General features: G+C 24.7%; 56 protein-coding genes (2 of these 56 only partly in view). 21 read left to right on the top strand and 35 right to left on the bottom strand.

The genetic code is table 11. From position 1 onward, the window contains the following. The 8 genes from MarbSA_RS08425 to MarbSA_RS08390 form a co-directional block, all read left to right on the top strand. Positions 1-200, top strand: partial view of a CPBP family glutamic-type intramembrane protease gene (locus MarbSA_RS08425; protein ID WP_221061402.1) — the 3' end only. 520 nt of this gene lie to the left of the window's left edge; only the last 200 of its 720 coding nucleotides appear in the window; its start codon lies beyond the left edge, outside the window; the stop codon is at positions 198-200. A 496-nt stretch (positions 201-696) separates the two neighbouring features. Continuing rightward, positions 697-1,332 carry a ribonuclease HII gene (rnhB, locus tag MarbSA_RS08420; RefSeq protein WP_054835944.1) on the top strand — a complete coding sequence of 212 codons (636 nt, stop codon included), beginning with the start codon at positions 697-699 and terminating at the stop codon, positions 1,330-1,332. Positions 1,333-1,852: 520 nt separating this feature from the next. Continuing rightward, the gene (locus MarbSA_RS08415) at positions 1,853-2,701 is read left to right on the top strand and encodes a MotA/TolQ/ExbB proton channel family protein (protein ID WP_054835882.1); all 849 of its coding nucleotides are present in this window, start codon (positions 1,853-1,855) and stop codon (positions 2,699-2,701) included. A gap of 19 nt (positions 2,702-2,720) precedes the next feature. Beyond that, complete coding sequence (locus MarbSA_RS08410; RefSeq protein WP_042703225.1) at positions 2,721-3,125, top strand: ExbD/TolR family protein; 405 nt, start codon at positions 2,721-2,723, stop codon at positions 3,123-3,125. Positions 3,126-3,458: 333 nt separating this feature from the next. Further along, positions 3,459-4,085 (top strand): IMP cyclohydrolase, encoded by a 627-nt coding sequence (locus MarbSA_RS08405; RefSeq protein ID WP_054835941.1) that lies wholly within the window; start codon positions 3,459-3,461, stop codon positions 4,083-4,085. A 116-nt stretch (positions 4,086-4,201) separates the two neighbouring features. Further along, entirely contained in the window at positions 4,202-4,966 is a 765-nt protein-coding gene (locus MarbSA_RS08400; protein WP_221061401.1) for a coenzyme F420-0:L-glutamate ligase, read from the top strand. A gap of 176 nt (positions 4,967-5,142) precedes the next feature. Continuing rightward, on the top strand, positions 5,143-6,378 hold the full coding sequence (locus tag MarbSA_RS08395; RefSeq protein ID WP_221061400.1) for a molybdenum cofactor synthesis domain-containing protein: 1,236 nt from the start codon (positions 5,143-5,145) through the stop codon (positions 6,376-6,378). Between the two features lie 206 nt (positions 6,379-6,584). Continuing rightward, a complete protein-coding gene (locus MarbSA_RS08390; RefSeq protein WP_042703220.1) occupies positions 6,585-7,049 on the top strand; it encodes a GyrI-like domain-containing protein in 465 nt (154 codons plus the stop codon). A gap of 273 nt (positions 7,050-7,322) precedes the next feature. On the opposite strand, the gene MarbSA_RS08385 is transcribed toward MarbSA_RS08390, so the two are convergent. Beyond that, entirely contained in the window at positions 7,323-8,297 is a 975-nt protein-coding gene (locus MarbSA_RS08385) for a DNA cytosine methyltransferase (protein ID WP_221061399.1), read from the bottom strand. Positions 8,298-8,673: 376 nt separating this feature from the next. On the opposite strand from MarbSA_RS08385, the gene MarbSA_RS08380 reads away from it, so the two are divergent. Continuing rightward, positions 8,674-9,630, top strand: coding sequence for a HaeIII family restriction endonuclease (locus MarbSA_RS08380; protein ID WP_221061398.1), 957 nt, complete (start codon positions 8,674-8,676; stop codon positions 9,628-9,630). A 439-nt stretch (positions 9,631-10,069) separates the two neighbouring features. Here MarbSA_RS08380 and MarbSA_RS08375 read toward each other — a convergent pair whose 3' ends face one another. The 3 genes from MarbSA_RS08375 to MarbSA_RS08365 all read right to left on the bottom strand — a co-directional run bounded on the left by MarbSA_RS08375 (position 10,070) and on the right by MarbSA_RS08365 (position 16,354). Further along, complete coding sequence (locus tag MarbSA_RS08375; RefSeq protein ID WP_221061397.1) at positions 10,070-10,819, bottom strand: hypothetical protein; 750 nt, start codon at positions 10,817-10,819, stop codon at positions 10,070-10,072. 121 nt (positions 10,820-10,940) lie between these two features. Then, on the bottom strand, positions 10,941-15,776 hold the full coding sequence (gene avs4, locus MarbSA_RS08370) for an AVAST type 4 anti-phage nuclease Avs4 (protein ID WP_221061396.1): 4,836 nt from the start codon (positions 15,774-15,776) through the stop codon (positions 10,941-10,943). Positions 15,777-16,129: 353 nt separating this feature from the next. Beyond that, positions 16,130-16,354 carry a winged helix-turn-helix domain-containing protein gene (locus MarbSA_RS08365; protein ID WP_197272493.1) on the bottom strand — a complete coding sequence of 75 codons (225 nt, stop codon included), beginning with the start codon at positions 16,352-16,354 and terminating at the stop codon, positions 16,130-16,132. 207 nt (positions 16,355-16,561) lie between these two features. Here MarbSA_RS08365 and MarbSA_RS08360 point away from each other — a divergent pair, with 207 nt between their 5' ends. Genes MarbSA_RS08360 through MarbSA_RS08345 form a run of 4 tightly spaced genes read left to right on the top strand, consistent with a single transcriptional unit; the run spans position 16,562 to position 17,958 of the window. After that, on the top strand, positions 16,562-17,011 hold the full coding sequence (locus MarbSA_RS08360) for a hypothetical protein (RefSeq protein WP_054834800.1): 450 nt from the start codon (positions 16,562-16,564) through the stop codon (positions 17,009-17,011). 10 nt (positions 17,012-17,021) lie between these two features. Then, positions 17,022-17,273: a hypothetical protein gene (locus MarbSA_RS08355; protein ID WP_156314581.1), complete on the top strand. Its 252-nt coding sequence runs from the start codon at positions 17,022-17,024 to the stop codon at positions 17,271-17,273. A 1-nt stretch (position 17,274) separates the two neighbouring features. Then, positions 17,275-17,667: a hypothetical protein gene (locus tag MarbSA_RS08350; RefSeq protein WP_054834798.1), complete on the top strand. Its 393-nt coding sequence runs from the start codon at positions 17,275-17,277 to the stop codon at positions 17,665-17,667. Positions 17,668-17,688: 21 nt separating this feature from the next. Then, entirely contained in the window at positions 17,689-17,958 is a 270-nt protein-coding gene (locus tag MarbSA_RS08345) for a hypothetical protein (protein ID WP_054834797.1), read from the top strand. A 79-nt stretch (positions 17,959-18,037) separates the two neighbouring features. Here MarbSA_RS08345 and MarbSA_RS08340 read toward each other — a convergent pair whose 3' ends face one another. From MarbSA_RS08340 to MarbSA_RS08300, 9 genes are all read right to left on the bottom strand, one after another. Beyond that, positions 18,038-18,586: a hypothetical protein gene (locus tag MarbSA_RS08340; protein WP_156314580.1), complete on the bottom strand. Its 549-nt coding sequence runs from the start codon at positions 18,584-18,586 to the stop codon at positions 18,038-18,040. A gap of 19 nt (positions 18,587-18,605) precedes the next feature. Beyond that, positions 18,606-18,929, bottom strand: a complete 324-nt coding sequence (locus MarbSA_RS08335) for a DUF8136 domain-containing protein (RefSeq protein WP_054834795.1) — start codon at positions 18,927-18,929, stop codon at positions 18,606-18,608. 426 nt (positions 18,930-19,355) lie between these two features. After that, a complete protein-coding gene (locus MarbSA_RS08330; RefSeq protein ID WP_221061395.1) occupies positions 19,356-21,368 on the bottom strand; it encodes a hypothetical protein in 2,013 nt (670 codons plus the stop codon). Then, positions 21,368-21,526: a hypothetical protein gene (locus MarbSA_RS08325; protein ID WP_221061394.1), complete on the bottom strand. Its 159-nt coding sequence runs from the start codon at positions 21,524-21,526 to the stop codon at positions 21,368-21,370. The genes MarbSA_RS08330 and MarbSA_RS08325 overlap by 1 nt, the downstream gene beginning before the upstream one ends. A 10-nt stretch (positions 21,527-21,536) precedes the next feature. Beyond that, a complete protein-coding gene (locus MarbSA_RS08320) occupies positions 21,537-21,698 on the bottom strand; it encodes a hypothetical protein (protein WP_156314680.1) in 162 nt (53 codons plus the stop codon). Positions 21,699-21,710: 12 nt separating this feature from the next. Further along, complete coding sequence (locus MarbSA_RS08315; protein WP_054835472.1) at positions 21,711-22,034, bottom strand: hypothetical protein; 324 nt, start codon at positions 22,032-22,034, stop codon at positions 21,711-21,713. 442 nt (positions 22,035-22,476) lie between these two features. After that, a complete protein-coding gene (locus MarbSA_RS08310) occupies positions 22,477-23,256 on the bottom strand; it encodes a hypothetical protein (protein ID WP_221061393.1) in 780 nt (259 codons plus the stop codon). Between the two features lie 23 nt (positions 23,257-23,279). Then, positions 23,280-24,455, bottom strand: coding sequence for a tyrosine-type recombinase/integrase (locus tag MarbSA_RS08305; RefSeq protein WP_221061392.1), 1,176 nt, complete (start codon positions 24,453-24,455; stop codon positions 23,280-23,282). A 334-nt stretch (positions 24,456-24,789) separates the two neighbouring features. Beyond that, the gene (locus MarbSA_RS08300) at positions 24,790-25,278 is read right to left on the bottom strand and encodes a TspO/MBR family protein (protein WP_054835476.1); all 489 of its coding nucleotides are present in this window, start codon (positions 25,276-25,278) and stop codon (positions 24,790-24,792) included. A gap of 400 nt (positions 25,279-25,678) precedes the next feature. On the opposite strand from MarbSA_RS08300, the gene MarbSA_RS08295 reads away from it, so the two are divergent. Then, on the top strand, positions 25,679-26,401 hold the full coding sequence (locus MarbSA_RS08295; protein ID WP_054835648.1) for a DUF4013 domain-containing protein: 723 nt from the start codon (positions 25,679-25,681) through the stop codon (positions 26,399-26,401). Positions 26,402-26,567: 166 nt separating this feature from the next. On the opposite strand, the gene hemA is transcribed toward MarbSA_RS08295, so the two are convergent. The 9 genes from hemA to MarbSA_RS08250 all read right to left on the bottom strand — a co-directional run bounded on the left by hemA (position 26,568) and on the right by MarbSA_RS08250 (position 39,408). After that, complete coding sequence (hemA, locus tag MarbSA_RS08290; protein ID WP_221061391.1) at positions 26,568-27,773, bottom strand: glutamyl-tRNA reductase; 1,206 nt, start codon at positions 27,771-27,773, stop codon at positions 26,568-26,570. Positions 27,774-27,810: 37 nt separating this feature from the next. Next, a complete protein-coding gene (locus MarbSA_RS08285; RefSeq protein WP_221061390.1) occupies positions 27,811-28,494 on the bottom strand; it encodes a precorrin-2 dehydrogenase/sirohydrochlorin ferrochelatase family protein in 684 nt (227 codons plus the stop codon). A gap of 349 nt (positions 28,495-28,843) precedes the next feature. After that, on the bottom strand, positions 28,844-29,326 hold the full coding sequence (locus MarbSA_RS08280) for a methanogenesis marker 9 domain-containing protein (RefSeq protein ID WP_042703212.1): 483 nt from the start codon (positions 29,324-29,326) through the stop codon (positions 28,844-28,846). A gap of 621 nt (positions 29,327-29,947) precedes the next feature. Then, positions 29,948-31,537 (bottom strand): methyl coenzyme M reductase system, component A2, encoded by a 1,590-nt coding sequence (gene atwA, locus MarbSA_RS08275; RefSeq protein ID WP_221061389.1) that lies wholly within the window; start codon positions 31,535-31,537, stop codon positions 29,948-29,950. A gap of 557 nt (positions 31,538-32,094) precedes the next feature. Further along, positions 32,095-32,814 carry an MJ0144 family RNA dihydrouridine synthase-like protein gene (locus MarbSA_RS08270; protein WP_221062079.1) on the bottom strand — a complete coding sequence of 240 codons (720 nt, stop codon included), beginning with the start codon at positions 32,812-32,814 and terminating at the stop codon, positions 32,095-32,097. An 805-nt stretch (positions 32,815-33,619) separates the two neighbouring features. Beyond that, positions 33,620-34,381 (bottom strand): GTP cyclohydrolase IIa, encoded by a 762-nt coding sequence (locus tag MarbSA_RS08265; protein ID WP_042703209.1) that lies wholly within the window; start codon positions 34,379-34,381, stop codon positions 33,620-33,622. 115 nt (positions 34,382-34,496) lie between these two features. Then, positions 34,497-35,393, bottom strand: coding sequence for a 2-phospho-L-lactate transferase (cofD, locus tag MarbSA_RS08260; protein WP_221061388.1), 897 nt, complete (start codon positions 35,391-35,393; stop codon positions 34,497-34,499). 526 nt (positions 35,394-35,919) lie between these two features. Then, complete coding sequence (locus tag MarbSA_RS08255) at positions 35,920-38,364, bottom strand: right-handed parallel beta-helix repeat-containing protein (RefSeq protein WP_221061387.1); 2,445 nt, start codon at positions 38,362-38,364, stop codon at positions 35,920-35,922. A 186-nt stretch (positions 38,365-38,550) separates the two neighbouring features. Then, positions 38,551-39,408, bottom strand: a complete 858-nt coding sequence (locus MarbSA_RS08250; protein WP_221061386.1) for a right-handed parallel beta-helix repeat-containing protein — start codon at positions 39,406-39,408, stop codon at positions 38,551-38,553. Between the two features lie 1,066 nt (positions 39,409-40,474). On the opposite strand from MarbSA_RS08250, the gene MarbSA_RS08245 reads away from it, so the two are divergent. Together MarbSA_RS08245 and MarbSA_RS08240 are read left to right on the top strand one after the other, a co-directional pair. Next, positions 40,475-40,747, top strand: a complete 273-nt coding sequence (locus tag MarbSA_RS08245; RefSeq protein WP_221061385.1) for a hypothetical protein — start codon at positions 40,475-40,477, stop codon at positions 40,745-40,747. A gap of 376 nt (positions 40,748-41,123) precedes the next feature. Further along, positions 41,124-42,272, top strand: a complete 1,149-nt coding sequence (locus MarbSA_RS08240; protein ID WP_221061384.1) for a DUF5677 domain-containing protein — start codon at positions 41,124-41,126, stop codon at positions 42,270-42,272. Between the two features lie 192 nt (positions 42,273-42,464). Here the strand turns inward: MarbSA_RS08240 and MarbSA_RS08235 are convergent, their stop codons facing one another. Together MarbSA_RS08235 and MarbSA_RS08230 are read right to left on the bottom strand one after the other, a co-directional pair. After that, a complete protein-coding gene (locus tag MarbSA_RS08235; RefSeq protein ID WP_221061383.1) occupies positions 42,465-44,018 on the bottom strand; it encodes a hypothetical protein in 1,554 nt (517 codons plus the stop codon). A 58-nt stretch (positions 44,019-44,076) separates the two neighbouring features. Next, positions 44,077-45,231, bottom strand: a complete 1,155-nt coding sequence (locus MarbSA_RS08230) for an AlbA family DNA-binding domain-containing protein (RefSeq protein WP_221061382.1) — start codon at positions 45,229-45,231, stop codon at positions 44,077-44,079. A gap of 462 nt (positions 45,232-45,693) precedes the next feature. On the opposite strand from MarbSA_RS08230, the gene MarbSA_RS08225 reads away from it, so the two are divergent. The 4 genes from MarbSA_RS08225 to MarbSA_RS08210 are packed head-to-tail and all read left to right on the top strand — an operon-like array spanning position 45,694 to position 48,703. Beyond that, positions 45,694-46,020 carry a hypothetical protein gene (locus MarbSA_RS08225; RefSeq protein ID WP_054834775.1) on the top strand — a complete coding sequence of 109 codons (327 nt, stop codon included), beginning with the start codon at positions 45,694-45,696 and terminating at the stop codon, positions 46,018-46,020. A 55-nt stretch (positions 46,021-46,075) separates the two neighbouring features. Then, the gene (locus tag MarbSA_RS08220; protein WP_221061381.1) at positions 46,076-47,284 is read left to right on the top strand and encodes a hypothetical protein; all 1,209 of its coding nucleotides are present in this window, start codon (positions 46,076-46,078) and stop codon (positions 47,282-47,284) included. Beyond that, positions 47,256-47,870 (top strand): hypothetical protein, encoded by a 615-nt coding sequence (locus MarbSA_RS08215; protein WP_221061380.1) that lies wholly within the window; start codon positions 47,256-47,258, stop codon positions 47,868-47,870. The genes MarbSA_RS08220 and MarbSA_RS08215 overlap by 29 nt, the downstream gene beginning before the upstream one ends. A gap of 8 nt (positions 47,871-47,878) precedes the next feature. After that, on the top strand, positions 47,879-48,703 hold the full coding sequence (locus tag MarbSA_RS08210; protein ID WP_221061379.1) for a hypothetical protein: 825 nt from the start codon (positions 47,879-47,881) through the stop codon (positions 48,701-48,703). Positions 48,704-48,999: 296 nt separating this feature from the next. Here the strand turns inward: MarbSA_RS08210 and MarbSA_RS08205 are convergent, their stop codons facing one another. The 5 genes from MarbSA_RS08205 to MarbSA_RS08185 form a co-directional block, all read right to left on the bottom strand. Continuing rightward, a complete protein-coding gene (locus MarbSA_RS08205; protein ID WP_221061378.1) occupies positions 49,000-49,863 on the bottom strand; it encodes an AbiTii domain-containing protein in 864 nt (287 codons plus the stop codon). A gap of 113 nt (positions 49,864-49,976) precedes the next feature. Then, the gene (locus MarbSA_RS08200) at positions 49,977-50,423 is read right to left on the bottom strand and encodes a tyrosine-type recombinase/integrase (protein ID WP_221062078.1); all 447 of its coding nucleotides are present in this window, start codon (positions 50,421-50,423) and stop codon (positions 49,977-49,979) included. Positions 50,424-50,771: 348 nt separating this feature from the next. Then, positions 50,772-51,971: a hypothetical protein gene (locus MarbSA_RS08195; RefSeq protein ID WP_221061377.1), complete on the bottom strand. Its 1,200-nt coding sequence runs from the start codon at positions 51,969-51,971 to the stop codon at positions 50,772-50,774. Between the two features lie 422 nt (positions 51,972-52,393). After that, the gene (locus tag MarbSA_RS08190) at positions 52,394-52,765 is read right to left on the bottom strand and encodes a DUF2283 domain-containing protein (RefSeq protein WP_054834784.1); all 372 of its coding nucleotides are present in this window, start codon (positions 52,763-52,765) and stop codon (positions 52,394-52,396) included. Next, positions 52,758-52,943 (bottom strand): hypothetical protein, encoded by a 186-nt coding sequence (locus tag MarbSA_RS08185; protein ID WP_221061376.1) that lies wholly within the window; start codon positions 52,941-52,943, stop codon positions 52,758-52,760. The genes MarbSA_RS08190 and MarbSA_RS08185 overlap by 8 nt, the downstream gene beginning before the upstream one ends. Before the next feature lie 496 nt (positions 52,944-53,439). On the opposite strand from MarbSA_RS08185, the gene MarbSA_RS08180 reads away from it, so the two are divergent. Continuing rightward, on the top strand, positions 53,440-54,699 hold the full coding sequence (locus MarbSA_RS08180; protein ID WP_221061375.1) for an ATP-binding protein: 1,260 nt from the start codon (positions 53,440-53,442) through the stop codon (positions 54,697-54,699). Positions 54,700-54,906: 207 nt separating this feature from the next. On the opposite strand, the gene MarbSA_RS08175 is transcribed toward MarbSA_RS08180, so the two are convergent. The 6 genes from MarbSA_RS08175 to MarbSA_RS08150 form a co-directional block, all read right to left on the bottom strand. Then, positions 54,907-55,101: a virulence RhuM family protein gene (locus MarbSA_RS08175; RefSeq protein WP_054834788.1), complete on the bottom strand. Its 195-nt coding sequence runs from the start codon at positions 55,099-55,101 to the stop codon at positions 54,907-54,909. Beyond that, a complete protein-coding gene (locus tag MarbSA_RS08170; RefSeq protein WP_054834789.1) occupies positions 55,082-55,282 on the bottom strand; it encodes a hypothetical protein in 201 nt (66 codons plus the stop codon). Before MarbSA_RS08170 ends, MarbSA_RS08175 begins: the two co-directional genes overlap by 20 nt. 49 nt (positions 55,283-55,331) lie before the next feature. Further along, the gene (locus MarbSA_RS08165) at positions 55,332-55,496 is read right to left on the bottom strand and encodes a hypothetical protein (RefSeq protein WP_156314579.1); all 165 of its coding nucleotides are present in this window, start codon (positions 55,494-55,496) and stop codon (positions 55,332-55,334) included. Between the two features lie 13 nt (positions 55,497-55,509). Further along, positions 55,510-55,932, bottom strand: a complete 423-nt coding sequence (locus MarbSA_RS08160) for an HVO_A0114 family putative DNA-binding protein (RefSeq protein ID WP_042703185.1) — start codon at positions 55,930-55,932, stop codon at positions 55,510-55,512. After that, positions 55,932-56,126, bottom strand: coding sequence for a hypothetical protein (locus MarbSA_RS08155; protein WP_054834791.1), 195 nt, complete (start codon positions 56,124-56,126; stop codon positions 55,932-55,934). The genes MarbSA_RS08160 and MarbSA_RS08155 overlap by 1 nt, the downstream gene beginning before the upstream one ends. A 457-nt stretch (positions 56,127-56,583) precedes the next feature. After that, a protein-coding gene (locus tag MarbSA_RS08150) for an oligosaccharide flippase family protein (RefSeq protein ID WP_054834792.1) crosses the window boundary here: on the bottom strand, positions 56,584-57,671 show its 3' portion. It continues 361 nt past the right edge of the window; only the last 1,088 of its 1,449 coding nucleotides appear in the window; its start codon lies off the right edge, out of view; it ends in the stop codon at positions 56,584-56,586.

The raw sequence follows: 57,671 nt of genomic DNA, 5'->3' as shown, positions 1-57,671 counted from the left end.
CAATAATTGTTTTAATAATATTTGGATTAATACATTTACCTGCTTATGATAATTTAATTTCTGTATTACTTATTCAAGGATTAGGATCAATATTTACAATGTTTGCTTATTTGAAAACAAAGAACATTTTTGTATCCTTTTTAACACACTTAATCTATGATACAATAACATTTTTACCAGTTTTACTAATATTATTATAAAAATATAATCCTAATTATAATCATTATAATAACTATTATAATAACCTTAATTATTTATTATTATATTATTATAGTTATAAATAGTATTATAATCTAATAATTTATAAAGAAATTATACAAATTTAATTATAATAAATTTAATTATAATAAATTTAATTATTATAAAAATAATTATAAAATAATTATAAATTATAGAAATAATTATAGAAATATTAGAAAATAATTTGTATAAATAATCAAGATTAAAATATTAATTCAAAAATATTAGTAAAATAAATAGTATAAATATTAAAATAAATTATATAAACTTATTAGAAATAATTTTATTAGATTTTAAATCAAATTATTTTTCATTAATTTTTTATATTTTAATATTATTTTCATATTTTTTATTTTTTATTAATCCTTTATTAATTATTTATTAATCCTTTATTAATTATTTATTAATTCTTTATTATATTGTTTTTACAACTTCAGAATAATCAATGGTGAACAAATGAACATTTTAGGAATAGATGAAGCAGGGAGAGGTCCTGTAATTGGTCCATTAATAGTTGCAGGAATTGTAATTCCTGATGAGAAGGTTCCTGTATTAGAAAGAATGGGTATAAAAGATTCAAAGAAATTAACACCAACACGAAGAAAAGTTTTATCTCGAAAATTGAAAAATATGTTTGAATATGAAACTGTTGAAATAACAGCCCAAGACATTGATAAATTAAGAGCAAATGATGTTAATTTAAATGAAATAGAGAAAATAGCTATGTTAAAAATTATTAATCAATTAGATTGTGATTGCATAATTATAGATTCTGTTGATGTAAAACCAAAAAGATTAGAAAAGGAAATAAAATCTATTACAGGAAGCACTAATGTTATATCTGAACATAAAGCAGATGATAAATATATTCAAGTCGCAGCAGCATCCATAATAGCCAAACATGAAAGAGACATGATAATAGAACGTTTGAAAAAGGATTATAGAAAAATAGGAGAAATGGGATCAGGATATCCAAGTGATCCTAAAACTAAAAAGTTTTTAGAAAAATTTACTTACGATGAGATGCCAGATATAGTTAGAAAATCCTGGAAAACAGTTCAAAATATTAAAGAACGTTCTAAAGAGGATTAAATAATTTATAAGTAAATTTCAAATATTATCAACTTTTAAATAATAATCTAATTTTCAAATAATGTTTATATAATTTTTAATAATCTATAGCTAATTCCTGAATAATTTCTTAATAATTTTTAAATAGATATTAAAAATAACTATTAAATAATTATTAAATAATTTTAAATAGTTATTAAATTTAAATATTTATTAAATATAGTTATTAAATAAAATTTTTAAATATATAGTTAAATAAGATAATTGTTAAATAATTATTAAATAAAATAATTTTTAATATAATTTTAATATAATTATATAATTTATAATAATTAGGAGAATATAATTAATAATATTATTTGGGAAAGTAATAATATCATTAATAAAATAGATAATTTATAATATAGAAATTTATTAAGATACAATTTTTTAATATACAAGTTATAATATACAAATTTATAATACCCAAAGATACAATTTTTTAATACATGAACTTATAATATACAAATTTACATTTTATAATAATTAATTAGAGGATAATATGATAATTGAATTTTTAACAGGCCTATTTAATAGTCTTTTAGAGATATTCCAAAGTGGAGGAATAATAACATACATAATAGTTCTTATAGGAATTTATGGTTTACTAACATCAATACAAAAAATACGTTATCTTAGAAGTATAAGTAAATCTGATACTACTGAAATTATGGGAACTGTAATAGAAGCAATGAACAGAGGAGGTGCTATCGAAGCACTGAAATCAATAAGCCATTATAAAAATCCTGTTTCAAAAATTATATCTGAAGCTCTTAAAATAGGATATAAGAATAAAACTGAAGTTGAAGAAGGAATGGAACAAGTTTTCATCGTTGAATTAAGTAAAATGACAAAGGGTCTTAATACTTTAAAAACAATAATTGAACTTGCACCATTTTTAGGACTTATCGGGACAGTAATTGGTATTTGGATGACTTTTAGAACATTGGGAGTTCAGGCAAGTAGTAGTGCAATGGCAGAAGGGATATATATTGCACTTATCACAACAATAGTTGGTTTAGCTACAGCAATTATATTATTACCAATTCAAACATATATAAAAAGTCTCATATCTACAGAAATGGATAAAATAGAGTTAGCTAATAAAATGACTAATTGGAGTTATGCAGTTGCTAAAATTAAAGTTAGTGAAAATGTACCTTGTGCACTAGAAGCATTAAAAGAGGCTGAAGGAATAGTTAACACAAGGGAGATAATTGGAGATGATATTACCCAATCCAACATACAAATATCATTTAAGCCAAGTATGCTTGAAAAAAGTATAAACAATATTATATTAGAAAAATGTGATATAAAATCAGAAATAACCGAAAGTAAATTGAAACAATAAATAACTTATGAGGTATAATATGTCATTAGATATTGAAAGACATAAAGAAAAATTAAAGGATACAAGTCCTCAATTTAATCTTGTTCCATTTATTGATATTTTATTCACACTATTAATATTCTTAGTAGTTACAAGCAGTTTTAGTGGTGCAGGAATCCAAGATGCTGCAGATGGTGCTACAGGAAAACCTAATATAACTGATACAACTGGGAATTCTGAGTATTATTTAATACCAGTAGCAGGTTTAGAGAAGGTTATTGTGAATGGACAGGATATGTCCCCACTTATTAAAGATCATGCCATAGCTGTTCAGACGAAGGTTATTGATGAAGGAGAAATTAGTATAAAACCAAAAGAAAGATCTATTATTATTGTAACACCTCCAGGCATGAGTCCAGAACAAGCAGTGCGTTCTCCACAGTAAATTAGCTAAACTGAAAATTAAACAAAAAATTGAAATATATTTTATTAATAATATTAAGAATATTATTACTAATATAATTATTAATATTTATTATTAATGTTAATATTAATTTTAGTATTTTGATGTTATTATTAATGTTATTATTAATTTTATTACCAGTATTGCTTATATTACTAGCATTGTTTATATTATTAGTGTAGTTTATATTATTAGTGTTGTTTATTACTGTTATTAATATTATTAATGTTATTATCTAATTTAACAGTGAAATAGCAAAAATGAATAAAAAGAATAACAAATAAAGAAATAATAAAAAAATAAAGAGGGAATAAAATGTATTTAGGAAGAATAGTATCCGCAGGAATGAATAAAGAAGGAAATCCATTCATAGCATATAGAGTATCCAGTAGGTCTTTTCCAAATAGAATGGCGAAAAGTTTTGAAGATAAAGCAGCTATCATACCAAAAGAAGGATATGAAACAGATATATTTGAAAATGCATACATAGCTTATAATTGTGTCAAAATCGTTGATAGCATAGCTATAGTTTCTAATGGATCTCATACCGATGTTATAGCAGATAAAATATCTGTAGGAATGAATATAAAAGATGCTTTGACACTATCCTTAATGACAATGGATTATGAAAAAGATGATTATAATACTCCTAGAATAGCAGCAGTTATAAAGCCAAAAACTAATGAAAAAGAATATGAAGGTTATATTGGAATAGTAACTCATGAAAAAATATTAGTTGAGAAAATAAGTAAAAATAAAGCTTTTTTCATATCAACATACGAATGCCAATCACCTAAAGAAGTAGATTTTATAGCAAGTGATTCAGAATCTTCTGCAAAATTCATATTAGATGAAGGTGAATTTGAAAATTTTACAAATCCTGTGGCTTCTGTAGGGTCAGTGTTTGATGGAAAATGGGAAATCAAATCAATAAACTTGTGATTATTTATTAGTTATTATATTTAATTAAAATTATTAAGATATAGAATTAATAAGATATTATTAATAAAATATAGAATTAGTAAGATATTAAATATAAAAAATCAATGGTTTAAATTATGAAATTAGAACTTTTTGGATTAACAGAAATTCCTTTAGTAATAAAAGGAAATAATATTGATGAGTTAATATTATCTTCTCTTAAAAAACAAAAAAACAGCTTGAAAAATGGAGATATAATATTAATAGCAGAGACACTAATATCAAAAGCTGAAGGAAATTATATTGACTTAAAAAAAATAAATCCTAGCTCTAAAGCGAAAAAATTAGCAGAAAAAAGTAAAAAAGATCCAAAACTTGTTGAATCAATAATTAATGAATCTAAAGAAATTATAGCAGTCGGTCCTGATTTTATTATTAGTGAAACTAAACATGGATTTGTTTGTGCAAATGCAGGAATTGATGAATCCAACGTTGAAGAAGGATTAGCCACCCCAATGCCAAAAGACCCTGATAAATCAGCAAAAAAGATTTATGAATCTTTAAAAGATAAAACTGGAAAGAATATAGGGGTCATAATAACTGACACCCAAGGAAGAGCCTTTAGAAATGGAGCAGTAGGAGTAGCTATTGGTTGTATTGGGATTTCACCTCTTTGGAAGCGGGTTGGAGAAAAAGACCTTTATGGACGAGAACTTCAAACTACGGAAATAGGTGTTGCAGATGAATTAGCTGCTGCTGCATCACTTTTAATGGGTCAAGCCAACGAAGGAGTTCCAATAGTAATAATAAGAGGATTTGAAAATTTTGATAAACTAAAAAATACTCAATCAAATATAAAACCATTGATAAGAGAAAAAGAATTTGATGTATTTAGAAATTAATCATTTAAAAAGAATATTCTTATGTAATAAATTATGATTATATAATAAATTATTTTTATATAATAATTTATATTTATATAGTAATTTATGTTTATATATTAATTTATTTTTATAATTTTATAAAATAATTTATTTTTATAAAATAAGTTTATAAAGAGATCTGGAGACAATTAAATATGGGAACTGAGTTTTTAAAAATAAAAGAAGCAGATGAAGCAAAAGAAATCATAAAAAATCTTTTTGATGAACTTTATCCCCAAAAATCAATAAATATTCCTATTGAAGATAGTCATGATCAAGTTATTTTTAAAGATATTGATGCTTTAATGGATCTTCCCCCATTTAATCGCTCACTTATGGATGGATATGCTGTAAAAGCAGAAGATACATTTGGAGCTACTGATGAAGCTCCTAAAATATTAAAGTGTATTGATAGTATTGAAGCAGGTTCATTTAGTGAAAAAACGGTCAAAAATAGAGAATGCATTGAAATAAGTACAGGTGCACCTATCCCAAATGGATCAGATGCAATAGTTATGGTTGAATTTACTGACCGAGAAAATGAAAATGAAAAATATGATAATATTTATATTTTAAAAAGCGTAGCTCCAAATCAAGATGTTGCACTTCAAGGGTCTGATATTAAAAAAGATATGCTACTTTTAAAAGAAAAAACAATTATTAGTCCTGATAAAATAGGCGTTTTAGCAGGTCAAGGTATAAAAGAGGTTGAAGTGTTTAAAAAGCCTAAAATCGGAGTAATATCTACTGGAAATGAGCTTGTAATGGAAAATGAATCTATTGAATATGGTAAGATATATGATGTTAATAGCTATTCTATTAAGAATGCAGCTATATCTAATGGGGCTGAAGGTGTTTCTAAAGGAATAGTAAAAGATAATTACCATGAATTAAAAACAAAAATAGAAAATTCACTTAAAGATTCAGATATTGTTGTTTGTTCTGGTGGAACTTCAGCGGGAGTTGGAGATGTATTAAGAAATGTTTTAGAGGATATTGGAGAAGTAATTCTTCATGGAATTTCAGTAAAACCAGGAAAGCCTACAATTATTGGAAAAGTAGGGAAAAAAATTGTTATTGGACTTCCAGGAAATCCTGTATCAGCATTAATCATTTTTTATGTTTTTATAATACCAAACATTAGGAGAATAGCTGGAAAACCTGGAGAAAGTAATGCAAAAGTTAATGTTACTTTATCCAAAAGGATTCATTCACCAAAAGGAAGAATGCATTATAGTTTAGTACATATAAAAGAAGATCTTGCTTATCCTATTATAAAAGACTCTGGTGCAATTACATCTCTTGCTCATGCAGATGGATATATAAAGATTCCAAAAAATGTAGAGCTTTTAGATGAAGGGGAAAAAGTTACAGTCACACTTTTTAAATAAGATTAACAAATTAAACAAAATTAAATTAAGATAATATAAGACATCAATTATAAGATAAATTAACAATAAGGCAAATTAAATAATGAAAGATAAATCATAATAAAATATGAAAGATAAATAAGATATAAAAGATAAATAAGATATGAAAGATAAATTAAATAATGATAATATAAATTATAGTAAAATAAATTAAATATGGTGAAAAAATGGAAATAGAAGACAAAATAATTGAAGAGGAAAGATTAGCTATAATTAATTATAAAGGAAATGTTGAAGATATGGGTATACTTATTGCAAAGTTACTTTCATGGGCAGAAGCTAACAAGGTTAAGGTTGTTGGAAGTCCATTTTCTATTTATTTTACTAGTCCTCAAAACACAAAACCTGATGAAATGGTTTATGATATAGGAATTCCTGTTTCAAAAGATACTGAACTTAGTGAAGAAGGTGAAATAAAAGTAGTGGAACTTTTAGAACATAGAGTTATATCAATTATTCATAAAGGATCTTATGAAACATTAAGTGAATCTTATAAAGAAATGGTTGAATATTCAATTAAACACGATTATGATATTATTGGTTCTCCTAAAGAAATTTATATCAATAGCCCTCATGAAGTTCAAGAAGAAGAGTTACTTACTGAAATTCAATTTCCAGTCATAAAAATGTAGGTTTCCATTCAGTTTTCTATTGTTTTTGACATACTTTTTTATTTTTTCTTATTACGGAAAAAATAGTATAATTTTTCATTTGAAAATTGCTAAAAAAATTTATATAACATAAATAACAATATAGTAAACTGATGAGAGGCACATGTCTTATAGTTAGCTTATTAATTAGCTACTCACATTTTATTTTTATATATTTAAATTATGTCTGCTAGTAACATTTTATTTACTATTTTTATAATAAAATATTTTAATTTTTGATATAATAGTCTTTTTTTAATCTATAAACTTTTTGATTTGCATTGCAATAGCTTCAGATAGTTTCACTGGAACAGCATTCCCTATCATTTTATATCCATCATTAATATTATTATAATAAAAAATAAAATCATCTGGGAATGTCTGGATTCTCGCACATTCTCTTACAGAAAGTCTCCTATATGGTTTTGGTGATTCTGGGTCAAATATTCTTTTATCTTTATCAACTTTAATCATAGTATTGGCTTGTGGATGACAAGGTGCATGTCTTCCTCCTGCTTGAATTGTAAAAGATTGTTCATCCCAGTTTCTTACTCTGTTTCTTGACATATACATTGAAGAAAAATCTCCACCCATATATTCATGATTATGTATTTTTAAGTTATTATTATGTTTATTTTTATCTTTTGCAGCCAAAGGTTCTGGTAAATCACCTATAGATTCTTTTAAAGTGATTTTTTTCTTTAAAGGTTTTGGGAATGTGAATTTTTTATCAAATTCATCTCTAAAACCAATAATAATAACTCTTTTTCTATCCTGTGGCACACCATAATCACTAGCATTCAAGACTTCATATGAAACATTATACCCAATACTTTTTAAAGAATTTATAAACTTTAAGAATTCATTTTCATGAGTTCTACATATCATACCTGGAACATTTTCAGTTAAAAAAAACAAAGGCTTTTTAGCTTTGATTAAACGGAAATAATCATATAATAATTGTCCTCTAGGGTCTTTTATTCCCTTCATTCCACCTGCAAGACTCCAACTTTGACAAGGAGGTCCACCAACAAAACCTATAACATCATCAGGAACATGACCTGGTTTTATATGTTCTATGGATTTTCTATTAATTTTAATATTATGATTTTTTTCAAAGGTTTCCCAACATCCTTTCCAGTTATCATTTGCAAACACAAAGTCAAAACCTGCATTTTTAAAACCTAAATCTAAGCCTCCAGCCCCTGAAAAAAACGATGCAACTTTCATTTTATCATACCTTATCAAAACAAAATCTACTAATTTAATCTGACTTAGTGTTTTTTGTTTTTTATAATATTAATTTATAAATTAATCATATATTAATTTTTCTTATTTTTTAAAATTTACTTTGAAAGGTACAAAAACAATTAATTTTGTTTTTTACAAAGAAAACACTAACAACTTGATTTAATAATAAAAAATGATTATGTAATATCTGAAATAAAGTATAATATCGTAATATTTATTAATACTATATACTAAACAATTTATTATATATTAAAAGACTAAATTTTTGGAATTTATCAAAACTACTTAGAATTGATATTATGATTATTATTTTATTAAATATGGGTGTTTGATTATTGAATAGGGAGAAGGTTATATGGCAAATAGGAGCAATATTTTAGGAAGAGCATTTGAATATGCCTGTATAAATACATTTGAAAAAGAAATATCGAAATTTCGTCAGGTACAAGTTGAAAAAAATAGTAGTTATGAAGCTACTCGTCGTGCTTGGAATGAAACTGATGAAACTGAAAAAAAATCATTATGTTCAAGTGCATTAGCCAGTGTGAAAACTATCTTTGAATTAGAACCATTAATTATAGAAGTTGATGAAGATACTTTAGATTTAAAAATACAAAGCGACCAAGAAGGTGTGATAGGGGATGTTCGAGATGTTCTATTTATAAGAAATGGAATAGAATGGGAAATAGGACTTAGTGTAAAGCACAATCACTTTGCAGTTAAACATAGTCGACTATCAAAAAATCTTGATTTTGGAGATAAATGGTTTGGAATAAAATGTTCGAACCAATACTGGGAAGACATAGAGCCGATATTTTCTAATTTAGAAAAAGAAAAGGAATTGGGAACAAAATGGAAAGATTTACCTTCAAAATGGGATGATGTGTATGAACCATTGCTTCAAGCATTTCTTGATGAATTAAATAGAAGTTACAAAATTCACGGAAATATTATTCCATCTAAAATGGTTGAATATTTGCTTGGGCATTTTGATTTCTACAAGGTTATTGGAATTGATAGTAAGAAAGTAACCGAGATTCAAACATTTAATCTACGAGGAACACTTAATAAAAGTAGTAAACAGCAAAAACCAGAAATAACAATCCCTACTTCAAATTTACCAAGTAGGATTATTTGTGCTGATTTCAAGCCAGACCATAAAAATGTTATAGAAGTATTTTTTGATGCAGGGTGGCAATTTAAGTTTAGAATCCATAATGCATCATCTAAAGTTGAAACTAGTTTGAAATTTGATATTGAGATTATTGGTATGCCAACAACAATTATTGTAATGAAATGTAGGTGGAGATAGAATTATATGAATTTAAATTAACCCAAAAAGGAAATATTATTAAAAAATTGATTACTTTATAAATATTGAATAACTAGAGCGTTTATATTATGTTAAATGCATAAAAACTAATTAAAATAGAAAATATAGTAGATAAAGAAATATTGGAATTAAATGGTGGTGAAACAGAACTTTTTAACTAGAAAAATGCACTGAATTCTTAGAATACTTTGAAAATAAAACAAAAAAAGAATTCATAAAAATAAAAGAGATTAATTTGAAAGAAAGAATGTTCAATACTTTAAATTCATTTTCAGAAGAATATGAAAATTTTAAAGATTTTATAGAAGATACAAATTAGATATATCAAATTATTCTTGATTAATTAATGAAAATTTATATTGAAAATAAATAATTAAATAAGATATATAGTTTTAGTATAAAAAGGAAATTAAGCTCTTTATAGATTTTTGAGACAAATGCTATCAAATCTACATTCTCTACATAAAGGATTATTTTTTTTACATACTTCTACGCCATGATTCCATATAACATAATCAAAAATTCCAGGAAATTCTGGATTCATTTTTCTAGCTTGTATTATAGCTGATTCTTTATTTTCATTCTTAATAAAACCCATTCTTTTAAATATTCTTTTTAAATGAACATCAGCAGAAATATCAATAGAACTTAAATCAGATATAGGTATTTTGTAATCTCTACGAAGTATATTCACTGCCATTGTGGATATTTTCTGTCCAACACCTTCAAATTCTTGAAACCTTCTTATCAATACACAAGAATGAGGATTATCATTCCATATATTTGAAGCATTCCCCCCATATTTGTTTTTTATATCTTGAATTCCTTTATAAAAATATTTTGCGTTTCTTTTTTTGTACCTATGCAAACTTTTACCTTCAGGACCTTTTTCAAAAATACCATGATAATATTCTAAGTCTTTTTCAGCGAATAAAGAAAAGTCTTTTCCACCTAAACATGAAGCAATTTTATATGGTATTTCCCATGCTTGACTTGCTTTAATATTAGTATCCATTATTGCACCTAAAACAAATAAATGAGGATATTTTTTAAATTCTTCCATGCCTGGGGGCGCTCCTTTAATATTTTCTGGAGGAACCTTCTTTAAAAGTTCTTTGTCTTTTTCTTCACATAATTCTAATAAATATTTCTCTAGTTTTTTAGACATACTATCAATGGTTAATTTCTTTTATTTATATTTTAGTAAATATAAATGAATACTCAAAATTTAACTTCAAATGATAAAATTTTAAACATAATTTAATTCAAAATTTGGAATAATGGATATTTCATGAAAGTTGTTCTCTTAATGAGTAAGCTACATTTGATTCCTTTTCAACTAAAAAATCTAATATACATACTATTTGTTCTTTGGTTTTAGAATTCTTATAAATATCACGATTATTCAATTTAATATATCTCTCACAATACTCTTCTAAGTAGGAAATTTCTTTTTTCTCAAATTTTTCACTGCGTAAGTTACTATTCTCATTTATAATATTATTAATCCATACTATACCGTTATTATTGTATTTTCTACCCACTTTATTTAAAAATTTTACAATCGATATTAAAACGGTTTTATTATTTCCAATATTTTTAGATATATTATAAAAAAAGGTAGATTCTCTTTCTTTCAAAAGATACCAATTATCCCAATCAAAGTTATCCTCCCAATAAGACCAATCTAAAAGATAAAGCTGTATAATTTCATTGGAATAATGATTATTTAAATCAGAGCATTCTTCAATTTTATCATAAAAAATATTCCATACTTCCCAAAAATTATCATAACTTTCTATTTTATTTTCTAACGAGATAAAAGCATCAAATAAGTCTTTTGTTTCTCTTGTAATTTTGAAATTATCAATAAATGGTCGAAGAAACTCTTTTATTTTTTCTTTTTTAGGCTGATTCAGAATAAAGCTAGCTAACTTTCTCAAAAAGTTAGACCTTAGCTCATATTTTTTCTGTCCACTATCACGATAATCATGTTCATTATCAAATATGGTTTTGCTAAATATGAGTAATATTTCCTTTATAAATTTCAAATGAATTTTATTATTAGTATTATCAGGTATTGCTTGAAAAATTGTATTCATTGAAAATAAATCTAAGTTTGAAATATTAAAATAGTTTTTCAAATCAGTATTCATAAAATCCTCACCATAATCCTTAGAAAATCTTTGAATAGCTTCTGAATAAATATTTTTATATTTAGGTCTATTAAAATTTTCTTTTATCAGTTGTCCCATTATCGATTTAAATTTAGGTTGCCATTCAACATATTCAAATAAAATTTTATTACTAATTTCTGGAGAATAATTCCATAGATGATTTTTAATAATTGTTGCAATAAATTCATTAATTCCATAAAAATGTAAACCTAGTAATTCTCTTTTTTTATAGCTTAGTGTAATATCCATAGTATTAAATAAAAGGAAAACTAATAATTTAACTAATTCATCAGTTTCATCTGAAAAAAATTTAAATAAATAAGGCAATGTTTCAATTGCAGATACAATACCATCAGAAACTTGATAAAAATATGAATGGTCAAATAACCACATTATGCGCTCAATTATTAGATTTTTGCAAAATTTTATATCTTCAGAATTTAATTCATCCCCATAATATTTTATTAAAACACAACTTGCAGATATAGGAATTGAATCATTAAACAATGAAAAATTTCCATTGTTCTCTTTTAATAAGCTTAAAATTTCTTTGATTTCTTTTAAAACTAATTTAGGGTCATTATCATATTCTTTAAACTCAATTTTATCAATTTTACCATCATTTAATTTTTTTTCTGCCCATACACTTAATTTTTGATATTTAATATCTTTGTTCATATCATCTGAAGCATTTTTAGAAATTTCTTGTAAGTCCTGAGGCAATTCTGGTTCATAATAAACTGCCTCTGTACCATTGTTTAATTTCATAGGTTTAGGTTTTATGTTTTTTGGGTCAATATTTGATATAATAATTCTTAATTTATCTTTTTCTTCTTTTTCTAAATCTTTTTCTTCTAATTGTTTATAATGAAAATCAATAATTTTTTCAATTTCCGTCTTTCTTTCTTGCAATTCCTCTTCAGTTACTAGATTATTAAGATTAAAGTAATATATTATTATTAATTGTCCTAAAACAAGTTTTCTATGAGAATCTTTGCATGTATCAAGTCGTTCTTTTATAAAAATAGGGTTTGTACTCATTGATGCAATATTATAAAGTGTTTCTGCCTCTTTTTCATAGATATGACTTCTTTTTGCATCATAAGGAAACAATTCTATCGTTTTAAAAAGTATTTTTGCAATGTTGAAATATTTATTCGGATTAGATAAGACTACACTATTAACTATAGCTGTTAATGATGAGGATTTAGAACTTTTTAAAATATAAATTAAAAGATTTTCAACATCACTTTCTTTCGACTTAGCTAATTCTAGTAAAAATTTTTCTAATGCCATGTGGATTGATTGTAGTAAACTAGGAGTTGTTTTTCCACCAGTACCTCGATAAATATTCCACAATGAATCACTTATGTATTGTTTTTGCGTTTTTCCATTTAAATGAATTTCCATTGTTTTAATATCACATTTAAAGAATTCATAGAAAGGAAAGTCATTTTCTTTTTCATGTTTTTTGATATCTAATTTTTCTGAATTAACATAATGTTCTACAGTTTTGTTTGTGAAATTAATGATGAATTCAATGGTTTCTTTTGTGAAATATTTTAACAATGAAAGCATAGGGGTTTGAAAAGGGCTAGAGTATGATGGGACTGATAATTCATTTATCGAAAATTTATTGTCTATGTCTAAACTCCTTGATTTTTCATAGAAGAAAGGATTGTTATCTTTATCATACATGATGTTAAAATCAGTTGTGTTTTTATACCAGTATAAATCAGCAATTTTGAGAACATATGAAGGTAATGATTTAAAAACATTATGTGCAACAGTATTATCTTTTAATAAATTTTTACATAGATTATAATGAGGGTCTTCAAAATTTTTCCATTTATTATCTAAAACTTTTTCAAATATTTCTTTTAATTCATTTTTTATTTCAAAAGCACCTTGAAATATTATTTCAATAAGATTTTCTTTTATAGTATCATTAAATTTCTTTTTTCCTTGGATTTTTTCATAAAAATACAAAGCAATTAAAGAAGACTTTCTTGTTGTGACTCCTTTTTTGTTATTATTATTCCATTTTTTTAATATAGGCATTATTAAATCTAAATCTTTTGATTCTAACTCATTTAGGTTTTTTTCAATGAAATAAATTGTATGTTTCCATCCATCCCCTTTTGGCTTTGTAAAAAAATAATTAGAAATTGATTCTATATCCTGTATTACTTTAAAAAGTTTGCCATTGTCTATTTCTTCACATGCCATTATTAATAAGGAAGTTATTCTTTTTAACAATTTTTTTTCATCTTTAAGGATTTCATTTTCATATTTTTCAAAAAAATATTTAGAATAATCTGATAAAAGTATTGAAATGATAGTTTCATTTTTCCAAAATTCTTCAATGCTTTTATCTAAAATCACATAGTCTAAAAATGAATCAATATCATCAGGATTTTCATTTAATTGTTTAATTAGCCATTCTTTAAAAGCTTTTTGCATTGATAATGAATTTCCAATACTTTTAAAAAATTCATTGAATCTTTTAGCTCTTTCAAATTCTCGCTGAATTGTCTTTTCAAGTGCTAATTCTTCATAAATATCATGAGTTACAAAAAAAGCATCATGATTACTATCATATGCAATTATCTCCTCATTTTCAAGATTAGATAAAATATCATGATATCTCTCATTTAAATTCACTAGAAACAAATTTTCATCAGATTTTTTCTTTATAAATCTCAAGAAACATGATTCTCTTTTTCTTTTATCTTGAGTACTGTTTTCTATACCCAATATTCTTATTTTCCAAATTTTCTCTTTAAAAATCTTAATATCGTTTATTTCAGTACTTTCTTCAGTTAAAATCTGAAGATATTCGTTTAGATAAAATAATCTAGTTAAAAATTCTTTAAGTTTTTCATTATCCGGTAATTTAAATTTATAAGTCATTGATAGTTCATTTAATTTTTTTAAAGATAAATTTTGAATTATTAATTCATTAATTTTGAATCTATTTATTAGATTTAATAAGTCAGTGAAGTTATTATTTCTTGTTGTTAAGACTATTTTCCATGAATCTTTAATCATTACCTGTAAAAAATTAGTGAAGATAGAATTATTATGCAAATTTACTATTTTTTCAGCTGAATCTATAACAATTATTTTATTATTCTCTTTTTCATGTATTTTTTGAAAATCTTCAATTGAATAATTACCATATCTATTGAAAAAACCATCAACATAATCTAAATTAAATTGTGCAGTTTCAAAAATATAAAAAGGAGTATTAATTTCATTATTTAGGTCTTTTATAAGGGCAGTTTTCCCACAACCTGCTTCACCCCTTAATATTAAAATATCTGAGCTTTTTAATGAATTTTTAATATCATTTAATTCATTTTCTCTGTCAATTTTTATATCATCATTTTTAAATTTAATTTCAGTGCCTATTGAATCAACTAACATTTTATTATGTGTTTCAATTTTTTTTAAAAACTTTAATATGTCATCATTCTCAAAAAAAATATTCTTATAATACTTATTTTCAGGTTTAATTAGTTGAAATTCAATTTGACTTGTAGTTTTCCATACAATTTCGATATTAAGTTCTTTCGCAAAATTTTCAATTTCAATTTGATATTCTGGTTTTTTTCTCTCTTTTTTGGTGCTTTCACTCATGTTTCCTTTAATATAAAAAAATATTTTTGTTAATTTTCCATTTTTTTCTTTTGCTTTTTTAATAGAATCTTCTATATCAGATTTATTATCACTAACTTTAGTAGTATAATATTTTGATTGAAATCCAATAACATTATTATTATGTTCTATAGGTTCTGTTTCAATACCCACTTGATTATAGTATGCAAAAATCCCATTTTCAATATCATGTTCTAAGCAAAAAAGAATGTAGGCTAAATCTTCAAAAGCAGATGTTTCTTTGCCTTCAAATTTACTTTCAAAAATTTTCCAATCAATATTTATCATAATATCCCATATTTTATTATTTTAATATATTTCCTTTCATTTTTTAGCTATATTTATTATACATTATAGGTATTTTATCTTTATTCTTATATAATAAAAACTAATAAGCATAAAAATTTATTACATATATTCCAAACTTTTTTCCCAAGTTTTGTTGTTTTATAAAATCGTCCTTGTTTATAATCTTTTTTTAATCATACAACTAATCTTTTTTACTTTTTAATCCTCTTAAAGGTCTATTAACATCATCTATTTTTAATCAGGTTTAGATATTTTGATGAATGATTCACTTCTACAATTTACTATTTTAACATAGATATGACTTATATTGAGCTAAAAAAGAAATTTAATAATTAACTCTCAAGTTTTTCAACAACTTTCAATCCTAAATCTGTAATTTGATACAATCTGCCTTGTGATTTCTCAGGATTTAAAACAATTACCAGTCCTTTTTGTTTTAGTCCAGTTAATGCTCTTGAAATATGTGAAGTAGATATATTTGTATTTTTAGCTATTCTTGAAGGTATTTTTTCAGAATTTTTAAGCTCTTTAAGTGTTATTTCTCTGTAAGGACTCATTTGTACATAGCTTAACGCTTCAATTAATTCTTCTTTCATATATATTTAAGTGTTTATTAACATTAAAAATTATCGTTACTAATCATGCTTTTATATATCTTTCATAATATACCAATCTTTAAAAATCTTTAAATAATATATTACCTAATATAGTTTTAAAAAACTTTTCAACTATAAAATCTACAGAAAAATTTCAGAGGTAAAAATATGGAGAAAAATAAAAAAATTATTTTGGGAATATGTATTATAATTGTTATTATTGTTATTATAGCAGTTATAGCTATTGTAAATTATAATAATGAAATACAAGGAAAGTATATTATGGAAGATAGTTTTGCTGAAGAACTATTTGTAAATGGGGAAAAAATATACACACTTACTAGTATAAACAATATGAATATAACTGATATTAAAAATTGGCTTAACAATAATAGTATCTATACAGAAAATAGTATGGAATCACCTAGTTATTATATGCTATTTAGCCCTACAACTGGAGAATTTTATATAATTGAAAAATCAACAGGAATATTATCTCATAGTGTTAATAAACAACTTGCAGTACAAATAATGCAAGAAGTTAAACAAATACAAGACTCTCAAGAAAAAACACATGAAATTAATACTAATGATAGTAATGAAACAGCATATATATGAGATGTTTAATATGAATAGCGGATGGATTGTAATTGGAATAGCTATTATAGCTATTGTTGGAGTAATTGGTATTTCTTATTTAAATTATGAAATGAATACCATTACTTCTGATGAAATAAATGAAGAATTAAATAATTCAAATTTAAATGAATATAATAATACTACAAAAAAAGAATTTGTAGAAAAAATGCAAGATTTTCAAGAAGATAATGAAAGATATGCTAATGAAAATCAAATACCTGATTATATAGGGGATGTTTAATTTGAATAAAAAAATTATTTTAGGAATTATAATAGCTATTATAGCTATTATTGGAGTAGTAGCTATTTTAGGAAGTAATACTAGTGAAAGCAATATTCAAGATGATATTGTAGGTCAAGGAAATCCAAGCTGTGATTGGAGTGAACAAGATACTGGAATTAAAGTTGAAAAGTGGGCGACAGTTTTTCAATGGTTTGAATCTAAAAGTGGTACAGAATATAAAGATGTTAAGATAAAAGTAGATTTATACAAAAATGATAAAATAATAGCATCAAAAAATACAGTCATATCCTCATTAAAAGAACCACAAAATATATTTGTAACAATTGATGTAAATGAAGAACCAGATTATGCTAAAACAACAGTAATAAATGCAACTCCAGTTAGTAAATAAAGTTTATGGTAGTGATTAAATATGAATAAAAAGAAAATAATTTTAATAATTTTAGCTGTTATTGTTGGATTGTTTATACTTTCAACAGTATTATGGTCTATAACTGGTGATATGCGAGATAATGGTGGAAATGGTGAATTAACTGATGAAGAAAAAGATTATTTGCATAATTATAATTTATCTGATGTTGGGAATCAAAAAGATGAAAATAATACAACATTAGAAGAAAAAGTTAATAAAAAACGCCAAGAAATTGGAGCAGATACAGATTTTAACGGGAATAAAGTTTAAATGACAAAAAATGCCAACATTATATGAACTTGTAATTTTGTATAAGTTTCCTATAATTCAACTTGAAGAAAAATACTAATCAATTATGTAAATTTTTATTTGAATTCATTATTCTATCTTCATAAATTTTTATTGGATATTCTATAATGTTTTTATAATCTTTGGAATCAATGTATTTTTTGTATAATTCTAAAATAGATGTTTTTTCAAATTCTTCATATATTGCTTTGTTAAATTCTATTTTTTCTTTTATTTCATTTTTATGAAGTTTTTCAGGATTTAGTAGGTCAAAACAATTCTGTCTAAATCTCATTAATGTTGGATATGCATTCAAAAGATATGACATGTTCATTGAATCTTCAAATATTTCTAATGATTTTCTATATGTAAGTTCATTAATATCTAGTGGATAAAGTGTTATTTTATTTTCATACGCTATATTTAATGTGTTAGAGAAGTTTTTTTCAAGTTTTTTAAACTTTTTGAGGTTCTGTTCTTCAAAAACTGTATTTAACATATTTTCCCATAAGTTGTTGAATAAAATTCTACTTTGTTTAGGAGTTAAATCTTTAATAATCTCTTCAATTTCGTTATTTATGTTATTTGGTGTTTTTTCAAATCTTTTCATATTATATTTCTCCATTTTATTAGTTTTCAAAGTATTTCATCATTTCATCAAGTTCTTTTTGTTCTCTTTCTATTAGATAATTAGGTAATGGTTTTTGGATAGCTTCTTTTATTTCTTTAATTTCTTCTTGCATTTCATCAAGTTCTTTTTGTTTTAAAATATCATTCATGGTTTTAGCTATTTGATTAAGTACTTTGTATTGTTGTATTCTAATTTTTTCTTTTTCATTATCTTTTATTCTTCCATTAATTAATTTATTTTTAAGAGTGTTATATGAAGTTTTTAATTCTTCTAAGATATTTTCTCTTGTAATTTCCTTAATATATTCATTATTTTTGCTCATATAGTTCACCAATTAAAAAAAATTATTTTTAAAATATTTGTAGACACTTCATTTCATTGTTTAAAGTTCACTGCATTGATTTTTTAGTTTTTTAAATGTATTTTATTGGAATGTTACAAATAAGTTATAAAATGTCCCAGTTTTGACATGAAAAATCCCACTTGATAATCCATATAAGAGCTTGTTTTTAGAAAATAAACATTATTTGAAGTTTTTCAATAATATTCATTTTAGAATAGATAGTAGGTAAAAAAATAATTAAAAAAATTAATCTTTTTATTTTTTTATTACTTCTATTAATATATTATTAATAATTATAATATAATGAATATATATTCTTATTTTTGAATTTTAAGTGTTATTTAGTGTTTTCGCTCGGGACATTTAATTGTTAATTTGGGATAATTCTCATTATAATTGAGACATTCAAGTATTATTCTGGGATTTTTTAGATATTTTTTGAGATTTTTTGAGTTCATCATCCCATTTTTTTCCAATTTCTTCAATTTGAATTTCATTGATTTCGTACTGTTTCAAGTGTTTTTTAGCATTTATTAAGTCTTTTTCAGAAATTACATAGTTTTCAACGATTTGTTTGATTTCATTTTCATTTAAATAGTAAACATTTTGTTTTCCATGTTTTTCTGGAAGTTTTTCTAAAAAGCCCCTTTCTTCTAAGTTATTGAACACTTTTTCCATATTTTCAATATCTTTAATAGATTTGTGATTTTTAAAGATTCTTTTTACATTACTACTTGTGAAAAAATGAATATTATTAAGATTATTATCCTTTCGAGTAATATTTAATCCATTTTCATTCATTAAATCTTCAATGGCTCTTTTATTTCTTTCATCAATTTTTTCACGATGTTCATACCCATATGGATTTACCTCAGTATCATATTGTTTACATTTGCCTTTAAAGATTTTTTCTGCATTTTCAACTGTGATTGGAACAATTTCCTTTTTCAGTTTCATTATTAAATTTTTTTCATATGGTTTTAATCCTGCATTATTAGAAACTAATTCAATAAATTTTGTAATTTGTTCTAAGTTTGGAACTAAAAATATTAAATTTTCATTATCTATTTCAATACAATTATCGTAGTTTAATACTAAATACACTTTGAACATTTGATTTAAATAATTCTGCTGTCTAGTGTCTGTTTCACTGTTTTTAGCAATATTTGATATAGAACTTAAAAAAGGATTTAAAACCTCAGTTTTTTCATATTTTTTGTTGATTTTACAAATAATAGATTTTAAATATTGTTTGAATAATTTTAATTCTTTACTTGTTTTATAAAATTGATTATATTTGTAATTACCTTTAGTCATGAGTAGTTCTTTAAATTCAATTTTTCCATTTTTATGATTTCGATTTGGTGTTATATTTAATGTTCTACTGTTTATTTGAGATTCATTTGATTCCGTATTGACTGTTCCGAATAAAGCACCTACTTTTCCTTTTAGTATTATTTTAATAGTGTATTCATAATTTTTTCCGCCTTTTTTCTCTCTAATATATTTATTTTCAGTTATGAGAATTTTTACAATATTGAAAATTGGTTTAAATTTCTCATATTGTTTATTATCTCCTAAGTCTCCAAAAGATATTAATAATCTATCAAAATAATAAGGATTATCTATCCCTTTATCCAAAAAACTTGCTTCTGTAATATCATTAACATCATATACAAATTCTTCTGGAATAAAACATTTTAAAACTCTTTTAATAATATAACTCTTCCCAGTATCCGCCATTCCATGAATTTCTATCATTAAACCTTCCAATCCTAAAATTATTACCATACAGGCTAAAAATATAAAAGCAATATTTTTGTTTTCATTTAAGATTAAATATTGACTTTTATCTTGAATATAATCTATAATATTTCCACCATAATCCTTTTTTAAAATTTCTTCAAATTTTTCAGCATTTTCTTCGTTGTATTTAGGAAATAATTTTTGTTTTCGAAATGTTTCATTTTGTTCTTTTTTCATCTTTTCTTTCAAACTTTTGACATTATTTTTTAATATTAAATAATTATTTTCCAATAAATCCTGAATTTCGTTTTTATTAATCATATTTTTGATTTTATGCAATTGCCCATCAAATTCAGCTTTTTTAATAGAAGTTTCGAATTTTATTGTTTCATATAATTTTTTATATAGAATTGCTTTTTCTTGAGTTATGAATTCATTGTATGATAATTCACTGCCAATTTGACTATTATTTTCATTTAGAATATTATAACTATATTTTTTATTAATTTTTTTATAATTCCTAGTTATTTTTAAATAATAAGATTCTAATTTATTTTCAAAAGGTATTAATATAGAACTTCCTCTTTTGTCATTAGAAATTTTCCATTGCAATGATTTCAATTCAACATTTAAATCTTGAAATGACTTTTTATTTTGGAGTTTTTTATCCATTATAAAACCTCTTTCAAAATAAGATAATTATATATGTTATTAAGTAGATAGTTAATATTGCTAGAGAAAGTTAGAGATGTTTTTCGCATCTCTTCTTTCATATTAACTGTTTTTCCTATTAACTCCATCATGATTATTTTTATTTTATTAATTAACATATTTACACACCTAATTATTTTTATCAATGAAAAATACGTTATTTTGTTTTCTTACAATTTCTTCAATTTTATCTAAGATTCTTAGGTCTTTTTGAATTTTTTTCAATTGTTTTACATCTAATAAATAACCATCAAAGTCAGCTGATTCTCCTTTCGATATTTTTTTGAACATTAATAACACTCCTTAATAATTCCAAGAACCTAACTCTTGAAAAATAGCTCTTTGAATTTTTATAAGAAAATTAATAGTCTCAGTATCTGTTAAAAATTCATTATACATTTTGATATTTTGAAAATCAGTATACTGTTCATCAGTTAGGGTAACAACAATTAAATTCTCATCAAAATTCAATAATCTGTGTTGTTCAATCAAGTATCTAAGACTTTCTGAGTTGTTTTTAAAATTAAGTTTTGCTTTAATTTTTTTAAGATACTTATCTTGTTTATCTGTAATTTTACTTGATACAATTTTATTTAATTTTATATTAGATTTTTTGTTTCTAAACATTTTACTCACTTATCCTATCAAAAAAAGAGCATATAAATAATAGAACAAAAGTAATAAAAGATTTTAAATATTGTTATGGAAATAATATTTAATAGAGCTTTTTTAAGTTCTACATTTGTATATTGAATAGTCATTCATTTTGCTATAATTTTGGAGAATTATTTAGTGTCAAATGTAATGACTATTTCTATACTCTTTTTCTAATTATTTTTTGATGTTTAATTTTTTAAAATATCTTAAACATCATTTTAGATTTTGTTTAGTAAGCTTATAAAGAGGGAGAAATTGTATAGATGTTTGTCTATACTTTTTTTAAAATAGTGATAATAAATTTAGTAAAATTAATAATTTAATTGAAAATTATTTTAAAAATATATTTTCAACTAATAAAAAAAAGAAATATCTATATGTTAAAAAATTATTAAACCTAATTTTCAAAAAATTAAGATTCTTTATTTTCTAATGCAGTAACTACATTAATATATTTGTCTAGTTGCTTTTCATATTCTTTATTTTTTTCCATTAATTCATCTATCATAACTTGAAGTGTAAAAATAAAACTATTATGTATAGCTATTGAATCAGTTTTTATGTTGCTGTGATTAATAGGGTCTTTTTTATATTTTTCAAATTCTGGGAATTTTTCATATATTAATTTTACATGTTCTGATTTTTCAATTTCATCAAATGCTTCGTTAAAACTAATAATATGGGCTGTTATTTCATTACGATTTACATAAATTGCTGATTTAAAATCATTATATGTTCTTTCAGGAAGGGATACATTAATAATAACAGGATAAATCGCTAATGGTGTATCTACAATGCTAATTCCTTTATGTCTATTTTCTTTTCCTTCATAACAATAAGATTCTCCATCCCATATGTCTAAATAGTTATTAAATTTAACAGTCCCTATATTATCTGTCTGTCTATATCTTAATGCATCTCTTAACATTTTTTTTTCATCTTCATGTATTTCATTGTTTTGTGATATTCTATTTAGTTCCTCTAAAAGGTTAGTTTCATAGACAGCAGGTACTGGTATTTTTATATTTAATTCTTTTATTTGCATAGCTTTATCTTTGATAATATCCTTCATGGTTTTCTCAATTAAGTCTATTTGATTTTTTCCTGTTAAGTTACAATAAGATTTAAAGTCTTCAAGTAATTCATGTTCTACTTTAAAACCAGCTGGTTTTTTATTTTTTTTAGTATTCATTATATCCTCACTTTTTAATTAAATTATTTTCTATCATTTAATAATTCCATAATTTTTCTATTTTGTTCTTCTTGAATAGCTAATCTCTCTTCTAGTTCTTTTTGTTTCATATCTTTGGTTTCTACTTGTTTTTCTAGCTTTCTCAATTTTATTAAGTCTTCATGTTTGATATCATGAACTTTTGTGTCCCTAATACTTAAAAATGGTATTAGTTTTGTATAAAATCTTTTCATAACTTCCGTATTGACTTCATTATAAGCATCATGAACACTTGATTTGTTAGAATGTCCAGATAATAGATTAACTTTGTTTATATCTGATGAATTATGATTACAAGTAGTGATAAAGAATTTACGCATAGCATGAGGGTGGAAAAAGCGTTTACCTTCATTGTTTCTGAAAAATACCCTATCATTAATTCTTCTAAAAATATGAATAATTGCAAAATTACTTATAGGTTTACCATTGTCAAAACCAAAAAGATAGCTATCTTCATCCAAATTTTTCCTTGTTTTTAAATATTCAAATAAGTAACCAGTTGCTTCAGGAGTATTAAAAGTAACACAAATATTAGCTTTTTTGATAGTTTTTAGTGGTGTGAAATACCATACAGGTACTAAATTATTTGTTTTTTGCGCTAATAAGTCCATTAATGTTCCATCATGATAATTTTTTGTAGCTTCTAGCAAATCAGATATTTTAAAGTCTATAACATCACTTGTTCTTATTCCTGTTGTTGCCATGAAAAGGATTATTGCTTTATCTCTTATGTTGTTAGTTCCATCAACACCTTTTTTAATATCTTTAATTGCCGGTATATCGCCTTCCTTTATTAGTGGTTTAGATTGGTCCAATTGTATGTTTTTAGGTAGTTGTATATTGTATTCATTATAGAACGACCTCAATGTTTTCAGGTAGCTATCTATTGTGTTTATTGTTAATTTTTTATTTTTTAAAAATTCGTAATATTGATAGATATATTGTGTTACTTTTCTATCTTCTATATCTGGAAAAATTATTTTATTGTCCTTTATAAATGGTTGTTCTTCTTCTTTGGCTTCTTTTAATAATTCTGTTGGTGTTAATCCTGTTATTGTGCAAATATCTGTTAATACTATTTTATATATATTCAATCGAGATTTTGATAAGTTCTTTCTTATTACTATTTGTTTGATTTTCGGGTCTTCCTCAATTTTCATAGTATAATATATGTAATTTCTACTATAAAAACTGAACGGGAACGGTCAGTTTCCAGTCATAAAGATGTGAGTTTTTCTCAGCTTTTATCATTTTAAATTATAATTACTATTATTTTTATTATTTTCATTATTATTGTATTTATTAATATTTTTAATAACAGTATTGTATTTATCACTATTTTTAATATTATTGTGTTATTACAATTTTTATTAGACATTAATATCTATTTAATCATTTTATTTTAATATTTTTATTTTAACTTTTTATTTTAGCTTTTTCATTTATAAAGCCTTGACACATTTATATAAAAAGAAAAATAATGAAATTAAAATATTAAAAGTTTAAAATATAAACAGTATAATTTAAATACATAGCTATAGTGACCCATATTATATAAGGTATTAATAATATTCCTGCTAATTTATATACTCTATAAAAAACAATGATGTTTAGAAGTATAAATAACCATAATAAAATAATGATCCCAAGACCACCATTTAAAGAGTGAAATCCAAAGAAAACTATAGACCATAGTAAATTTAAACCCAACTGTACAGCAAAAACATATAATGCTATTTTAACTTTTTTATCTTTAATTCCATCTTTCCAAACAAAAAATAGGCCAATACTCATTAAAATATAAAGAATATTCCACACAATTGGAAAAACCCAGCCTGCAGGTGTCCAACTTGGTTTTGCAAGAGAAGCATACCATGTAGATATTTCAGGATATGTGACAAAAGATCCTATTAGCGCAATTATATAAACAATTAATAACGAAATTCCCAACTTAATAATATCTTCTTTTTTGAAATTTTCCATTATAACAGCCCCTATAAAAATATTAAAGATTATATTGAAAATGATACTGAAAATAATACCAAATATTATATTATATTAAATATGAATTAATATCAAGTTAAATATTAAATTAAATATTAATCTAAATAATAAACTAGATAATAATTTACGAAAATCTTAATATTTTAAAAATATTTTTTTATATATATTATGTGTATAAAAATATATAAATATTATGTAAAATGTAATAAAAATAATTTAAAATACTATTATTAATATGAAAGTTAGTATATAAAAAAATAGTGGGAACATTCTAAAGTTAAATAATTAAATAAATAATTGATATTTAAAGAAAACTGTTAAAGAAAGAATAAGATAATATATTAAATATAAATATTAATATGGAATATATAATTATATTATGAAAACAATGAATACAAAAGAAATGATTATAGACTCTGTAAAATACTCTCTAAACGGAAAAAAAGATTTCATTTTTTTTGGATTTCTTCTATGGTCTATAAGTTTTATTATATATATTACTAATGAATATTCAATATTAGGTATTCTATTGTTTATCCCAATATCAATTTTTCTATTTATAGAAGGAGGGTATATTGCTACAATAATTGAAAGTACTTTATTTGGTTCAGATACTCATCCTGAATTCAAAAATATCAAAGATTTAATCTGGAGAGGAATAAAAGAACTTTTAATATTGCTAGTTTATTCCACAATACCAATTATAGTATTAATAATAGCAATTTTTGAAATTATAATATTTTCAGATGATATTTCAACTTTAATCCTATTAATAATGTTTATTTTCTCATTATTTTTCTCATTAGTGATCATGCAAAGTGCAATTATACATTATGAATATAAACATTCAAAATTAAGAACAGCATTTGAAATTAAAACAATATTGAAAAAATTGAAAAACATGGGTTTTAGTAATTTAATAAGCTCATTTTCATTAGTGTTATTATTTACATTAATTATTCAACCTACTTTATCCGATATTTCTGAAAATATGCACCCATTAATCTCAATAATTATGAATTTTACTATACTGCCATTTTTAGCAGTATTTTCAGCACGATTCACGGGATTAATCGGAAGATATCATTTTAAAGAAGATTAACCTTATAATATAATTATTTTTCTAAGTATTTTTCTAAGTATTTTTTGATATATCTTTGTTTATATTTTTGATAATTTTTCTGATTATTTTTCTGATTATGTTTTTGATTATATCTTTGATAGTTTTTCTGATTATTTTTTCTTTTTGTTTTTAATTATTTATACAATTAATTTTCTTTAAATATGCATTTTAGTGTTTCTATAACATCATGATTCTCTTCTTCTGCAACTTTTTTAATATTTGAAGACATATCATGAAATATTTTATTAACAATAGATCTAGACATATTGTCAATTATTTTAGCACTACCTTCAATATCTGAAAGCTTAGAAGTGGCTTTTAAAGCTTCTCTTGTTCGAATATTCTCCATTGATAGGCGAATATCAGCTAAAATATCTTCCACTTCCATTAATTTAAAAGAATTTTTAAGTAATGTGAATTCAGAGTCTATTATTTTTTCTGCTTCTTTAACTTCATTTTCTCTTAATTCTTTATTTTTGTAAGCTATTCCCCTTAAATCATCAATATTGAAAAGTTTAACACCAATATTTTCAACATCTTCATCAATATCTCTTGGGTTAGCTATATCAATCATAATTATTGAAGAAGATTTACTAGGATCTATAAAATTCTCAATTCTTTCTTTGTTTAAAATAGTATGTGGTGCTCCAGTAGCACTTATTATAACATCTGCTGTTGGTAAACATTGACTTAGTTCATCGAGAAGAATAGCTTTTCCATTGAGTTCTTCAGCTAATCTAACAGCCCTATAATAAGTCCTATTTGCAACAAAAATAGCTTTTAAATTCTTTTCAGCGAGAGCTTTAGCCACTAATTTCCCCATTTTTCCAGCGCCAATTACTAAAACATGTTTACCTTCCAAATTCCCAATATTTTCCTCTGCCAAATCCACAGCTGCAGATCCAATAGAAACAGAGCCCCTATTTATATTAGTTTTTTGTCTTACAACTTGCCCAACATGAATAGCTTTTGTAAAAAGAGCATCAAGTACCTTACCACAATGATTTTCATCGATACTTCTTTTTTTAGCACTTTTAATTTGACCCAATATCTGATCTTCACCAATTATCATTGATTCCAACCCAGAAGTCATTCTGAAAAGATGAATTATAGCTATATCATCATAATGAATGATTATATTTTCATTATCTGTTTTTAAACAATCATTTTCATAGCTAACAATATCAGTATTTATATAATACTCAACTCTATTACAAGTACTTATTTCAATATATTCTTGAACATCCAACTCTTCTTTAAGATTATGAAATATTACTTCCAAATCTTTTGCTGTTTTTTCCATTGTTTCAATACTTGCAACTTTATGATCCACTCTCAGATTGATTATCAACAACTATCCCCCATTACTATCTATCATTACTATCATATTAATCATTATTGTTATCATTATTATGGTCATTATTATGGTCATTACTGTTATCGTTATCGTTATTGTTTATAATTTTCTCAACATAATTTTTAGCTTCTTTTAACTTTCCTTCTTTTAAAAGTTTGGAAATATTAGAATTATTAAGAATTTTATAGAGGTATTCTTTTCTAACTTTTTGATTATCAAATTTTTCCTTTAAAATTTTTCTTGAGAAATCCTGAAGCTTAATTTGAAGTATATCTTCATCAGAAACTATGTTTTGAATTTTTTTTCGAAGCTCACGAGCCATTAAAGGACTTTTTCCATTAGTAAATATCGATATTTGAACATCATCAATGTAAAAACTGGTTGGAACAGCAAGATTTCCTTTTTCAGGGAAGTCTGCCCTATTTAACAATTTATCTTTACTAATAAGTGAAACATAATCATTGTTAGTTTTATCTCCACTAGCTACCACTACAATATCTGCCCATTCAACTAATTTTTTATAGGTTTCTTTAGATCCATCTTCTTCTAAAATTGCTCCTTTATCAGATAGATCTTTTGATATTTTATTACCAGACAATATAACTTTTGAGCCATTTTCAAGAAATCTATCTGCTCTTCGATGTGCAACTTCACCAGTACCTAATATAAATACATTTTTTCCATTAACATCTAAAAAAAGTGAAGTCCATCCCATAAAAAGCCCTCTAGAAATATAAATTAATTAATAAAAATGTAAAATATAATAAAATTTAAATAAAGATAGAAATACAAAGTACATTTAAAATATAAGATAAACCATCCGATTATATTCTATTAATTAATTATAAAATATAATTAAATAATTTTAACTATAAATTATACTGGTTATAAATTTAATTATAAGCTTTATTTATGAATCTATTTATTTTAATTATAATTTTTATTTATAAATTTTATTTATGAATTTATTTAACTATGAATTTTATTTAATTATAAACTATATTTAATTATAAAGCTTATATTATTAATAAGATTTATTATATCATGATATCATGAAAAAAATATTATTCTGAATTTTCTAAAGCCTTCATCCTAAGTAATTTCATAGCAGTCCTTAAATCATTATCACAATCATGAAGAACCTTAAATGCCTCTTCATCACTAATTGAAAAAGCATCAGCTAGAGCATTAACATTATCATCACTATTACTAATATCATTCCCTACTAAAGCTTCTGATAATTGTTTTTTTAGAGTTAAATACTCATCTACATCCATATCAATATTTCTTAAAACCATATCCCTTAATGGGCAAGGTTTTGATGTCTTACAACACCAAACTAAAGATCCAAAACAAGTTCCTGCTCCTTCACCAAGCCTAGTTTTTTTTGCAAAATCCTCCTTAATATCCATGTATTCTTGAGGAGTTAAATTTACATCATCAAGAGCATGTAATATTGGACAAGGTTTTACTGGAGGGCAACAAAAAGCCAATGCCCTACTGTCTCCACCCCTACATACATGTGATGGTGCATCATCCCATACCATTAATAATCCTCCGATAAAATTTATATATTTAATTGTAATTATTTAATAATAATATTTATTATTTAATATAATATTATTTTTACTATAATATTAATCATTTTTCTTAACTAATTTTAAAATATAAGTCAACAATGACTTACTATATCTAATTAAAATATATATAACTTATTATTTAACTTAGTAATTTATAAACAATATGAAAAATAGTATAAAATTTTTTTATTATAAACTATTATTTATTATATAAAATATAGTTATTAAAGAAGTAACAATCAGTTATAGCGAATTTATATATATTAAATTTATATATATTAAATTTCTAATTTTAAGTAATATATTGATTAGACATATATTTAAATTGTTGCAATTAATGTTAGATTTCAGAAAGATAATAAAAATAAATTTAATTAATAAAAATATGTTAATAAAATAATAAAAGATATATTAATAAAAATAATAAAAAATTTATTAATAAAAAATATACTAATAAAATTATAATATATAATAAAAATAATACTATTTTTAATATAAATTAAATAAATATCAATAATTTTATAAATATTAATAATTTTTCTATATTTCTTAAATTATAAAAATAATTTAGCTAAAATTAATTTATAATTAATTTAGCATTTTTTCTTCTTCCTCAGGAGTCAATTCTTTTACTATGTCTTTAGGATCTCCTATTTTAAGGATTTTTCCTCCTCTCATTAAAGCAGTCCTATCACAAACATCGATTACAAAATCCATATCATGAGAAATAATAATAAAACTTTGTTCTAACTCTTCCCTAGCTTTTAATATAGAATCTGTAACTTGAACTCTTGTAATAGGGTCCATTGTTCCAGTTGGTTCATCCAATATTATTATATTAGGCTCTTTAATTAATACTTGGGCAATCGCTACTCTATGACGTTCTCCACCACTTAATTCATTAGGTTCTTTATTTAATATAGTGTTAGAATATTCATTATCAAAGCCTACTGCATTTAATGTGTGAATAGCTTTCATCTTAGCAAACTCTGCAGGAAGTTCTAAGCTTATAGAATCAGTTAAGTTTTCAAGAACAGACCTATAAGGATATAATGAATATTCTTGATGAAGCAATCCAATATAAGGTATAACTCTACCTCTACCTAAAGGACCTGGCTTAGTCATATCAATCCATTCATCTCCTAATTTAACTTTTATTTCCCCACTACTAGGTTCAGTTAAACCAATCAGCATTCGTGATAATGTAGTTTTTCCAGACCCACTAAGACCAACAATTCCAAATATTTCATTTTTATTAATATTTAGGTCAACACCATCAACAGCTTTAATAACTCCCCTTTCAATAGAATAATAATGTTTTTTAGCATCTTTTACATCAATTACTGGTCCACCATACTCAACTTCATCAACTTTTTTAGGTAAAGGCACAGTTTCTAAGAAATGCTCTACAACTTCATTTGAATGTCCTTTTTCAATAATTTCTCCATTATCTAACCATATAACTTGATCTGCAAGTTTATTCATTACTTCTGGCCAATGAGAAGTGATTACCATGGTTATTCCCTTATTTTTAACACCATTAATTAATGTTTGATGGAGATATTCTGCAGTTTGTGGATCTAAAGTTCCAGTTGGCTCATCAGCTAAAAATAACATAGGTTCTTTAGCCATCTGTCTTGCAAGAACGACTCTCTGTTTTTCCCCACCACTTAAATCACGGGCAACATGAGTAATTCTATGACTCATCTGAACCATATCAAGAAGATCTAAAGCTTTATAAAGGTTATCTTCATATTCGCCCTCTTCCATTGCTCTTAAAACATTTTCTATTACAGTTTCTCTTTCATAAAGAGCAAAGTTCCTTTGAAGCATTATTGCTATTCTTTTTCTGATTTCTGCAAAATCTTTTCTATCAGAATTCCAAAAATCAACAGTCTTAGCTTTTAATTCACCCCCACATTTACAAGTTTCCCCTACTTTTGATGGAGGCTCTACATGAGAACATTTATTACATATAGCTATGTTGAAAATCATCTGCCCACTATCTGGCTTATATTCTTTAGTTCCCCTTAACATATTTATTAGAACAGATTTTCCACAGCCACTTCTACCAAGAATTCCAAGAACATTTCCTTCTTCGATTTCAACATTCAAATTTTTTAAAACAGCAACTCCATTGAATGTTTTTGTAATATTTTTAAGTTCTATAAAAGACATATCTCCACCTTTAAAAATTAATTGATTGTATATCAATAATATCTTGATTAAATATTCATAATAAAATATTAAACGATTTAATAATATAATTATCGTTATATTTATTTGATTATTAAAATACACTCTCAGTATTATAATATTCACGCTTATAACATTTAAAATTAATGTTTATTTATAATTTTTATAATACTTTAATATTTAATTGTAATAATTCAATATGTAATTCAATATATAATTATAATACCATGTTATTTCAATCATAATAATTTAATATAATACCATAATACTTTACTTTTCTACCATTATATTTAAATATTTTATTATATTATAAACTGTTTTATTATAATCTAATATATTATAATAATAAATATCCTATTATTATGATTAATATATACTATGATAATATACTATAATTAATACTATTATAATTAATACTGTTACTATAATTAATTCTATGAATATAATTAATACATTATGAATTAACAAATATGAATTAATACATTATGATATATATTATAATTGATATCTAATTAATATTGACATATAATATAATAATTTCATATTTTAGAAATATCAAAATTTAATTTTCCATTAATTGCAGCTCTCCCAATTGATATTCCAGATGCACCAGAATTAATCATCTTTTGTCCACTTTCAATATCAGTAATAGAATTATTTCCAATGATAAAAATATTTGTTTCATTAGCTATTTTCTTTATTATATCAAAATCTGCAGTAGGAAACCCTGGTTTCATCGCATCAATATGAAGATAGTCTGCACCAGCTTTTTCCACCGTTTTAGCTATATTTACACTATCAACACCTTGAACATTTGCTCTAACTTTAACAGAAACTTTTTGTTTTGATTTTAACTTCTTAACAACCTCACTAACAAAATCATTTAATTTGTTAGGGTTAGTAAGCATTTCCTGTCCACAGCCAATTTCTAAAAATTCTTTCTGTCTGCAATGTGCATTAATCTCTATAATATCCAAATTATTAATTTTACTAATTTCTATAATTGGATCTGGAGAAATAGCACGAAGATTAACCGAAACATCAATTTTAGAGTGTTTATCTTTTATTATGTTTACTTCACTTTCAATATGAGAAATCAAATCTTCTTCAGATATATTAAACTCGGCTCTTCCTCTTTTTAGAATTTTTTCCCCAGCATTTATTGTTTTATTATCTGTATTATAACCTCCAAGAGTAATAACATCAAATCCATAAGGAATAAGTTTCAATGCAAAACTACTGTTGGATATTCCTGCCATTGGAGCAAGTACTTTAATCATAGTATCCCTATATTTAAATTTCAATGTTTTGAATAATTTAATAAAATGATTTTTGTAAAATTTAGCAATCTTATGCAACCTTAATAATATTAATTATATTAATAGTTTTAATGATGTAATAATTTTAATAATGAAATATTTTAATAATATTAATTATAATATTAATTATACTTTTTATAATGAAAAATTATAATACTTTTAAAATTTTTATTAATTACAAATTAATTATCCAGCTAATTATTATCAATCTAATTATTATCCAGCTAATATTATCATCTAATTAATTATAATCAATTATTTACTATATAATCTATTCTACAATCTGGATAAATTTATATGGTTTTAATAATGAATCTAAAAAATAATATTCCAAAATAAAAATCATTTAATAAAATGATTTTCCTATTAATAAAATTATGAAATAATATTAGATATATAATTTTAAATAATCATTAAATATTAATTTTATTAAATATTAATTTTAAATAATTATTAAACATAAATCTAATAAAAACTGTAATTTAATAAGATATAATCTAATAAAAGTTGTAATTTAATAAGATATAATCTAATAAAAGTTGTAATATAACATAAATATATAATCTAATCTAAATTTATAATTTAATAAAATCTAATTTTATTATAAATATAGTTTATATACCTAATTTATTATAATCTAAATCTACAATTTAATAAAATCTAAATTTATTATAAATATAATTCATATACCTACTTTATTATAATCTATAACTTTTATAATTTATATTTTATTATAGTATGATTTTTAGTTTGTTTTTTCTAAAACATAAACCAATTCTTCATTGTTTCTTTCTCTTATTTCTTCAAGACCCAAGTCTGCCATATAAGCAGCATCTTCAGCATTATCACTTCTTCCAACACCAGCTTTTAAAGGTATATCGATTTCTTCATCGATTTCTTCAATTATTTCCATTAAATCTTTGGTAGTTAATTCATTACACGGAGACATGAAATTATCTCCACCTATAAAGAATAATAGAGCGCCTTTTTCAATTAATTTTGTCATAAGATAATGTTGAGCTTTATTTACGAGGAAATTAGTATCAAATGCTGGTATAATATCGGTTAAAGATTCTGTAATTCCATTTATATCTATATGTGCCATTTGAACAAAGCTATCTTCAGGTTTTACAAGTGAATCAATAGCTAAAATTTCAGTTCTATCTTCAGATTGAGCCCCTCCATTTTTTTGAAGAACTTCAGTAGCTATTTTTTGAGCTTCATATGGTGTTTTTGCAGTTCCAACACCCATACTAATAGTAATAGGGTATCTGTTTCTTATTGACCTTTGAATTCTCATATGGTCTTCTTCATTAAGACCATTTGTTACTGCCAACATATTATCAAATCTAGTATAAAATACAAGTCCTTTTTTCATAGCTATCTGTCTTTGAACATCTGCAAATAATTCTGCTTGTAAAATTTGAAGATCTGATTCGTTTCGAGGGTTTGGAGTAACTGTCCATGGGCCATAATTATCAATCTGAATTAATGTCATTTGTATCATATTAATCTCACCTTAATATTAAGTAAATATCACATATAGATTTTTACACTAGAACCTTTTCATCACATTTATCCTTTTTATTATTGTTACTTAAATATATTTTTATATATTTTAATCATTCTAACAATATTCTAGCTAACTCTTCTTTATCAGAAATAGTTTTCATATTAGTATTAGTTACAAGAACTTCTTCAATTATATTCTCTATATTATTCTTTAGCTTTGTATCGACAACATCAATTACAAATTTGTCTAAAAAGCTCTTATAAATTGATGCAACACCAAAGGAAGAAACTTCATAACCCATAGACTCCATAAATTTTCCAGCAGGTCCACTAACAGGATTATTTCCTATTATAGGAGAAACAGCAACTACATAACTATTTTTCAGTGCTTTTTCAACCCCTTCAAGATTAACTATTGGGAGGATTGAAGTTATAGGATTTGAAGGTCCAATAATAACCATTTCTGAGTTTTCTATTGTCTCTATAATATTTGAACTAGGATTTACATCAGTATATTCTATTTCAAATACTTTTGGTTTGGTTTGATGCTTTATTAAGAATTCATGAAACTTAAGGTGACCTATATCTGTTTTTACAATTATTTCAGAGTGTTCATCACTCATTGGAATTACTTTTGATTCTATTCCCATCTTTTTTCTTTGAATATCCACAGCTTTACTAAGTCCATATTTTTCCATGAGAATTGTCTTTTGGATCTTGGTAGCTCTATCCTGATCCCCTATTCTTAGAAGCTCTGGACAATCTAATTTTTCAAGAGATTCATTTGTAAAAAATGTATCTCCTTCAATCCCATACCAAGTTTCATCATTTATAATATCAGCTAAAGTATAAAGAACTGTATCAATATCTGCTGCTACATATACGCCAGAAAAGTAATCATTTTCAACAGTATTAACAATTATATTCAAATCAGAAGGATTATAAATATTTTTAATTCCTTGAATTAATTTTGGAGTTCCTGTTCCACCAGATAATATCGCGATCAAATTAATAACCTTTTTATTTATCTATATTTTTAAACTTAATGAAATAGATTTATATTAATTAAATAGGTTTGAATTGAAATTAACTAAGTCTAAATTAATTAAATATATCTAAATTAATAATCAATATAGTTTAATAATTTAAATTAATTTTATTGGTTTATATAATTTTATATTTTATTTTGATAATAATAAAATAATATATAATAATACTATATGATAATACCTTATTAGATTTATTATGTTAACTTTGATCCAATCTTTTAAAATAATAAAAATAATAATAATTTTATATAGCTTAAATTGTTAATTAATAATCTTTAATAAGATTTTTAATTAAAATCAGCATTATTTTATATAGCAATATAATTGAATATGTTATTAAATCTAAATAATTTAAAAAAGAGATTATTTAAAAATAGTCAAAAAAAATAAGGGGGAAAAAGGAATAAAGGTTTAGGGATAATAAATACTTTATATTAATTTCATACTCCTCCTTCCCCCCATAAAAAAAAAGAATTACAATTTTTTATAGTCTTTTTCTATGTGTTACTAGTATTTTCAACTTAACTTGTTTTCCAACACCTAAATTCTTAACTTGAACCTTTAAAACCCTAGACTTAGCACTAAACTGATACTTAACAATTTTACTAGTCTTAGACAATTTCTCCAAATACCAATTCTTAAAATACTTAACATAATCCTTAGAACCTAAAGCAGATCCCACATTTTTAATAGTGTAAACTTTACTATAAAGATTAAAACCATTATACTTACCCACTTTAACAAGCTTAGAAATCTTAACAATCCTTATATTAACTTTCCCGGCAATTTTAAAAGTCTTACTAACATTAAAACCAATATAATCATTATTACCAGCAAAATAAACCTTAATAGTAGATTTTCCAGCTATTTTCGGAGTATAAGACAGTTTCCAAACACCAAGACCATTAGTAGTAACCTTATAAGTTTTACCATCAACAATAACAAGAACACTAGCATTAGCCAATGGTTTACCACCACTAGTCAAAACACCAGAAACACTAAATGGTTTTCCTACTTTAACATTACTTGGAATATTAATACTAGAAGTAGTAGCTAACTTACTAACATTAAAAACCTTATTTTCAACAAAACCAACATACCGACTATCACCCTGATAAAAGAGAGATAAATTAAAAACACCAGAATGTTCAGAAGTATAATTTAAACCCCAAAAACCAACAGAATCAGTAATCACATTAAAGGTTTCACCATCAATAATAACTTCTAAATTAGCACCAGATATTGTATTATTATTCTCATCAGATAAAACACCAGAAATTAAAACTGTTTCATTAACCTTAATATCAACAGGAATAACAATACTAGAATTACTAGCTAACTTACTAACATTAAAACTAGTACTATTATTAAAACCTGTGTAATTATCATTACCAGCCCAGTTAACCCAAGTAAAGAACTCACTACCATGAAGCGGAGCATAAACAAGACTCCAAACACCACTACTATTAGTTGTCACATTAAAAGACTCATTACCAATAATAATTGTCATTTGAGCATTATCTATAGGATCACTATTAACATCAACCAAAATACCACTAATAGTAATATTTTCACCAACCCTAAAATCACCAAAAACATCAATAGTAGAGTTAGTACTATTTTTAAGCACATCAAAACTTGTACTATTACTAAAACTTGTATAATTATCATTACCAGAATAATCAACAGTTACTGTGATGTTTCCTGTACGATTAGTCAAATAAGTTAAATTCCAACCACCAGTACTATTAATAACAACATTTTCATAAAGGTTACCATCCACAGTAACATTCAACAAATCAGAACCATTACCAGCATAATTATCCAACTGACCACTAATACTAGCAATAGTACCAACATGAACATCATCCACACTAATAGTAGAATTAGTATCCAACTTACTTTCAGAAAATCTGAAATCCACATCCTGACTATCCAAAGTCGCAACAAAAACATTATCTCCAACGTTAGACACAGTCCAATTACCAGTAAAATTACTAGAATTATTAACATAAAAAGTCTGATTGTTATAAGTACCATTCACCACAAAATAAGGCAAATACTCAACACCATCATTAACAAGAGTAGTATTCAGCACTAAAAACGCAAAACTAACATCATCGCCAGGATGAAGATTATCCAAACTATTAAGATTAGTAACATTCAAAATAAAATGATTAACCGTATCAACACCTAAAGTTTTACCAGTTATATCATTAACACCCCACCAATTAAAATCAAAACTACTACCATTATAAAAACCAGTAATATTCACACCAACAGGAGCAATAATCCTATTATACTCAACAGTAACATTAACAAGAGAACCAACCTTAAGACCACTGAAATTCAAACCAGCATTAGTAGCAAAGATATTATTACCCTTGATAATAAAATCAGTCACATTAATAGCACCACTACCACCATTAACAAAATAAAAACCACTACCACCAGTAGCATTTATAGTATTATTCAAAAACATAACACTACTAATATTACCATTATTAGAATAAAAATTCACACCATAACTAACACCAGTAATGTTGTTGTTGGCGAAGGTTATATTGGTGTTGTTGCTGCTGTATACCCTCAGAAAAACACCATAGTATGATGTTCCTGTGATGTTGTTGTTGGCGAAGGTTATATTGGTGTTGTTGCTGCTGTCTGCATACAGAGTAACACCACGTGCTCCTAAGATATTGTTACCAATGAAAGATACATTGGTATTGTTACTCATGTATGCATACAGATAAACACCATAGTCTGTTCCTGTGATGTTATTGTTGGCAAAGGATATATTGGTATTGCTACTATTGTATGCCTCCAGATAAACACCACAGCTTGATGTTCCTGTGATGTTGTTGTGGTCGAATGTAAATTGTGAGTTATTACTATTGTATGCCCTCAGATAAACACCACCATAATTCATTCCTGTGATATTGTTGTGGTCGAATGTAAATTGTGAGTTATTACTATTGTATGCCTCCAGATAAACACCATCGCGTATTGTTCCTGTGATATTGTTGTGGTCGAATGTAAATTGTGAGTTATTACTATTGTATGCATCCAGATAAACACCTAGTGATGTTCCTGTGATGTTGTTGTGTAGTCTTGTTTATATGGTTGTGTTGTTATCGCTGTATGCAGCCAGAGCAACACCATAGTCTGTTCCTGTGATGTTGTTGTTGGCAAAGGTTATATTGGTGTTGTTGCTGCTGTATGCAGCCAGATAAACACCATTGTATGTTCCTGTGATGTTGTTGTTGGCAAAGGTTATATTGGTGTTGTTGCTGCTGGATGCATCCAGATAAACACCATCGTATGTTCCTGTGATGTTGTTTCCATCAAAAGTCAAATTATTAATACCCTTAGAATTAATACGAACACCATTAGAATTACTAGTACCATTACCACGTATACTATTATTAATAAAAGAAACAAAAGAAATAGCCATACCATTACCATTAACAAAAACAGCACCATAATAAATATTACTAACAGAAGAAACAATAACATTATCCTCAATAATTATATTCGTTAAATTATCACCACTACTACTAATATTAATACTAATACCACTAGTAGTAATATTATTACCAGTAACCGTTAAATCACTACTATTACCAACAATAGCACTAGTATAACCAGTGATAGTTAAATTAATAATACGAACACTACTATTCGTAATATTAAACAAAACACCAGACCCTGATCCAGTAATATTAACATTATGATTCTTACCAACTATAGTAGCATTACGAGTCACATTAATCTGACCCAGAGAATAATTACCATCATCATCCAAATTAATAATCAACTCATCCCCCACATCAGTATCAATAACATTCTGAAACTGTTCAGTAGTATTACTACTAGTAAAATCATACTCACCTGCACTAACACTAGACAAACTAAACAAAAATAAAAAAGCTAGTACTAACACAAACGAAACAAAAAACTTATTCTTAAACATAAATAATTCTCACTCCTATAAAATTATAAACAAAAAAAAAGCACAACAATAAATAAACACTCACTATTAAATGAACACTCACTATGCACTTTTTATAATAAATATAAAAAAACTACTATAAAAACCTTACTACTACAAAAAAAAGTGAAAAAACAATAGCCACCCCCCCCCCCGCAAAAATAGTGAAATAGCTGTTTAAAAAATAAAAAAAGAAGAAAAACAAGAATAAGACAAAAATAAGAACAAAAAACAAAATAAAAAAATAACAACTAAAAAAAATAAATAAAAAACTCTAAACTGAAATATAACAAATATAAAAGCTTTAAAACAATACAAACCTATTATAATAATATAATAAAGCTAAATAAAAAATAAACACTAAAAAAAATAAAAAACAAGTAATATAAAATAAAAAAATAATAAGAAAATCTAAAAAATAACAGCTAAACAACATAAACATACAGAATATAAAAAAACAAAAATAAAAAAAATAAAATTACAATATCATCAAAAACAAAATAGCTGTTATCAAGCACAACCATATATAAAACAAAAAAATATTCAAAAAAACTACAACAAAAATAAACCACCACAAAAGAACAAAAACGATTAATAATAATAAAAAAGAATAAAAATAAAACAAAACACTAAAACAAAGAACAATATAACATCTACAAAGCAAAAAACAACTAATAAAAAAACAAAAAACAACCAAAACAACTAAAACACCAAACAAAGAACAACAAACCACCCAAACAATAAAAAAACAACTAATAAAAAAAGAAAAAAAAACCCAAAAAAATAGCTCAACAACATCACAGGAACATACAATGGTGTTTATCTGGATGCATAAAGCGATAACAACACAACCATATAAACAAGACAATACAACAATTCACAGGAACATCACTAGGTGTTTATCTGGATGCATCCAGCAGCAACAACGCCACATATAAACCAAAGCCAATAAAATATCACAGGAACATACGATGGTGTTTATCTGTATGCATACAGCGATAACAACATCCCATATAAACAAGACTACACAACAACATCACAGGAACATATGGTGTTTATCTGTCTGCATCCAGCAGCAAAAATACCACATATAACCGAAACTACACAACAATCCACAGGAACAGACTATGGTGTTGAGCTGTATGCATACAGCGATAACAATACCAATAAACCAAAGCCAAAAATAACAAACACAGGAACATACTACGATGGTGTTTCTCTGTCTGCATCCAGCAGCAAAAATACCACATATAACCAAGATTACACAACAATTCACAGGAACATCAGGCAATGGTGTTTCTCTGTATGCAGACAGCGATAACAACACATCATATAAACAAGACAATGCAGCATCACAGGAACATCACGAGGTGTTTATCTGGCTGCATACAGCAGCAAAAATACCACATATAACCAAAGCCTAACGATATCACAGGAACAGACTATGGTGTTGCTCTGGCTGCATACAGCGATAACAACGCCACATATAACCAAAACCATACAATATCACAGGAACATATGGTGTTGATCTGTATGCAGACAGCGATAACAATACCAATAAACCAAAACCATACAATATCACAGGAACATACTACCAAGGTGTTTATCTGTATGCATACAGCAAGCTACAACAAACAAAGAAAAAAACACACAAAAATCTTTCAAAAAAAACCCCATCTACAAAAAATAATAAAAAAATGAGATACAATAGAAAACAGCATTCCATTAAACATTCACATCTAATAATAATTAATACAAACTATAAAAAAAGGAAAATAAATAATTATGGGATTGAAAAGCCTAATACTGGAGAAAAAATTTTATCATTTATTGTAGAAAAATATATCAGTGTTAAAGGATATTTTCCTAATGATGAATTTATTAATGACAAACTCCCCAAATTACTAACAGATGCAACATCTACAGGTTCTAATGAGTTAGTAAAATTTATAAAAGAAAATATGAATTCAATGCTAGAAGAATATGCTGATGAAAGAAATGAATTTGAAAATTTGGTGCATGACCAATGGGGAGAAATACTTGGTAACCTTGAAGTCTTGATTATTATGTGCTTCGAGTCAGTCAATCTTCATTCTAGAGATATTTATAATAAAGATAGTGATGATTGTAAATTAAATGTTTTAATGCAACTTCATGCAAGAGCACTCCGTGTATCTAATGAGATATTAACTCTTTTAAAGACAGGTTATGGGGATGGTGCTAATTCAAGATGGAGAACTTTATATGAATTATCTGTCATTTCAGCTTTCTTATCAAAAAATGAGTTTTATGTTACAAAAAGATATATGGAACATGAAATTATTAGAACATACAAAGACATTAAAGAATATCAAAATTATTATGAAAGATTACATCCTGATGATGATTACATCCCAAATACTGATAATTTTGAAAAAATTAAAGAGCAAAGGGATGAATTAATTGAAAAATATGGTAAAGAATTTGATTATGATTGGGGTTGGATTCCTAAAGAAATTTGTAAACCATATTTTAAAGCTTTGGCTAAATTTGTTAATGTTGACCATCTGATACCCTATTATAATCTTTCATCAGCTTCAATTCATGGCCTTTCAAGAGGATTATATAATACAAGTTTACCTAGTGAAAAACAGGAAAAAATTTTACATTGGGGGGCGAGTAACTATGGGCTTGGAGAAACAATCCAAAACACAGCTATTTCTATTTGTCAAGCCACAACTTGGCTATTGACATATAAACCTAGTATGGACAGTATAATTTATCAGCAAACACTTGAATTTTTCATGATAGATATGAAAAATTCTATTTTAGAAATGGATAATAACAACTATTGTAGTAATAATTAGTCTTTTTCATGGATAATGAAGTTTCAATTTACTAAATTTTTGAATAAAATAATATTCTAAATCCATTATTTCAGCTTCTTCATCTTCTCTTCTAGCTTGAATCTCATAATACATTGAGCTATCTTCTAAAAAAGAAGCTGTGATTGGAAAACGAGCGTTAATTTTTTTGCATAAATTCTCTTTTAAATAAATTTACTTAAATTGATTGAGATAGTCTATAGAATTTCTACTAATGTTATTACCCATTATAGTGTTTCTTTTTATGTTGCAATTCACATCAAAAATAGCTAATAATATAATTATTATAAATTCTTTAAGAAAATTTTGTTGCAAATCAAAATCCTCTCTAAAATTTCCAGAATTTATCTCATCATTAAGACTATTAGAAATTTTATCTAAAATTTCTTCGTTTTTATTACCATTGAAACTTTTTTTCAAATATTTAGAAATTTCATCAATGATTTCAATATTTTCCTCCACAGAAATATTCATTTTTCCAGTATGCACTATATTGTTTCTATATAGTTTTAATTTATTTAAGAAATAATTAGATTTAAACATAGCAAACATTTTAAGAATATTTTTTCTATCTTTAGAATTCTTGTATTCATTTAAAATATTTTTCTCTATCTTTTTAAAATCAATTCCATAATTAGCATGAAGAATTTCAAACAATTTGTTAGAATTTAATTCATGCACATTTAGTGCATTTTTAAGATTATCTAACAATGTTGAATCATTGTTTGTTTTATATTGATTTTTTAATATTTCTAAAAATATTGAAGAGAACAGAATTTCATTTTTAATATTATATGCATTTTCTATATAAATAAAATATTCAATAAGTAACTTAAAATCTATCTCTTTAAGTTCTAAATTAGTTAGAGGAGAATAAGTAGAATCAATAAGATTAAATAAATTATATCCATTTTTTTCAAATATATTTTTGCCATTTGATTCTCCTAAATACCTATCTCTGAAAATCATTTTTGTTTTGTTTTCTCCTTCAATTAAAGTAATTCTACGATTATTAAAATCAGAATTATAGAAAGCTAACAAATAATAAATATTATCTAATCGTTTATCCCATTTATTCAAATTTTTAAACTTATCTTTATAATAAAAGTATCCTGTAGCATATTTAAACTGGTTAATACATTTTTTATTCAAATTGACACTATTAAATTCATTAGTGTCCAAACCTTTTAAGAATAGTTTTTCAATCTGGATATTTTTAAATCCAAAGCCTTTGGGTTGACTAAAAATAGTATTTTCTATTATTTCCCATGATTCGACAGTTTCATTATCTGAAAAATCATTATCATAAACAACTATTTCTTCACAGACTCCCACTATATATGCTTTGAGTGTTGAATAATCTCCTGAAAAGTTAAATTTGTAACTATCTACGAAAAAATTTTTTATTTTCACATCATATCGGTTTTTTGAGTCAACAAAATAGATGTTTGAATAAAAACTTATATCAGGAGTTCCATCTACAATATTTTTTTTATCTTCTTCATATTCGCCATATTTTTTAAAAAAATAAGTACTAAAAAGACTAATAGAAAAATATATCTTTATATCATTTGAAATCACTAATTTAATATCAAATATATCATCTTTTTTATCTTCTGAGGTGGATTTAATAACACCTGAGATAGCTTGAAAAATGATATTTTTATCTTTATCCTGATTAAAATTTAAATATGGAATATGGGGGATTTTAAGATTTTTTAATGACATTGTATCCACTGAAAACAACTAAAAGTTTATATAAATTCTAATTATGCATTATAAAAATTCATTTTTTCTTCCAATTGCCTTCTTCATCGTAAAAAGGAGAATTTTCAATCCCAAAATGATTATAAAATGAATCAAAAACAGTTTTGAGTTTAAATGCTATCTCATTTTTAGATAAATACTTTTCAATCATGATTTCATGACCAGGTAAAACATTTCTATCACTAATAGCTTCCTTATCAAAAAACAAAGTTTCAAGATTACGATTTTCGATATTTATAAGTGATATAAAAATAGCGAAGGGTGGTGAAAAATTTATCTTTTCATATAATTTTATAGAATCATTTATAAAATTTAGTGTATATTCAAAAAATTCTTTAAGAGGAACCTTTAAAAATCTGTTCGAAGACACTAAACCTTCAATAATCCCATTTCTATAGATTTGAGAATAGTGAATCATTGATTTACTTATAACTCCCTCAAAATTATATTCCCCATATCTAGAATCTCCTTGGCCAAAAGTTGGAACTTGATCTTTTGTTTCTCTAATATCAAATTCAACATTATTAAAACTGTTAAAAGGAATTAAATCAATGAGTAATGCTATTTGAGAGTCAGTGCATATAAATACATTGTCAGAAACGACTTTAGCTATTTGATTATCTCTAAATAAATGAATCTTATCATGAACATCTCCTGCAAAACTAAATAGATTTTTCAATTCGTCAATCTCCAATGGAACTGTTTTCGATTGTCGTCTGACAAAAAATTCTCTTTTAGATTCACTTTTTTTATTAGGTTTTCCTTGCACAACTCTATGTGGAAGGTTCCAGCTTTTTGGAACTTTAATAATCAAGATAATCCTATCAGATTCTTTAATTTCTATTTGTCTTATTTCTATATTCGAAATACTTGGCTCCGAATTTGAAGAAACTATACTTTCAATCCAATTAACTTCATTATCAAAACTACTATCTAATTTAACCCCTGTAACTTCTGAAGGAGTATGGTTTTCGTCTTCTGTTATCCCATAGATTAATAAACCACCATCTGAGTTTGCAAATCCACAAACAGTTTTTATTAACTTGAATTTTATTTTATCTGAATGATTATACTCAGATTTATACTCCAAATATTTATCTTCAAAAACTTCATTTCCAACTATATTATTTATATCCTTTTCTGAAATTTCGTCTATCTTTTTATGAAATAACATACGCCCAATCCTCAAAATAATAATTTTACATGATTTAATAAATATATTGTGAAATTATGTCTTAATATGTGCCGTATTAGTTTCTTATCAAAGTTTGTTTTTATTTTTTTTAATTTTTTATCAGTAACTAATTAAATAAAAAAATAAGGACTATACAAATATTATATGTATTCTTTCCATAAGCATTAGAATCTAAATATGTTATTTGAATCTAAAATACCCCATGGATTATGCTTCCATCCAGACCCATCAAAAAATATCCAATAATCTCTTATAAATGACCATTAATTTTATCAATTGTGAAAATTGAAAATTATAATACTAATTTTTAAGTAAAATTATTTTTTTAGTTGTTATATTTAAAATTGAATTTTAATAGATATATATTTATTTAAATATATACAGGTAAAAATCTTATGATAAATAATTAAGTTTTTATATGTATCGATTAAATATGATATTATGTTAAGTGAAGAGGATAAAACAGAAATAAGAAAAATAGCACTAGAATCTAATAAAATTGAAATATACAGATTTCGAATAAAATTAAGTTTAGATATAATGAAACTTTTGGATAAAGATAGATATCTTAATTGGAGTTCTGCAGCACAGGAAAAATTTATAGAAGATGGAACAATAGAAATGATTGAAGATTTAGATAATCTATTGAATTTTCTCCATGATTCATATAAATCGAAGAAAGATGGAAGAGAAAAACTTGATGATGATTGGGAATCACTAGAAAGTGAATTCCTGAAAAAATATGAAGATTATATAAAAGAAAAATGAAAAAATTAAATTGTGAATGATTAATATTAAAGTTTCTGAAATTAGGAGAAAAATGATGACAGATAAAGATAATAATACCCCTAAAAGACCGGAGCAACTAACTTTATATTTTACCAAAATAATTAAAACAAAAAATCTTTCAGAAAAGTTATCAAGTAAATTAGTTGCAGATTTAGAATCTGAAGAACTATATAAACCGGATGAAGATAATATTAATCAAAAAAATGGTTTTTATGACAAATTCATTTATAAAAAATCAGTACAATCTGATTTTAGTTTTTTAGGCATTGAAAATGAATTTTGGACAGGAAAACCACAAGACTTTAAAATTTCAAAAAATTATGAATCAGGTAATGAAAATCATGCTAAATTAGACAAATTATGTTATATTAAAACTAATATAGCAGATGATAAATCCATTTTTGTGGATATTTTTTTAGTGCCTTCATTTGATTTAATATTTGTATGTGGTGCCGAATCTCACAGTAAAAAACCAATAAAGTTGTTGGAAAATAAACTCAATATTTATAAAAAAGATAAAAAATTAGCATTTGATTGGGAGACAATAAACATTAACCCTAGTTTCTTACTATGGTTAGTATATAAGAAAAAATTAAATCCTAGCGGAAATATTAATGAAAATCTAAAATTGCAAGATTTTAAGAAATTTGAAACTGAAAAACCTGAAGATGAAGATGAAGATAATGTATCTGAAAATATATTAACTGTTGATAATAATCGAAAAGATTTATCATTCCCCATTATTTATGGAATTATAAATAAATTAATAATATCTGAATTAAAAGGGAAATTTATTTATCGGAAAGCAAGATTCACTATTGGATTCAAAGTAGATATCAAAAAAGATGAATCACTTATAAGAATACATTCAGCCAATAGTATTCGAAAGAAAGATTATAGTCAAAAAATCAAACTATCTTTGCCATTTTTAAACAATTTGTTAATTGAATATTTTAAATGGAATAAATTAAAATCCTCTGAAAAAATACCTGACATAACTTTTATCGATGAATTGAAAGATAAACTTTTTGATGAATATTCAAACACTATTTATAACTTTATTGGATATAGAGAAAACCATTGCAAAAAATTAGAAGAAAAATGTCCTAAGATACCTCCAATTTATTTGTTTGATAATAATTGTGTTACTGAAGAATACCCTGAAAAAGTGAAAAAGAAAATAGAAGAGAATATAAAATATTTGGTGGATAAAAATGTTTTATTATCTTTACAAAATAAGTGAAGAATTATCAGAAAAATTAGAAAATACTGATATTAATAAACTTAAAGAAAAAAACGCAGATGATGTTTTTTTTGATAACAGACATATACTGAAGGAAAATGACGAAGAAAACTCGCAAATTAAGTCAAAAATCAATGGACATGTAGTTTTACAAGGTTTAAATAAAAAAATATTCTTTGAAATTCGATTAAGCTCAAAGTTATTATTAATTGAATCTTTAAATCAAAAATTAAAAGATGATGCATTTGAAAAATTAGAACTTTTTTTTAAGTCAAAAATGGATGAGGAACTAGAAAATTTTTCACCTAATTCATATAATGAACATAAAATGCTTTTTAATGCTGAAGATTTTGATTTAAAATTTGTGCACAATGGCACTATTGTTGATGGCGACATTGATGATGAACTTGAAGATAAATATCGTCAAAAAGAATTAGGAAAAGATTACAGACTAATTGAAGCAGATATTCAATTAACTGATGATATTTCTTTTTATTATTATAGAAAATCTATAATGATTCCTGATGAATATGATGAAAACTCAAAAGAAACAGTGCTTCAAACATTTGAACATGCTATGATTTGATGATTATCATGTGTTTTAAAGATTTATCATATAAACTCCGTTTTGTATATAATAAACAAAAAGGATGGTTTCAAGCTTTTATAGGAATATTAGTTACTGAAATACTAACATTATTCGGTGTTATAGAGAATTATTTCTATACACTTATTGTAATTATTATTATTTTCGCTTCTTTAATTATTTTTATTATTTTAATTGGGAGATACATCAAAAATAAATATCACTCGATGGAAGGAAAAATTAAGCATATTCATCTATATAAAGAAATTTTTAATTCAAATGAAATTCTCCCTGACATAATTGAATTTGAAATTCCTTCTTTTATTTTGGCTATAGGATTTAAATCTCGTGTAAAGTTTAATATAAAATTACATAAATATGCAAAAGATAAAATAACTGATTCAAATTCAGAGTGTAAAAATGAAGAATGTTTAGAAGAAGAATGTAAAGAAAGGACTTGCAAAAATAAATTATTTTACACATTAATAATTGATACATCTAATAAAATTAACATTAAATCTGATACGGAATACATTGAAGAGAATGATTTCGAATTAAACAAAAGAAACAAAAGATATTATTATCTTGTTCAAGAATATGATTCTAACCTTAAGAATTTAGAATTCTCCTTATTATTTGATACCAAAAATAGAAAAAATAATAAAGATTGGACATTTAAAGGGTATTTAGAATACTCCGATGCAAGTTCAAAAATAGATTTAATAAATAAAAATCCTAAAAAAAAATTTAGCTCAAAAAATGAAGTTTTTGATGAAAAAATTTCTTTTTGTGATATGGAATCATTGAATAACTATATTGAAAAACAATCATAATACAATACCATAATTCAGAAAAATCACTGATTAATATCACTTAATAACATTTTTATTTACTTCTATTTCTTTAATTTGCAATATTCAATTGTTTGGTCTTTCTGTCTTGCTTTCTTTATTCCCATTTCACTACAGTATATCTTTTTTTTAATAATTTATCTCAAACTTGAACATTTATTAGGTGTCACGATATTATCATGCCCTAATAGTCCTTATACTTAATTTATTAATCTTTTAACTTCATTCAGCAAATGTATAGCGAAATACACCTTAAAATGGAATTAGTAATCTTATTCTCAAAATCCAATATTTATTCCAAGTGAAAAGCAAATCATATAAATTAAAGGTTTCAATCCTTCTGCTAGTAAACTACCTGTAGCCCCTATAAGAATATTAGAAAAAACATTTTTTATTTTATCAACATCAGGAATAGGATTATTTTGCAGTTCTAATTCTACTGACTGAATATCTTTAGTATATTCTTCTTTCTTTTCATTCAACAAACTACTATCTTTAATTATCTTCTTAATTTCAAATAATTTTTCAAAAATTTCATCTTTATTAAGTTTAATATTAATTTGTTGAATAATAATTAGATTGTATATATTTCTATTCTGATTGGCAATATTCTTTTCATTTTCTGTAAATGAAAAGTTTTCACCCATAATACCATCATCTTGTAATCTTAAAGTCCATTCTAAAACTGTATTCTTAACAGTGTCTAAAATATTTTTAAGTTCTGATGGCTCAACTGAAAGAAAAGGTCTTGATTCACAATTTAATCCTTTTTGAATCATTTCAATTGTTTCAAGAGGATAAATTAGCTCAAGAGTATTTGATTTATGATTATTATACAATTCTTCAATCTTTGAAATTGGGTTTAAATAAGGTCTTTTTTGAAGAATGTCTTGGAGGTCCGAACGAGGCATTTGAAGAATTTTAACTCCATAAGCCGTTTCAGCTTTTAATAACCCTTCAATTGTTCTATATTTCGGAAGTTCACTAATATCATTATATCCATCTAGTTCTAATTTTATCCATTTTTCAAATTCTTCTATTTTTAATCTTCTAGCTAATATTAATGACTTTCTAAGCATATCTACAATACTTATATTGTCACTAACACAATTATTTTGCACTTCTTCAATTAAGGAAACCATTAAATCACCGATGGTTATAAATTTAAATTATATCTTCACTATTATACTTTTATTATAATAAATTAATCTATTATGCCTAACAGAAATTGATACTTTTCAATAAGAAATATGGATTAATTCAAACTCTTTAATAACATTTTATTCACTTCAATTTCTTTTATTTGTAAGTATTCAATTGTTTGATCAAGTGATTGGTGTACATACAAGCTTTGAATAATTTCTAAGTCATTTCCACTGATATACGGGTGTTGACCCCTTAATCTCCGGAAATAGTGCGTATTTAAACTTATATCTTTCTCAGTTAATTCCTTTATTAGTTTGTTACTATTTCTTTCTAAATAGGTTCTCATATTTCTTAAAAATCCATCGATTTTCACATCTTTTTCAAGAAATAGATAATCATCATTTACTTTATTTTTTTCATGGATTTGCTTAGCTATTTCTTTAGATAAATCATCTGGCAATATTAAAGTTAGTTTTGTTTCTTGTTCTTTCTTAGCTAAATTAAAAGTTATTTCTTTCTTATCAAAATCAATATCACTTATTTTTAAAGTAGCTATCTCTTGACTTCTTCACCCATAAAAATATTGGAGTTTATAAAATAAATACTTATTAAATTGTTTTTTGTCTTCTTTGATTTTATGTAAGAATAAATTGATTTCTTTTTTTAGATCTATCATTTTTTGTTCCTCTTTTTGGTATGAATTTTTGAAAATCGTTTTAGGAACATTTTAATAAAAAAAATTATAAATACTAAAAATGAAAAATTCAATAGCCTATTCTTATCTTATACAAAATTCATCTAAGCTGAATACCTTATTTTTTAGTTTTTGTCTTTATTTCTTAGTTCCATTATTAACAAAATACCGTGTTTAAAGCAATTTATTTAATACTAGAATGTGAAAATGTTATAAATTTTCTTTTAATAAATAGCTAGGATTTGATCCATTATCAATTAAAAAATCCAAAATAGTGATTATTTTGCCTTTCGTATTGATATCTTTATTAATAAGATCATAATTTTTTATAATATATTTATCCATGTATGTTTCTAAATTATCTATAGTTCTTCCTTCAATTTCTTTATTAGTAAATTTATTATTTTCAAGAATAAGATTAACCCAAGTCACACCATCATTAAAATATTTTTCATAACCAATCCCATTCAAAAATTTAGCAATTGAATCTAAAACAGCTAAATTAGAGCCCATATCGACACAAATTTTATGAAAAAAACTTGATTCTTTTTCATTTAATCCTTTCCAATCAAAAAAATCAGATGGCCAATATGGCCAATTCAGTAGATATGTTTTAATAATTTCAGAAGAATAATGGCTATTTGATTTTGAACATTCTTTTATATTTTCATAAAAAATATCCCACACTTCCCAGAATTGATGATATTTCTCATTATTAAACCCTACAGAGACAAATTTTGATAAAAAATCATTCATTTCTTTTGAACATTGAAAATTATCAACAAATGGTTTTATGAATTCTTTGATATCATTTTCATCTAAGTATAAAATGAATAATGCTAATTTTTCCAAAAAGTTATTTCTCAACATATATTCCCCATAATCACCCGAATTATTATCAATAAGTATTTTTTCACTCACAATTGATATTATTTCTTTTATAATCTTTGAACATTCATCGTTGAAAGTATTGTCTGATATAATCAGAAATAATTTTAATAAAGCATTTAAACTTAAATTTGAAATATTTAAATCATGTATATCATCAGCATTTTCTGAACTTCTTTTATTCCTTGCAAGTATGCTATTAGCAAAATTAGAAAATAGATTTAATAAAGAATTTAAATTCAAATTTAAAGGTTTTAAACTTTTATTAGTAATATTGCCCAAATATTCATTATAGTTTTCATGTAATCGTTTAATGCTCTCAGGGAAAACATTTATACTTTTATTTTGAATCCTATTTTCTTTAATAACTTCTTTTTCTATTTCTTCAAATTGAGGTTGTAAGGCAATATAATCATTAATAAACTCATCCAAAAATTTATTAGGTTCATTAGAAATATTTGACAAATAATTTCTTATAGCAATAGCAGAGCAACCAAAATACCTCATATGAAAGGAAGCCATTAATAAAATTTCATAGAATTCATTAGATTCTTTAGGAAATATTTTAAATAAATATGGCAGAGTTTCAATTGCTAATTCAATACCATGTGAAATTTGATAATCATAAGAAGGATTAAATATCCATTTTGCACGACTAAAAATCAGTTTTTTACAAAATTTTTTAACTTAAAAAAATTCACAAATATATTAAAATAATAAACAATATAAAATTTACTAAAATTTATGACCTAACTATGTTGAAAGTTATGTTGAAAAAACGATAGGTATATATCATAAATATTCAAAATGAAAAAAATATGTCTTAATATATGACTAATTTTTAGCTGATATGTCTTAAAATAATTAAGTATAAATAATATTAACAAAAGCCAAAAAATATATGTTTTAATGACTTTAATTAAAGTTGAATTGAAAAAGGGTTTTTATGCTGTTACTAAATTACCATCCCATTTAGGAATGTTAATATCGTTAGCAATGCTTGCATTAGTTACTTTGATTTCTTCATGATTACTAACTGGAAGAGTGAAAATAGCATTAACAAATATCACATAATCAGTTACCTTAACAGATAAACTAATATCACGAATGTTTTCAAGGCTGGATTCATCAACATCGAGCACATAGGATGCATTAAGTATTTCTAAAGCAATAAACTCATTGTCTTTGTTAAAGTCCATAATAACATCATCAGATAGTTCAACACTTCTTTCATGTTCATAATTTTTAACTTTTATAGACAATGCATCAACAGTAGAATCATATTTATAATCTACTAATATTGGTTCTTTAATCATGGAATTTCCCCCTCCTTCTTTCAGTTGGAAAAGTAGTTACTAATCTAATCTCATCAAGATTTTTAATAAATATCACAACTTTAACATGATATTTATCAGATTCAGGATGATTATAAAATACAAGAAATTTATTATTCTTGGAAAGTTTCATATAAACTGGTAAATCATTTTTAATCAAGTTATAAACTGTATCATATTCACAATATTTTCTCTTTATGTTATCAAGAAAATGTTCTGAATCTGTTATATGACATGTTCATTATTTCTTAATTTTTCAAGAATAGATTCCATATCACTAATAGAATACTTATATAACTATCACCAATTCACATAATTTTATTTATAACTCTTATACATTTTTATATTTATATATAGTATCTTTATATTTTTATACTTTTTCATAGAAATAAAAAATATAAAAATCACTGAAAATAGTGTGGATTAAGAATATAATAAACAATATAAAATTTACTAAAAACAACATACTTTTTGTGATATCTGAGTCGAAATATTAATATACTAATGAAACCAAAAATCTTAAATGTGTAAAATAAAACACTTGAAATATGTAAAATAAATAACCTTAAATATGTAAAATAAAACACTTGAAATATGTAAAATAAATAACCTTAAATATATAAAATAAAATACTTAAAATATGTAAGATGAAAATTATGCAATATGTAAATCGAATATCAGATAAAGAGCTTAAAAGGAAATTATATGCCTCTGGAGCAGTGCTTATACGAGGTCCTAAAGCCTGTGGAAAAACAGAATCAGCAAAGCAATTTGCAAAAAGTATATTAAATGTTGATCAAGATGAACAAGTACCTGTACTTATGGAAACTTCACCAAAAAGACTTTTAATTGGCAAAACACCCCGATTAATTGATGAATGGCAAGAACAACCAAAAATTTGGAATTACATTCGCCACGAAGTAGATAATAGGGGGCAGTCAGCACAATTTATTCTGACTGGTTCAGCAAATCCTGAAGAAAGTATAAAGATGCATTCTGGAGCAGGACGATTTACCACTCTTGATATGAGAACAATGACATGGCAAGAATTAGGTTTTTCATCAGGAAAAATCAGTATGCAAACTTTATTTTCTGATTCTAAAAAAGATATTGATGTTTTAGATGAACCAACTGACTTAGAGTTTATTATTGAGAAAATAATCATAGGAGGATTTCCAACATTATTAGGTAAAAAATTAAGGCAATCAATTGATTTGAATAGAGCATATATTGATTTGCTTTGTGAAGTAGATATAAGTAAAGTTTCGAATGTGAAACGTGACCCTGTAAAAGTTCAAAACTTACTACGTTCCATTGCCAGAAACAGCTCAACAACAGTAGATATTAAAACTTTAGAATTAGATATTCAAAAAAAAGAAAATGCTGATCTTTCTCGTCCTACTATTTATGAATATCTCGATGCATTAAAACGTTTGATGATTATTGAGGAACAACCTGTATGGAATACTCATATTCGTTCCTCAGCATCATTACGTAAAACACCAAAACGTCATTTTACAGATGTTTGTCTCTCAGTGGCAGCACTTGGTGCTGATTTTGACTCTTTAATCAATGACCTTAATTTCACAGGATTTTTATTTGAATCATTAGTAATACATGACCTTAGAGTTTATGCACAAGCAAATGATGCTAAAGTTTATCATTATCAAGACTCATATGGTTTAGAAGTGGATGCTATTGTGCAAAAATATAATGGAGATTGGATTGCTTTTGAAATTAAGCTTGGAACTGGACAAATTGAAGAAGCTGCTAAAAACCTTCATAAAATGGTTTCAAGATTAGACAAAACAAAAGTTAAACCACCAAAATCACTAAACATAATTACAGGTACTGGAATAAGTTACACTCGAAAAGATAAAATTAATGTTATTTCGCTAGCATCATTAGGAATTTAATTCTTTGATAAAGAATTATTAACCAAAATGCAGTCTTCTTTGCCTGATTTGGTATTTTTCATTTCATCCACACATTCATAATCACTTGTGCTAACCATAAAATTTAATAATATTTCACAACATTGTCTTGTTTTCTCTGTAAGTATATAACTACAACTTTTTTATAACATTTTCATCTCTTTATATATTATAACTACATCTAGTTAATTATAACAATTCTACTATTAGTTGAATCGTCGGATTAAAACTCATTTCTTCTTTATTAAACTCCCTATATTCAAAAATATTATTCAAATGCTTAATTATGTTTGTATTACTAACTTTAAACACATGACACATTGTTTTTTGTGTAATCCAAAATGGATTCATTTTTTTGAAATAATTATTTTTTATGATTTTCATATATACCCGCTAATTCATGGATTTCTTCGATTGTTTTATCTTTCCACAAATCTTTTCTCCATTCAGTATAATCAAAATTGTCTTTTTTTATGCTAGAAATGAATCTTAGAGCATCGACTTTTCCAAGATTTTTAGTTAATAATTTCATAGCTTCACTTCTAAGGGCAATTTCAGATTTCATTATTTCAACTCCAAAATATTTAATTTGGAAAATATGTTATGAATTTAATTTAAAAGTCAATTTCCTTTCCATATCTATTGTATATTTGTCTTGTTCTTTCTAATAATACTTCTATTTCTTCCTTTATATCTTTTGGTACACATTCTAATTCTTTTATTTTTAATAATATTGGTTTATATTCTTCCCTAATCATATCTTCAATCATTCCATCCATCACAATATCTCCATTAGATAGCTATTTCTATTTTATCATAATTTAAAACTGGTATTTTACTATTTTTTAATCCTTTTTTGAAACTAATTAAACCCTCTTCAGCTAAAAGATTTATTTTATTAGTTATATTAGCTGGATCTTTTTTTATTTTAATAGCTATTTCTCGGATACTTTTAGGTTTTTCATTTTTAATTATATTTAATATCTGTGTTTCGTTCTCTCCTATGCTTATTTTATCAGTGATTATAATCTCTTCTTGTCTTATAGGTTCTTCAGGGTTTTCTAATAATAGTTTCCAGTTTTCTAAATCAGCGTATAATATATTCTTTGGTGTTTTTTCTAATAGTGTTTCTAGTTTTTCCATACTTCCGTATTTTTCTTTCATTTTTTTATCGTATTCTTTTGTAGTTTGTTCTTTAATTAAGGTTATAATCATTATTTCAACTCCTTTATTAATTCTTTTATTATTACTTTCTTATTTTGATTAATATGAGTTACAATTATATTCAAGTTTTCAGTTTGTGTATTGAATTTTATCTTTATTTCTTTTTTGTGGTTTTCTGGTTCTGGGTGAATATGTCCTCTTTTGTTGTGGTAGTTATCTAATAATATTTCGTCTGACATTATCATTAAGCTCCACCCTCCAGCAGCTTTAACTATGTAAATTGTTTTTCCTTGAATGTGCAGTATTGTTTGTGTTTTACTCATATATAGTAATATATCATAAGTACTATATAAATGTAGTGTAAAAAAACAATATTTTAAATATTTAAATATATTCTAAAAAGCATTGAAATTCATGAAGTATATTTAAAATAAAGTATATAATATTATTAATTTAAATTATTATAGAAAGAATTTTATAAAAAGAAAAAATATTTAATAATTCATATAGAACATTAAAACAAATCTACATACCCATTAATCAAAATTAATATTAAAAATACAAACTAATTTTAAATTTAGATATGTTAATTCATGTTTATTTTTATATTGATGATAAATGTGCTTGAAACACAAATATTAATTATATATAAAAAACATAGCACTTTGTTATTTAACTTAAAAGTAAGACTTTTTTTAAAAATTAACTCTCATTAATCATCGTTTTAAAAAAATTGAGCTCTTCTTTGTTTATTCCTTTTATTAAGAATAAAACTAAGAAGTATACCAATATACCAATAATTATTGTGATTAAAACATTCCATATACCATTAGGATTAATTATAGCTACAACTATTCCCATTATAATTGAAGATATAGCTATCTTTATCATGGAAATATAGTCATAAGGAAGTTCTAAATATTTTCTACTATAAAATACAGTGATCAACAATGCAATAAGATAACATAATAAAGTTACAATAGCTGCTCCAATAATTCCAATAAATGGAACTGCAATTATATTGAACAAAAGATTTAAAAAGCCTACAAGAATCCAAATTTTACCAAGAATCTTTGTTTTTTTCTCTAAAATTAATATATTATTGGTTATTCCATACATTCCCATAAATATAGCTCCCAGGCAAACGAATGGTGTGATTAAATATCCATTGAGAGCTATTTCAGGAGTTGTGATTATTAACAATATTGGTTTTGAAAGAATTGAAAGCCCTACAGCTGCAGGAACTGTTATTATCATGAAATATTTCATGGAATATTTAAGAAAAATGTTTACTTGTTTTAAATTACCTTCTTCAAAATATTTTGGAAGTACAGCTGGAAGAAGAAGAGCGAATGGAGATAAAAACATTAGAAGTATGCTTCCAAGAGCATAGCTTGGTGAATAATAGCCTACAGCAGCTGAACCAATGAAAATCCCTATAACATATTTATCACTTGAATCAACAACCCATGATGAAACATTACTTGGAATTGTAGGAATAGCAAATTCAAGTTCTTCCTTAAGATTTTTAAATTTTGGTATAGCTAAACCAAGGTATCCTCCAATCATTAAAAGCATTATAATAAATACAGCTAAATACCCTACAAGAAGTCCAAGAACTACAGTTTCAATATTGTATCCAGATAATGCAAGATAAGAACTTATAAGAACTCCTATATAGCTTTGTAAAACTAAAAATAGTGAGTATCTTTTAATTTGCTGGAATGTTCTAAAGAAACTAATGATCATTAGATTCATACAAGCAAAGAATGAAATAATTGATACTAAAT

Origin of the sequence: Methanobrevibacter arboriphilus (assembly GCF_019669925.1) — an archaeon.
GTDB lineage: Archaea > Methanobacteriota > Methanobacteria > Methanobacteriales > Methanobacteriaceae > Methanobinarius > Methanobinarius arboriphilus_A.
This window is presented reverse-complemented; position numbering and strand designations above follow the sequence as displayed.

Coding starts and splice junctions, on each gene's coding strand:
- MarbSA_RS08375 (WP_221061397.1), bottom strand. CDS start 10,819: ATGTCTAAAAAACTAGAGAAATATTTATTAGAATTATGTGAAGAAAAA.
- MarbSA_RS08210 (WP_221061379.1), top strand. CDS start 47,879: ATGTGTTTTAAAGATTTATCATATAAACTCCGTTTTGTATATAATAAA.
- MarbSA_RS08345 (WP_054834797.1), top strand. CDS start 17,689: ATGAATAAAAAGAAAATAATTTTAATAATTTTAGCTGTTATTGTTGGA.
- MarbSA_RS08175 (WP_054834788.1), bottom strand. CDS start 55,101: ATGAAAATCATAAAAAATAATTATTTCAAAAAAATGAATCCATTTTGG.
- MarbSA_RS08215 (WP_221061380.1), top strand. CDS start 47,256: ATGTTTTATTATCTTTACAAAATAAGTGAAGAATTATCAGAAAAATTA.
- MarbSA_RS08400 (WP_221061401.1), top strand. CDS start 4,202: ATGAAATTAGAACTTTTTGGATTAACAGAAATTCCTTTAGTAATAAAA.
- MarbSA_RS08240 (WP_221061384.1), top strand. CDS start 41,124: ATGAGATACAATAGAAAACAGCATTCCATTAAACATTCACATCTAATA.
- MarbSA_RS08385 (WP_221061399.1), bottom strand. CDS start 8,297: ATGAAAGTTGCATCGTTTTTTTCAGGGGCTGGAGGCTTAGATTTAGGT.
- MarbSA_RS08395 (WP_221061400.1), top strand. CDS start 5,143: ATGGGAACTGAGTTTTTAAAAATAAAAGAAGCAGATGAAGCAAAAGAA.
- MarbSA_RS08220 (WP_221061381.1), top strand. CDS start 46,076: ATGACAGATAAAGATAATAATACCCCTAAAAGACCGGAGCAACTAACT.
- MarbSA_RS08165 (WP_156314579.1), bottom strand. CDS start 55,496: ATGGATGGAATGATTGAAGATATGATTAGGGAAGAATATAAACCAATA.
- MarbSA_RS08205 (WP_221061378.1), bottom strand. CDS start 49,863: ATGGTTTCCTTAATTGAAGAAGTGCAAAATAATTGTGTTAGTGACAAT.
- MarbSA_RS08170 (WP_054834789.1), bottom strand. CDS start 55,282: ATGAAATCTGAAATTGCCCTTAGAAGTGAAGCTATGAAATTATTAACT.
- MarbSA_RS08300 (WP_054835476.1), bottom strand. CDS start 25,278: ATGGAAAATTTCAAAAAAGAAGATATTATTAAGTTGGGAATTTCGTTA.
- MarbSA_RS08285 (WP_221061390.1), bottom strand. CDS start 28,494: ATGGGATGGACTTCACTTTTTTTAGATGTTAATGGAAAAAATGTATTT.
- MarbSA_RS08315 (WP_054835472.1), bottom strand. CDS start 22,034: ATGTTTAGAAACAAAAAATCTAATATAAAATTAAATAAAATTGTATCA.
- MarbSA_RS08380 (WP_221061398.1), top strand. CDS start 8,674: ATGGCAAATAGGAGCAATATTTTAGGAAGAGCATTTGAATATGCCTGT.
- MarbSA_RS08280 (WP_042703212.1), bottom strand. CDS start 29,326: ATGGTATGGGATGATGCACCATCACATGTATGTAGGGGTGGAGACAGT.
- MarbSA_RS08335 (WP_054834795.1), bottom strand. CDS start 18,929: ATGAGCAAAAATAATGAATATATTAAGGAAATTACAAGAGAAAATATC.
- MarbSA_RS08360 (WP_054834800.1), top strand. CDS start 16,562: ATGGAGAAAAATAAAAAAATTATTTTGGGAATATGTATTATAATTGTT.
- atwA (WP_221061389.1), bottom strand. CDS start 31,537: ATGTCTTTTATAGAACTTAAAAATATTACAAAAACATTCAATGGAGTT.
- MarbSA_RS08225 (WP_054834775.1), top strand. CDS start 45,694: ATGTTAAGTGAAGAGGATAAAACAGAAATAAGAAAAATAGCACTAGAA.
- MarbSA_RS08410 (WP_042703225.1), top strand. CDS start 2,721: ATGTCATTAGATATTGAAAGACATAAAGAAAAATTAAAGGATACAAGT.
- MarbSA_RS08330 (WP_221061395.1), bottom strand. CDS start 21,368: ATGGATAAAAAACTCCAAAATAAAAAGTCATTTCAAGATTTAAATGTT.
- MarbSA_RS08340 (WP_156314580.1), bottom strand. CDS start 18,586: ATGAAAAGATTTGAAAAAACACCAAATAACATAAATAACGAAATTGAA.
- MarbSA_RS08195 (WP_221061377.1), bottom strand. CDS start 51,971: ATGGCTTCCTTTCATATGAGGTATTTTGGTTGCTCTGCTATTGCTATA.
- MarbSA_RS08390 (WP_042703220.1), top strand. CDS start 6,585: ATGGAAATAGAAGACAAAATAATTGAAGAGGAAAGATTAGCTATAATT.
- rnhB (WP_054835944.1), top strand. CDS start 697: ATGAACATTTTAGGAATAGATGAAGCAGGGAGAGGTCCTGTAATTGGT.
- MarbSA_RS08310 (WP_221061393.1), bottom strand. CDS start 23,256: ATGAATACTAAAAAAAATAAAAAACCAGCTGGTTTTAAAGTAGAACAT.
- MarbSA_RS08405 (WP_054835941.1), top strand. CDS start 3,459: ATGTATTTAGGAAGAATAGTATCCGCAGGAATGAATAAAGAAGGAAAT.
- MarbSA_RS08305 (WP_221061392.1), bottom strand. CDS start 24,455: ATGAAAATTGAGGAAGACCCGAAAATCAAACAAATAGTAATAAGAAAG.
- MarbSA_RS08230 (WP_221061382.1), bottom strand. CDS start 45,231: ATGTTATTTCATAAAAAGATAGACGAAATTTCAGAAAAGGATATAAAT.
- MarbSA_RS08250 (WP_221061386.1), bottom strand. CDS start 39,408: ATGTTTAAGAATAAGTTTTTTGTTTCGTTTGTGTTAGTACTAGCTTTT.
- MarbSA_RS08325 (WP_221061394.1), bottom strand. CDS start 21,526: ATGTTAATTAATAAAATAAAAATAATCATGATGGAGTTAATAGGAAAA.
- MarbSA_RS08295 (WP_054835648.1), top strand. CDS start 25,679: ATGAAAACAATGAATACAAAAGAAATGATTATAGACTCTGTAAAATAC.
- MarbSA_RS08255 (WP_221061387.1), bottom strand. CDS start 38,364: ATGAATTATGGTGGTGTTTATCTGAGGGCATACAATAGTAATAACTCA.
- MarbSA_RS08365 (WP_197272493.1), bottom strand. CDS start 16,354: ATGAGTCCTTACAGAGAAATAACACTTAAAGAGCTTAAAAATTCTGAA.
- MarbSA_RS08270 (WP_221062079.1), bottom strand. CDS start 32,814: ATGGCAGGAATATCCAACAGTAGTTTTGCATTGAAACTTATTCCTTAT.
- avs4 (WP_221061396.1), bottom strand. CDS start 15,776: ATGATAAATATTGATTGGAAAATTTTTGAAAGTAAATTTGAAGGCAAA.
- MarbSA_RS08355 (WP_156314581.1), top strand. CDS start 17,022: ATGAATAGCGGATGGATTGTAATTGGAATAGCTATTATAGCTATTGTT.
- MarbSA_RS08180 (WP_221061375.1), top strand. CDS start 53,440: ATGCAATATGTAAATCGAATATCAGATAAAGAGCTTAAAAGGAAATTA.
- MarbSA_RS08245 (WP_221061385.1), top strand. CDS start 40,475: ATGGTGTTTATCTGTCTGCATCCAGCAGCAAAAATACCACATATAACC.
- MarbSA_RS08190 (WP_054834784.1), bottom strand. CDS start 52,765: ATGATTAAAGAACCAATATTAGTAGATTATAAATATGATTCTACTGTT.
- MarbSA_RS08160 (WP_042703185.1), bottom strand. CDS start 55,932: ATGATTATAACCTTAATTAAAGAACAAACTACAAAAGAATACGATAAA.
- MarbSA_RS08265 (WP_042703209.1), bottom strand. CDS start 34,381: ATGATACAAATGACATTAATTCAGATTGATAATTATGGCCCATGGACA.
- MarbSA_RS08155 (WP_054834791.1), bottom strand. CDS start 56,126: ATGATAATGTCAGACGAAATATTATTAGATAACTACCACAACAAAAGA.
- MarbSA_RS08415 (WP_054835882.1), top strand. CDS start 1,853: ATGATAATTGAATTTTTAACAGGCCTATTTAATAGTCTTTTAGAGATA.
- MarbSA_RS08320 (WP_156314680.1), bottom strand. CDS start 21,698: ATGTTCAAAAAAATATCGAAAGGAGAATCAGCTGACTTTGATGGTTAT.
- MarbSA_RS08235 (WP_221061383.1), bottom strand. CDS start 44,018: ATGTCATTAAAAAATCTTAAAATCCCCCATATTCCATATTTAAATTTT.